Below are 43,584 nucleotides of genomic sequence, written 5' to 3' on the forward strand. Positions count from 1 at the left end.
GATCAATACCCGTTCACGCATGCCGACCAGGCCAAAGGAGGTTGGCCGACCCGTATCGGCAATAAATCCTACACCGTCGTCGCTGACGGTCAGACACAATTCGTCGTCGTCCTGAACCAGCGTCAGCTCTACAGTATGCGCCTGGGCATGGCGCATCACGTTGGTCAGCGCTTCCTGGAGAATCCGGAACAGGCCAATGGCCTTGGCGTCGCTCAGGGGCGGCAGGTTGTCCGGCACCTGCACCAGACATGGGATCTGCGTACGCGCCTCGAAACGCCGGGCCTGCCATTCGATAGCCGAGGCAATGCCCGCATCCAGGATCGGCGGGCGCAAGGCCGTCGCCACGTCCCGCACCAGTTGGAACAGCTGGGCAATCAAGCGCTTCATGCTGTTAAGCCGCTCATGCAGGCCCGGATCAAGTTGTGCGTAGGCCAATTCACACATGGACGTTTCAAGCTTCAACACCGTCAGCATCTGACCCAGCTCATCGTGGACCTCCCGGGCGATGCGCGCCTTCTCCTCTTCCCGCACGCTTTCCAGGTGCGCCGACAACTCGCGCAACTGCTCCCGGGAGCTGGCCAGTTCCAGCTCGATGCGCTTGCTTTCGGTGATGTCCCAGACGATTCCGTCCCAAACGTAGGCGCCATCTTCCAGACGACGGGTGATCGCCTTGATCTCGGCCCAACGCTCCTGGCCTTCGCGGGTCAGGATGCGGCCCTGCCATGACCAGTCACTGTCAGTGTCCAGCGCCTGGTCCTGGGTACGGTGGTAATCGGCCTTGTCCTGCGGGTGCACCAGGCTGCGCAGCCCGGTGTCGCTGCGGGCCAAGGTCGCGGGGGAATAACCCACCAGGCTTTCGCTGCCCTCGCTGATGTAGGCAAAGTCGATCTGGCCGGTCACCGGCGCCCGCTCCAGGCGAAAGACCAGGCCTGGCACATTGGCGGCGATGCCTTGCAACCGCGCTTCGCTTTCGCGTAGCGCCGCCAGCGCACGTCGGCGTTCGGTCACGTCGTTGAGGTAGACCACCAGGTATTCGGCGTCGCGAAAACGCAGGAAGCTCAGGGAAACGTCAGCCGGCAGGATGCTGCCATCGGCTCGCACGCATTCGGTCTCGAAACTCTGCGGCCCGTCGTCACTGGCCCGGGCGCGCTTCCACAGGTTCAGCCAGCGATCCATGTGCAAGCCCGGCTCGAAGTCGATCAAAGGGCGGTCGATGATCGCGCCCGAGGCGTAGCCGAGCATGGTTTCAGCCGCTCGGTTGGCATAACGCACGTGGCTGTCCCAATTGACCCAGAGGATGCCGACCGTGCTTTGATCGATGGAAAACTGCGTCAGGCGCAAGGCTTCTTCGCTGGCAGCGCGCTGGACGATGTCCTCCTTCGCGGCTCGCAGACGGCGCTCCAGTGCGCGTTGCTGGCGGCGCTGCCAGAACACGATGGCAATGCTGCTGAGCAGTAGAACCAGAATCAACAGGGTCAGGTTCTGCCAGAAGCCCGGGGTCTCGGTCAGGCGTGGGTATTTTGGCTTGAGCCAACGGCTGTGCAGTTGCTCCAGATCCTTGGCCGGGATCGCCTGCAAACCGCTGTCGATGATCTCGGCCAGTTCCGGCCAGTCCCGGCGCGTGGCAACCCGCAGCAACTGCGGCAGGCCAATGTCGCCCACTACCGCCAGCTCAGCGAATTCGGGCTCGACCATCAGCCGCCCGAGTTGTGCCTCGTCGACCACCGCATATCGGGCCTGCTGGGTCAGCAATAATTGCAGGGCTTCGCGCTCCATCGGCACACCTTGCAGATTCAGCGCCGGGTAGTTGCTGCGCAAGTAATCGGCTATGGCGCTGGGCATGCGCACCGCGACCCGGGCCTGGGTGTCGAGTTTTTCCAACTCCACCCCTTCGGCCCCCTTCTGCGCGCCGACGATCAATTGCGGCACGCGCATATAGGGATCGGAAAACTGCCAGAGCTTGAGCCCGCCCGGGGATTGGGTCAGGCCCGGAGCAATGTCCACCTCGCCGGCGCGTACCGCGGCTTCCAGTTGCGCCACGTCCTGGAAATTGCGCCAGGTCAGCTCGACGTTCAACGCCTTGCCCAGCCATTGCATCAACTCGACGTTGGTGCCGGACAAACGCTGCAAGCGCCGGTCGTATTGTGCATAGGGCGCCTGCAACACCAGGCCAACCCGCCATTGCGGATGTTGCACCAGCCATTGGCGCTGCCCTGCATTCAATTGCACCCCGTGCGCCGACGGCGCGGGCGCGGCCCACGCCATCAAGGGAAGCCATAAACAGCCGATAACCCACAGGCAGCAAAAACGCATCATCGAAGTCTCATGCACTGACAAATACTGACCAACCCATTAGGCTGCCGGAAATACTTCTGGTCATGGAATATCCGATGCCCTCTGTTTATCGCCTGGCGTTGCCAGCATTGTGCCTGTCGCTGATCCTGCCAAGTGCCTTTTCTGTACGGGCCAGCGAAACGGCCCCCGCCGCCGAGCAACCTGCCGAAGAAAAACCCGTCGAGCGCCAGCCTTTGCTCGAGCGTAGCCAGGAAGAAGCGAGCGCACTTGAACGAAAAGTCCCGGTCCTGGAACAGCAACAGTTGCAGACTGGCAGCGATACCTTCCTGGCGCTGTGGAAACCGGCCAATACCAGTGATCCCAGGGGCGCAGTCATCATAATCCCCGGTGCTGGCGAAACAGCTGACTGGCCTCAAGTTATCGGCCCTTTGCGGAAAAAGTTGCCCGATGTTGAATGGAGCAGCCTGAGTATCACCCTGCCGGACCTGCAAAGCGACGTCATTGCACCGCGCGTGGTGCAAGCACCACCTGAGACCAAGCCGGCCGACACCGCTGCCGCAGCACCGGACGCCACCACTGCGGCACCGATCGAACAGGTCGCCGGTGGCGAAGCCGATGCGACAGATCCAGTCGTTACCCCAACCGATGAAGAACACGCCAAGGCCGACGCCGAGCGCATCTTCGCCCGTATCGATGCCGCGCTGGCCTACGCCGAACAGCAAAGCGCACGCCGCATCGTGTTGCTGGGCCATGGTACCGGCGCCTATTGGGCAGCACGTTACTTGAGTGAGAGGCAGCCCTCGCAAGTCGAACGCTTCGTGATGGTGGCCGCCCAACCCCCGGTTACCGCCAAGCCCGCCCTGGCCGAACTGACCCCGACCTTGAAACTGGCTACCGCCGACATTTTCTACATGGACAAGCCGCTGGATCGCAACGCGGCGCTGGAGCGCTTGCAGGCGAGCAAACGCTTGAAAGGCTCGACCTTCAGCCAGGTGTCCCTCAAGGCCCTGCCGAACCAGGCGGCGGAGCAAGAGCAGCTGTTTCGTCGGGTTCGGGGTTGGTTGAATCCGCAGAAGACGGGGGAGTAAGGGCTGGCTCTGCCCCCTTCACCGTGGCAAGGGAGCTTGCTCCCGCTGGACCGCGCTGTAGGAGCTGCCGAGCGAAGCGAGGCTGCGATCTTTCCAAGACCAGTTGAATATCAAGCGAAAGATCAAGATCAAAAGATCGTCCGAACGCGGCCCGAGCCTTCGGCAGCTCCTACCGCAGCCGAGCGGGAGCAAGCTCCCTCGCCACAGGGGGCAGTGGGCTAGCGAAAATCCCGCCGCTCGCGAATCAGTCGATAGGCGTTATGCAGCTCTCGGGTTTTGTCGGTGGCTTCACGCACCTGCAAGGGCGTTGCCCCGCTGCCGGCAATCTTGTCCGGGTGATGACGGCTGAGCAGGCGACGATAGGCGCGCTTGATCTGCGACGGTTCGCTGGTGGCCGAAACCCCCAGCAAGCGCATTGCTTCCTGGTAGGTCACACCACTGTTGGGCCGCGACAGTTTCTGCGGCTCGTAATCAGCCGCCAGCGCCTGGACCTGTTGCGGCGTCCAGCCCAGCCACCGGCCCCACTGAGTCACCAGTTCTCGCTCGGCGACACCGGCACGCCCATCGGCCCAGACCATCCGCCAACACGCGCGCAATACCCCTTCAGCCGCATGGGGCTGGACGGCCAGGCGGCGCATGTAACCGCGCAAGCGATCGTTTCCGGACTTGCCCCGGTTGAACGCCGCGATCGCCCGGCGCTGCGCCGATTCGCTCAAGTCCAGCGCACGCATTTCCTGACGAGCCTGCTGGATGTGGCCATCGACCACACGCCCATCACTTTTCGCCAGACGCCCGAGCAATACAAACAACAACTCATCGTTGCGTAACGCCGGACGTCCCCCCAGGCGCTCACGTACCTGCGCCCAGCCCTGCAGGTTCAGGCGCCGATCCAGTGCCTGTCCCAACAACGCCCCAAGCATGGCCCCCGGGATGCTGGCTATGGCAAAGCCCGCCCCGGCTCCAATCAGAGTCCCTGGCCACCACATATCAACCGCTCGCTTCTATCAAGGTTTCGACCTGCGCCAAACGTTCATGGGTGCCGACATCGACCCAATGCCCTTTGAGGTGCTCGCCACTGACGCGCCCCTCGGCCATGGCCGCGCGCAACAGCGGTGCGAGCTTGAACGCACCGTCCGAGCAACCGTCGAACAACCGCGGGTGCAGGACGGCAATGCCGCTATAGGTCAGGTTGTCGGCAGGCGCGTGCCTATCGTGAACCTTTCCGTCGACCAGGACGAAATCGCCGCCTGGGTGATGCTCGGGATTATCGACGAGCACCAGATGCGCCAACCCTTCGAGCGGCCGGCGCAAAGCACTGAAATCGTAGTCGGTCCAGACATCACCATTCACCACCACAAACGCTTCATCGCCCAGCAGCGGCAAGGCCCGGAAGATTCCACCGCCGGTTTCCAGCGGCTCGCCTTCGGGGGAAAACCGAATGTTCACGCCAAACCTTGAACCGGCCCCCAGGTGATCTTCGATCTGCTGACCGAGCCAGGCGTGATTGATCACGATCTCGGTGAACCCGGCCCGCGCCAGCGCCCGCAAGTGGTATTCGATCAAGGGAACACCACCGACGCGAATCAACGGCTTTGGCGTGGTAAGGGTCAAGGGCCGCATGCGTTCGCCCTTGCCCGCCGCCAGAATCATCGCCTTCATGCCGTTGCTCCGGCCGATTGCCGCAGGCTGCCCAGAAGCTCATCGAGCGGTGCAAGCTCCGGACGACGGGCAATGACCGCTTCTATATAAGCAAAGAAACGCGGCACATCGCCGAGGTAACGTGGCTTGCCGTCACGATGACAAATGCGCGCGAAGATCCCGATGACCTTGAGATGGCGCTGCACGCCCATCAAGTCGCTGGCCCGCAGGAAGTCCTCGAGATCCGGCTGGACGGGAATGCCGAGGGCGCCGGCCTGCTGCCAGTAACTCTCCAGCCAGCCGCGCACACGCGCCTCGGGCCAACTGAGGAAGGCATCCTTGAACAGACACGTCACGTCGTAGGTGACGGGGCCATAGACCGCATCCTGAAAATCCAGCACGCCGGGGTTCGGCACGCTGAGCATCAGGTTGCGCGGCATGTAGTCGCGGTGCACCAGTACTTTGGGCTGGGCCAGGGCACTGTCGATCAGCAGCTCGCTGGCCTGCTGCCAGAGTTGCTGCTGGGCCGAATCCAATTCGATACCCAGCTCGCGCTTGACGTACCACTCGGGGAACAATTCCAGCTCCCGACGCAGCAACGCGACATCGTAGCTCGGCAACGGCGCAACCATCGGCAGTTGCTGGAAAGCCAACAAGGCTTGCAGGGCATCGCGGAATAAATCGTCGGCATTTTCGCCGGTGATCACGTCCAGATAGGTCTGGTTGCCCAAGTCATTGAGCAAAAGAAAGCCGCGCTCGAGGTCTTCGGCATAAATTTTTGGCACGTTAATGCCAGATTTCGCCAGCAAAAAAGCAATATCCACGAAGGGTTTGCAGTTTTCCTGGGGCGGTGGCGCATCCATTACGATCAAACTGCGACCCTCGCCTTCCCAGCGGAAATAACGCCGAAAACTCGCGTCACTGCTGGCGGCGGTCAACGTGGCCGGGGGTACGGCACCCCAGCCCTGTTGAGTGAAAAGGATCGGCAGTTGTTCATCGAGCCAAACTTTCAGGTGTTGCAAGCGTACATCTTGGTCGGGCATTGCAAGGGTCTCCGACGGTGCTAGCCGTCAAGCGGGTCATGCTTTATTATCCAGCATCTTTTTCAGACCATCGAGAGGCGTGCGGCCCACACCGCGGGCAGATGGCACGCAGGAAGCCCGGACTAATAAGATGGCATTGAAATCCCCCGCGTTTCGTAAAAAATTTCCGTTGCTGGTCACCGGCAGTCTGCTGGCCCTGCAACCCCTGGCCTCTTCATTCGTCGTCGCGGCGCAGCAGTATGACTGCTCCGTCTCCGCTTCGGGTGCCTGGGACTGTGCACCCAAGACACCGGCCGCCGCGTTGCCGCCGCGTCCCGTGCATGACGGCAGTGCGGTTTCCGACAGCGGCGCAGCTGCGGCCGACAGCAGCTCGGGCGAGGAAGCCGGCGAAAAGCCGATGCTCGTTACCGAAGCCAAGGGCCGTGGCCTGAAGTCACGCAGTGCAGACTACAGTCACCTGGATTGGGTTCCACGGGAGAACCTCACCCCGGCGCAATTGGCTGAAACCGGCCCTTACTGTGCAGGGGCCTATATCGAGCCGACGCGTCCTGGCATGAACGACAAGACGGCCAAGAGCGACGCCCCCACCTTCCTCGGCGCCAAGACGTCACGCTATCAGCAGGAAGAACAGGTGGCGACCCTGGCCGGTGACGTGGTCATGCGCCAGGGCAGCATGCAGGTCGAGGCCGACGAGGCCAGCCTGTACCAGGCCGAGAACCGCGGTGAGCTGAGCGGCAACGTGCGGGTGCGCGACAACGGTGCGCTGATCGTCGGCGACCACGCCGATGTACAACTGGACACCGGCGAAGCCAAGGTCGACAACGCCGAATACGTGATGCACAAGTCGCGCATCCGGGGTAACGCGCTGTACGCCAAGCGCGCCGAGAACGCGATCATCCGCCTCAAGGACGGTACATACACCACGTGCGAACCGGGCAGCAACGCCTGGACGCTCAAGGGCAACAACATCACCCTGAACCCGGCCACCGGCTTCGGTACCGCGACCAACGTGACGCTGCGGGTCAAGGACTTCCCGGTCCTGTACACGCCGTACATCTACTTCCCGATCGACGATCGTCGCCAGTCCGGCTTCCTGCCGCCGACCATCGGCAGCGGCAGCGACACCGGTTTCCTGCTGGTCACCCCGTACTACTTCAACCTGGCGCCGAACTACGATGCCACGTTGTACCCGCGCTACATGAGCAAGCATGGCCTGTTGATGGAAGGCGAATTCCGCTACCTGACCAAGTCCAGCGAAGGTCAGTTCGGCGCGGCGTACCTCAACGATGAAGAAGACGAGCGCAACAAGCAGTCCGACTACAGCAAGACCCGCTACATGTACAACTGGCAGCACAAGGGCGGGCTCGATTCGCGCGTGCTGACGGAAGTCGACTACACCAAGATCAGCGATCCTTACTACTTCCAGGATTTGCAGACCGACCAGATCGGTGTCGAGTCCAAGGACTATGTGAACCAGCAAGGAGCCGTCAGCTATCGGGGCGACAACTATGTTGCCCGCGTGAATGCCCAGGCTTACCAGATGGCGACGATTTCGAAGATCACGCCTTATAACCGTCTGCCTCAGATCACGTTCAACGGTGAGCTGCCTCAGCATCCGTACGGCCTGGATTTCGCCTACAAGACCGAGCTGGTGCGATTTGATCGAAATCTGCGCGACGGTCTCTATAGTGATAAAGATGGCGTCACGACACCGTGGCTGGATACCCGGGTTTGGGGCCTTGCCCGGGCAAATGGCAATCGTCTGAACCTGGCGCCTGTCATCAGCCTGCCGATGAACGCAAGTTATGGCTATATCAAGCCATCGCTCAAGTACCAGTACACCCAATATGATCTGGATCTGGACGGCGAAGGCAAAGGCGATATCGCTGGGCAGACCGCAGAACTGGATCGCCTACGCGGCACGTACAGCAGCAGCCAGAGCCGTGGCGTTCCAATCGCCAGCATCGACAGTGGCTTGTATTTTGACCGTGATACTCAATGGTTCGGCACCAACTATCGCCAGACCCTGGAACCACGCCTGTTCTATCTTTATGTACCGGAGAAGGATCAGAGCGATATTCCGGTATTCGATACCAGCGAATCGACTTTCAGCTATTCCTCGCTGTTCCGGGATAACCGCTTCACCGGCTCCGACCGTGTCGGCGACGAGAACAAACTTTCCCTGGGCGTGACCAGCCGCTGGATCCAGGAAAACGGTTTCGAGCGCCAGCGCGTCAGCGTCGGCCAGGCCTTTTACTTCAAGGACCGCGAAGTTCAACTGCCAGGCATCGACTTCAACACGCGTGAAGATGCCAAGTCAGACGTATCTCCATACGCACTGGAGTACGAATTCCGCTGGAACCGCGACTGGCGAACCACAGCTACCTACAACTGGGACCCTGACACCCACAGCCCTCGTTCGGGCAGCGCGATGTTCCACTATCAGCCTGAAGACAACCCGAACAAGGTTATCAATGCTGGCTATCGCTATCGCAACGATCAGGTCCGTTACGACGAAGCTACCGGTACATGGCAAGTGGGCGGCGGCGACTACGGTACGCCAGGTACATCTGGTTACGTGAAGGACTACTACAAGATCAAGCAACACGACTTCTCGGTCATCTGGCCAATCGTGCCGCAGTGGAACGCGATCAGTCGCTGGCAGTATGACTACAACCGCAACCGTACCCTGGAAGCCTTCGGTGGTTTCGAATACGACAACTGCTGCTGGAAACTGCGCCTGATCAACCGTTACTGGGTCGACTATGAAGAGTTCAGTCAAGCCGCCCCGGAAAACGAAAAAGGCGACCACGGCATCTTCCTCCAAATTGTTCTGAAGGGACTCGGCGGCCTGACCGGCGCCAAGGTAGAGAGCTTCCTCGACAAAGGCATCCAAGGTTATCGTGAACGTGAAGACCAAGCTTTCTGATTGTCTGCGCCCGCTGATGCTGGGCGCGCTGTTCCTGGGTACCGCGGCCAACGCCGCGGTAGAGTCCATCGATAAAGTGGTGGCCATCGTCGACAACGACGTGGTCATGCAGAGCCAGCTGGACCAGCGCGTCCATGAAGTGCAGCAAACCATCGCCAAGCGCGGCGGTGGCCAGCCGCCTCCAGGCGTGCTGGACCAGCAAGTGCTCGAACGCCTGATCGTCGAAAACCTGCAACTGCAGATCGGCGAACGTTCCGGTATCCGCATCACCGATGAAGAACTGAACCAGGCCGTCGGCACCATTGCCCAGCGCAACAACATGAGCATCGACCAATTCCGCTCCGCCCTGGCTCGCGACGGCCTCTCCTACGAGGACGCCCGCGATCAGATCCGCCGCGAAATGGTCATCAGCCGTGTGCGTCAGCGCCGTGTGGCCGAACGCATCCAGGTGTCGGAGCAGGAAGTGAAGAACTTCCTCGCTTCCGACCTGGGCAAGATGCAGCTTTCCGAAGAACTGCACTTGGCGAACATCCTGATTCCGACCCCGGAAAGCGCCAACTCCGAAGCAATCCAGAGCGCTTATCGCCAGGCAATGGATGTCTACCAGCAGCTCAAGCAAGGCGCTGATTTCGGCCAGATGGCCATTGCCAAGTCGGGCAGCGACAACGCCCTGGAAGGCGGCGACATGGGCTGGCGCAAGCCCGCTCAACTGCCGCCTCCGTTCGACCGCGAACTGAGCGCCATGGCCGTGGGCGACATCACCCAACCAGCGCGTACGCCAGGCGGCTTCATCATCCTGAAAGTTCTGGAGAAGCGCGGTGGTGGAACCCAGGTCCGTGACGAAGTGCATGTTCGCCACATCCTGATCAAGCCAAGCGAGATTCGCAGCGAAGCCGAGACCAAGCGCCTGGCTGAGAAACTCTACGACCGCATCGAAGCGGGCGAAGACTTCGCTGAACTGGCGAAGAATTTCTCGGAAGACCCGGGGTCGGCCCTCAACGGCGGCGACCTGAACTGGGTTGACCCCAACGCACTGGTTCCAGAATTCCGCCAGGTCATGGCCGACACGCCGCAAGGCCAGCTGTCCAAGCCGTTCAAGAGCCCTTATGGCTGGCACGTGCTGGAAGTCCTTGGCCGCCGCGCCACCGACAGCACCACCCAGGCTCGTGAACAGCAGGCGATGACCGTATTGCGCAACCGCAAATACGACGAAGAACTGCAAACCTGGCTGCGTCAGATTCGCGACGAAGCCTACGTTGAAATCAAACTTCCTGGTGCAGACCAGGCAGCGCAGTGAAACCCAAGCGTTTCGCGCTGACACCCGGCGAACCAGCCGGCATCGGTCCCGACCTGTGCCTGCTGCTCGCCTCGCAAGCCCAGCCACATCCCCTGATTGCCATCACCAGTCGCGACCTGCTCCTTGAGCGGGCCGCGCAGCTGGGGGTGGTCGTCGACCTGTTACCCGTGACACCGCAGGCCTGGCCGGACGTCCCGGCGCCCGCCAACAGCCTGTATGTCTGGGATACCCCCCTGGGTGCTCCAGTCGTCACCGGGCAGTTGGACAAGGCCAACGCCGCGTTCGTCCTGCAAACCCTGACCCGCGCAGGCGAAGGCTGCCTGGACGGGTCGTTCGCAGGCATGATCACCGCACCGGTGCACAAGGGTGTGATCAACGAGTCCGGGATTGCCTTTTCCGGGCACACCGAATTCCTGGCGGACCTGACCCACACCGCGCAAGTGGTGATGATGCTCGCCACCCGTGGCCTGCGAGTGGCCCTGGTGACCACTCACCTGCCCTTGCGCGACATCGCCGACGCCATCACCCCGGAACGCCTGGAACGGGTCACGCGCATCCTGCACGCCGACCTCCAGGAAAAATTCGGCATCGCCCGGCCACGCATCCTGGTCTGTGGGCTCAATCCCCATGCCGGTGAAGGCGGACACCTGGGCCGTGAAGAAATCGACATCATCGAACCTACCTTGGAGCGCTTGCGCAGCGAGGGCATGGACCTGCGTGGCCCGCTGCCTGCCGACACTCTGTTTACCCCAAAATATCTGGAGCACTGCGACGCGGTGCTGGCGATGTACCACGACCAGGGCCTGCCCGTGCTGAAGTACAAAGGCTTCGGCGCGGCAGTCAACGTGACGCTGGGCCTGCCGATCATCCGCACCTCCGTGGACCATGGCACTGCCCTGGACCTGGCCGGCAGCGGCAAGATCGATACCGGCAGCCTGCACGTCGCGCTGGAAACCGCCTACCAGATGGCCGAGACTCATTTATGACCGAGCAATACCAACACCGCGCGCGCAAGCGCTTCGGCCAGAACTTCCTGCATGACGCCGGCGTGATCGATCGCATCCTGCGCTCCATCCGGGCCAAGCCCGACGATCGCCTGCTGGAAATCGGCCCGGGCCAGGGCGCCCTGACCGAGGGCCTGCTCGACAGCGGCGCGCAACTGGACGTGGTGGAACTGGACAAGGACCTGGTCCCGATCCTCAACCAGCAATTCGCCGGCAGGAGCAATTTCAGCCTGCACCAGGGCGACGCGCTGAAGTTCGACTTCAATAGCCTGAACGCCGCGCCGAACAGCCTGCGGGTGGTGGGAAACCTGCCGTACAACATCTCCACGCCGCTGATCTTCCACCTGCTGAGCAATGCCGGCCTGATCCGCGACATGCACTTCATGCTGCAAAAAGAAGTGGTCGAGCGCCTCGCCGCTGGCCCTGGCGGTGGTGACTGGGGTCGCCTGTCGATCATGGTCCAGTACCATTGCCGAGTCGAACACCTGTTCAACGTCGGCCCAGGTGCATTCAACCCGCCGCCGAAAGTCGACTCGGCCATCGTCCGACTGGTGCCCCATGCCGTCCTGCCGCACCCGGCCAAGGATCACCGCCTGCTGGAGCGGGTGGTGCGCGAAGCGTTCAACCAGCGCCGCAAGACCTTGCGCAATACCTTGAAACTGCTGCTCAGCAGCACTGAAATCGAAGCCGCTGGCGTCGATGGCAGCCTGCGCCCCGAGCAGCTGGACCTGGCCGCGTTCGTGCGCCTGGCCGACAAACTCAGCGAACAGGTCGCCCTGCAAGTCGACGCCAACTGAACGGGTGACGATGGCTATCGGGCAGTACACCAATCTGGTCTACTACCCGATATCTGGCCTAGACTGATCTCCTGAGTCGCGCCCGCGTCCCGCTTCGCTTTTAAGGCCTTTTTGCATGTCCGATCCTCGTTACCAGGTCGACGTCAGCGTCACCACCCGTTTTCTGGCAGAACAGTCGCAACCCGAGCATGACCGCTTCGCCTTCGCCTACAGCATTACCGTGATCAACAACGGCTCCTTGCCGGCCAGGCTGCTGTCGCGGCACTGGATCATCACCGACGGCGATGGCCATGTCGAAGAAGTGCGTGGCGAAGGTGTAGTCGGCCAGCAGCCGTTGATCGACGCCGGCAAAAGCCACAGCTACAGCAGCGGCACGGTGATGACGACCAAGGTCGGCACCATGCAGGGCACCTACCAGATGCTGGCCGAGGACGGCAAACGCTTCGACGCCGTCATCAAGCCCTTTCGCCTGGCCGTGCCCGGAGCTCTTCACTAATGGCCACGTATGCGGTCGGCGACCTGCAAGGCTGCCTCGACCCGCTCAAATGCCTGCTGGAGCGCGTCGCCTTCGACCCGCAAAAAGATACGCTGTGGCTGGTGGGCGATCTGGTCAACCGTGGCCCTCAGTCCCTTGAGACGCTGCGCTTTCTCTATGGCATCCGCCAGTCGCTGGTGTGCGTGCTCGGCAACCATGACCTGCATCTGCTGGCCGCCTGGCAGAACATCGAACGCCTGAAAAAATCCGATACCCTGAACGAAATACTCGCGGCCCCCGATTGCGTTGAGCTGCTGGAGTGGTTGCGCCAGCAAAAACTCATGCACTACGACGAGGCGCGCAACCTGGCGCTGGTCCATGCCGGCATCCCGCCCCAATGGTCCCTGCGCAAGGCGCTCAAGTGCGCTGGTGAAGTCGAACACGCATTGCGCGACGACAATCTGTTCGCCCCTTACCTGGACGGCATGTACGGTAACGAGCCGGTCAAGTGGGACAACGACCTCACCGGCAGCGCCCGTCTTCGCATCATCACCAATTATTTCACGCGCATGCGCTTCTGCACCCGCGACGGCAAGCTCGACCTCAAGGGCAAGGAAGGCATCGAGACCGCACCGCCCGGCTATGCCCCCTGGTTCAAGCATAGCGAGCGCAAGACCCGTAACCTGAAGATCATTTTCGGGCACTGGGCGGCACTGGGCGGTCAATGCGACGAGCCCGGCGTCTTCGCCCTCGACACCGGCTGTGTGTGGGGCAGCGCCATGACGCTGATGAACGTCGACACGGGCGAACAACTGCATTGCGATTGCGACGAACAGGGCCACGCCAGAACCCATCACCTGACCACTGCACCATTGCCGGCCGGCACTGCCGTCTGACCGGCGTTGCGCCTCAGCGCTAAAGGAGCCCTCATGACTGAATTCAAACGCATCCCCCCGGAACAAGCCCAGGCCCTGCGCGAGCAAGGCGCGGTCGTCGTCGACGTTCGCGACCCAGCCACCTTTTCGGTTTCGCACATCAGCGGTTCCAGGCACCTGGATAACCATTCCATCGCCGACTTCATCCGGGCCGCCGACCTCGATGCACCTACCGTCGTGGTCTGCTATCACGGTAACTCCAGCCAGAGCGCAGCCGCCTATCTGGTCAGCCAGGGCTTCAGCGACGTCTACAGCCTGGACGGTGGTTTCGAGTTGTGGCGTGCGACTTATCCTTCAGAAACAGCGCAAGACAATCACGAATAATTTTTTAAGCCGTCCAAGCCCGCGTGAACCGTGGGCTTGAGCGATGGCAGACGAACGGTCTGCCATAACTAATTACGTATTCCACCTTTACCTCCGCGATTCCGAACTATCCTTAGCCTCAGGCCATCCAAAACAGGGGAGAGCCGGTACACCGGCGCGCGGGTCATCGGGAGTCAGCTTTCAAGAGCCTGCATGCTTGGAAGCATTCTGGGGGGTAAACGGCAACTGGGTTCCCAGCGGCTGTCCAGCATCGACTGATTGATCCGACACCGGCTCCACGTATCGAGCGAGGTGACGTCATGAGCATTTTTAGCCACTTCCAGCAACGTTTCGAGTCCACGCGGCAGGAGGAATACTCGCTGCAGGAATACCTCGAACTCTGCAAGCAGGACCGCAGCGCCTATGTATCGGCTGCGGAGCGTCTGTTGCTGGCAATCGGAGAACCGGAGCTGCTGGATACCTCGGCCAACTCGAGGCTTTCGCGGATTTTCTCCAACAAAGTGATTCGCCGCTATCCGGCCTTTGAGGACTTCCACGGGATGGAAGAATGCATCGACCAGATCGTGTCCTATTTCCGCCACGCCGCCCAAGGCCTGGAAGAGAAGAAGCAAATCCTCTATCTGCTCGGCCCCGTGGGTGGTGGTAAATCGTCCCTGGCCGAAAAACTCAAGCAACTGATCGAAAAAGTGCCCTTCTACGCCATCAAGGGCTCGCCGGTGTTCGAATCGCCCCTGGGGCTGTTCAACGCCACCGAGGACGGCGCGATCCTCGAGGAAGACTTCGGCATTCCACGCCGCTACCTCAGTACCATCATGTCGCCATGGGCGACCAAGCGCCTGGCCGAATTTGGCGGCGACATCAGCCAGTTCCGGGTGGTCAAGCTCTACCCGTCGATCCTCAACCAGATCGCGGTGGCCAAGACCGAGCCGGGTGACGAAAACAACCAGGATATTTCCGCCCTGGTGGGCAAAGTCGATATCCGCAAACTGGAAGAATTCCCGCAGAACGACGCCGACGCCTACAGCTATTCGGGTGCGCTGTGCCGGGCCAACCAGGGCCTGATGGAATTCGTCGAAATGTTCAAGGCGCCCATCAAGGTGCTGCACCCGCTGCTGACCGCCACCCAGGAAGGTAACTACAACAGCACCGAGGGCCTGGGGGCCATTCCGTTCACCGGCATCCTGCTGGCTCACTCCAACGAGTCGGAATGGCATACCTTTCGCAACAACAAGAATAACGAAGCCTTCATCGACCGGATCTATATCGTCAAGGTGCCGTACTGCCTGCGCGTGACCGATGAGGTGAAGATCTACGACAAGCTGCTGTTCAACAGCTCGCTGTCCAAGGCTCATTGCGCCCCCGACACCCTGAAGATGCTGGCCCAGTTCACGGTGCTGTCGCGTCTCAAGGAGCCGGAAAACTCCAACATCTATTCGAAGATGCGTGTGTACGACGGTGAAAACCTCAAGGACACCGATCCGAAGGCCAAGTCGATCCAGGAATACCGCGACAACGCGGGGGTTGATGAAGGGATGAACGGGCTGTCCACACGTTTCGCGTTCAAGATCCTGTCCAAGGTCTTCAACTTCGACCCCCACGAGATCGCGGCCAACCCGGTTCACCTGCTGTATGTGCTGGAACAGCAGATCGAGCAGGAACAATTCCAGGCCGAAACCCGCGAGCGCTACCTGCGTTTCCTCAAGGAATACCTGGCCCCGCGCTACATCGAGTTCATCGGCAAGGAAATCCAGACGGCGTACCTGGAGTCCTACAGCGAGTACGGCCAGAACATCTTCGACCGCTACGTGCTGTACGCAGACTTCTGGATCCAGGACCAGGAATACCGCGACCCGGAAACCGGCGAGATACTCAATCGCGTGGCCCTCAACGAGGAACTGGAAAAAATCGAGAAACCGGCGGGCATCAGCAATCCGAAGGACTTCCGCAACGAGATCGTCAACTTCGTACTGCGCGCCCGGGCCAACAACAACGGCAAGAACCCAACCTGGCTCAGCTATGAAAAGCTGCGGGTGGTCATCGAGAAGAAAATGTTCTCCAACACCGAAGACCTGCTGCCAGTCATCAGCTTCAACGCCAAGGCCAGCAAGGAGGACCAGCAAAAACACAACGACTTCGTCACACGCATGGTCGAACGTGGCTACACCGACAAACAGGTACGACTGCTCTCCGAGTGGTATCTGCGGGTCCGGAAATCGCAGTAAGCAGCGGCAAGCTTCTAGCTACAGCCTGCAAGGGAACGGCGTTGAGCCCATGGCTCGACGCCACGCCCCTTGCAGCTTGAGGCTTACGACTTGAAGCTCCCCCGGAGGGGCCTATGAGCTATGTGATCGACCGACGCCTTAATGGCAAGAACAAGAGCACGGTGAACCGCCAGCGGTTTCTGCGGCGTTACCGTGACCACATCAAGAAGGCCGTCGAAGAGGCGGTCAGCCGGCGTTCCATTACCGACATGGAACACGGCGAACAGATCAGCATCCCCGGCCGCGACATCGACGAGCCGGTGCTCCACCATGGTCGCGGCGGCAAACAGACCGTCGTGCACCCTGGCAACAAGGAGTTCACCAGTGGCGAGCACATCCCCCGTCCCCAGGGCGGAGGCGCCGGCAAGGGCCCCGGCAAGGCCGGCAACTCCGGCGAAGGCATGGATGAGTTCGTGTTCCAGATCACCCAGGAGGAATTCCTGGAGTTCATGTTCGAGGACCTGGAGCTGCCGAACCTGGTCAAGCGCAACCTGACCGGTACCGACACCTTCAAGACCGTGCGTGCTGGTATCAGCAATGAAGGCAATCCGTCACGCATCAACATCATCCGCACCCTTCGTTCAGCCCACGCCCGGCGCATCGCGTTGTCGGGCAGCAGCCGGGCAAAACTGCGCGAGGTCAAGGAAGAACTGGCCCGCCTGAAACGCGAAGAACCCGACAATTTCGGCGATATTCAGGACCTTGAAGCAGAAATCGAGAAACTCAGCGCCCGCATCCACCGCGTACCGTTCCTCGACACGTTCGACCTCAAGTACAACCTGCTGGTGAAACAGCCAAACCCCAGCTCCAAGGCGGTGATGTTCTGCCTGATGGACGTGTCCGGCTCCATGACCCAGGCCACCAAGGACATCGCCAAGCGCTTCTTCATCCTGTTGTACCTGTTCCTGAAACGGAACTACGACAAGATCGATGTCGTGTTCATCCGCCACCACACCAGCGCCAGGGAAGTGGACGAAGAGGAATTCTTCTATTCCAGGGAGACAGGCGGCACCATTGTCTCCAGCGCCCTGAAGCTGATGCAAGAGATCATGGCCGAACGCTACCCAGCCAACGAATGGAACATCTATGCGGCCCAGGCGTCGGACGGCGACAACTGGAACGACGATTCACCGATCTGCCGCGACATCCTGATCAACCAGATCATGCCGTTCGTCCAGTACTACACTTATGTGGAGATTACTCCACGCGAACACCAGGCCTTGTGGTACGAATACGAACGAATTGCCGAAGCTTTTTCCGACACATTTGCCCAACAGCAACTGGTCTCGGCCGGGGATATCTACCCGGTCTTCCGTGAACTCTTCCAGCGCAGGTTAGTGACATGACCGCCAAAAAAGAGCAGAAGCGCCAGCCCATTTCCACCGGCTCCGAATGGACGTTCGAGCTGATCAAGGCCTACGACCGCGAAATCAGCCGTATCGCGGACCGTTATGCCCTCGACACCTACCCGAACCAGATTGAGGTGATCACCGCCGAGCAGATGATGGACGCCTACGCATCAGTCGGCATGCCGCTGGGCTATCACCACTGGTCCTACGGCAAGCACTTCCTCAGTACCGAAAAATCCTACAGCCGCGGCCAGATGGGACTGGCCTATGAGATCGTCATCAACTCCGACCCCTGCATCGCCTACCTGATGGAAGAAAACACCATCTGCATGCAGGCCCTGGTGGTGGCGCACGCCTGCTATGGGCACAACAGTTTCTTCAAGGGTAACTACCTGTTCCGCACCTGGACCGACGCCAGCTCGATCATCGATTACCTGGTGTTCGCCAAGCAGTACATCATGCAATGCGAGGAACGCCACGGCATCGACGCGGTGGAGGACCTGCTGGACTCCTGCCACGCCCTGATGAACTACGGCGTGGACCGCTACAAGCGGCCTTATCCGATTTCCGCCGAAGAGGAACGCCGGCGCCAGAAGGATCGCGAAGAGCACCTGCAAAAACAGATCAACGATCTGTGGCGCACCATTCCCAAGGGTGCAGACAAGTACAACGAAAAAGACAATGCCCGTTTCCCTGCCGAGCCCCAGGAGAACATTCTCTATTTCATTGAAAAACATGCGCCGTTGCTGGAGCCGTGGCAGCGGGAAATCGTGCGCATCGTGCGCAAGATCGCCCAGTATTTCTATCCACAGCGCCAAACCCAAGTGATGAACGAAGGCTGGGCCACGTTCTGGCACTACACGCTGATGAACGACCTGTACGACGAAGGCCTGGTCACCGACGGCTTCATGATGGAGTTCCTGACGTCCCACACCAGCGTGGTATTCCAACCTGGCTTCGACAGCCCGTACTACAGCGGTATCAACCCTTACGCACTGGGTTTCGCCATGTACCGCGACATCCGGCGCATGTGCGAAAACCCTACCGAGGAAGATCGTCACTGGTTCCCGGAAATCGCCGGTTCGGACTGGTTGTCCGCCATTAAATTCGCCATGAGCAGCTTCAAGGACGAAAGCTTCATCCTGCAGTACCTTTCGCCCAAGGTGATCCGCGATCTGAAACTGTTCAGCATCCTCGATGACGATCAGAAAGATGACCTGCTGGTACCTGCCATTCACGACGAGGGCGGCTACCGCATCATTCGCGAAACCCTCGCGGCGCAGTACAACCTGGGCAATCGCGAGCCCAATGTGCAGATCTACAGCATTGACCGCCGCGGGGATCGTTCGCTGACGCTGCGGCACCAGGCGCACAACCGCAAACCACTGGGCGATTCCACCGACGAAGTGCTCAAGCACCTGCATCGCCTCTGGGGTTTCGACATCCACCTGGAAACCCTGCAAGGCGACCAAGTGATGAAAACCCATCACGTGCCCCCCAGAAGCGAACAAGCCGAAGGCGACTATGGCCGCCTGGACCTGGCCGTCATTCATCTTTGATCCCGTTTTCGCCTCCGGACGTCTGACGCAAAGGTTATCCTGTCGGACCAACGGAGGTTTTTTATGCAGATCTATAAAGTTGGCGGCGCCGTTCGCGATCGCCTGCTGGGCATTCCCGTCACCGACGTCGATCGGGTCGTGGTGGGGGCCACCACCGAGGAAATGCTCGCCAAGGGTTTTCGCCCCGTGGGGGCCGATTTTCCGGTATTCCTCGAGCCGAAGACTGGCGAGGAATACGCCCTCGCCCGCACAGAGCGCAAAAGTGGTCGCGGCTATGGCGGCTTCGTGTTCCATGCCAGCCCTGAAGTGACCTTGGAGGAGGACCTGGTTCGCCGGGACTTGACCATCAACGCCATGGCAGAAGACGACCATGGCAACCTGACCGATCCGTATCACGGCCAGCGCGATCTGGAAGCCCGGATACTGCGTCACGTTTCCCCCGCTTTCGCCGAAGATCCACTCCGAGTCCTGCGGGTTGCCCGCTTCGCCGCGCGTTATGCTCCGCTGGGTTTCAAGGTGGCAGACGAAACCCTTGAACTGATGCGCCAACTCAGCGATTCCGGCGAGCTGGAAGCACTGACGGCCGAGCGCAGCTGGAAAGAAATTTCCCGTGCTCTCATGGAAAAACAGCCACAGGTATTTATCCAGGTCTTGCGCGACTGCACGGCCCTCAAGGTCCTGATGCCTGAGGTCGATGCGCTGTTTGGCGTACCCCAGCCTGAAGCCCATCACCCGGAAATCGACACCGGCGTCCATACCCTGAGCGTGCTGGAACAAGCCGCCCTGCATCGACAGCCGCTGACGGTCCGCTGGGCCTGCCTGCTCCATGACCTGGGCAAAGGCCTGACGCCCCAACACGAATGGCCGCGACACATCGCCCATGAGCACACGGGGTTGAAGCTGATCAAAGCGATCAACGAGCGCTTCAAGGCGCCCCGCGACTGTCAGGAGCTGGCGTTGTTGGTCGGCCAATACCACACCCATGGCCATCGCGCGCTTGAACTGAAGGCGTCTACTTTGCTTGAGCTGCTGCAGAGTTTCGATGTGTACCGTCGACCTCAGCGCTTCGAGGAGTTCATCGCAGCCTGTGAGATGGATGCGCGAGGGCGCAAAGGGCTTGAAGAACGGAGTTATCCACAGGCTGATTATCTGCGAGGCGCAGCGGCAGCGGCCCGCGCGGTGGCGGTGCAGCCTTTGCTGGAGAAGGGTTTCAAGGGGCCGGAGCTGGGAGAGGCGATCAAGCGTGAGCGTCTCAGGGTGTTGAAGGCCTACAAGGAAGCGGCGAGCTGACGGGCGTTCGTGTCAGTTTGCATTTTTGCTGGATGTTCCGCCGTCATCGCGAGCAAGCTCGCACAGTGGATTTCGGTTGAACACAAGCTATGTGCACGCTGAAATCCTAATGTGGGAGCGAGCCTGCTCGCGATGGCGGCAGGCGCCTCAACGCAGGTTCGATGGCGTAAGCTGCTGGCCCCGCCATTCAAAAGCCACCGGCGCCAGCACCTGGTCGATCTGCGCTTCTTCCCACAACGTGGCAAAGCTTTTGCCCACACCCGGATGAATTCGATCCGGCGCGATCAACGACAAAGGCCACAGGACGAAGGCGTTCTTGAGGATTTCCGCGCGCGGCAGGATCAACCCATCGAAGTTGCCGACCTGTTCGCCATACAACAACACGTCGATATCCAGCGGCAGCCCCTTGCGGTCCGGCGCATAGCGACCGTTGTCCGCCTCAATGAACTTGAGGCGACGATCCAGTTCCATCAGCGGCAGATCCGTGAAGGCCGAGACGACAAAATTGAAGAATGGCCCGCTCTTGATACCCACCGGCTGGCTCTCGAACACCGCCGAACAGCGCATGTCCACCAGGAAACCGGCCAAGGCCTCCAGACCGGCGCACAGATGGGTTTCGCGCTCGATATTGCTGCCGAGCCCGAGAAAAACCTGAGTCAGCGACATCCGCGCTCGATCTCCACACCCACGCCGCTGGCCGCCGGTACAGCGCCAGGCTTGGTCACTTTCAGACGCAGCCAGGTGATCTTGAACTCATCCATGAGCGCCTGGGCCAGCCGCTCGGCAAAGGTCTCGACCAATTGGAACTGCGCCTGCTCGGCAAACGCCTGGATGCGTGACGACACGCTGGCATAGTCGAGCGCCAGGGTCAGGTCGTCGCCTGCGGCGGCCGGGCGGTTGTCCCAGGCAAAGCTCAGGTCAAGCCGCAGGCACTGTCGGATGCCTCGCTCCCAGTCGTAGGCACCGATTACCGTGTCGACTTCCAGGCCTTCGATAAACACTCTGTCCAAGCACTCTTCTCCGCAGCACGACAAGGGCGCAATGCGCCGTTAGAATCAGGGCGTCCTCGCCCGGAATAGTTAGCATGTTTTGGTTACTGGCGATTCTCGCCTACCTGCTCGGCTCGCTGTCCTTCGCCATTTTGCTCAGCCGCCTGACCGGTCACCCGGATCCGCGAATGAGTGGCTCGGGCAATGCCGGCGCCACCAACATGCTGCGCCTGGCCGGACGCAAACTCGCCATCCTGACCCTGCTGGGCGACCTCTGCAAAGGCCTTGTCCCGGTATTGATCGCCAGCCTTGCAGGGCTCTCGTTGCAGCAACAGGCCTGGATCGGCGTCTGCGCCGTTATCGGCCATCTATTCCCGCTGTACTTTCGCTTTCGTGGCGGCAAGGGTGTCGCCACCGCCGCCGGCATGCTGCTGGGCCTGTACCCGCCCGCCGCCCTGCTGGCTGTCTGTGCCTGGCTGCTGACGTTCTACCTGACCCGCACCAGCTCCCTGGCCGCGCTGATCGCCACACCGCTGACCCTGCCGTTGCTGGCCTGGCAGGAACCGGCGGCCTTGCTGCCAATGACCGCACTGGTTGCACTGATCGTCTGGCGTCACCGGGGCAATCTACGCGACCTGTTCGCCGGGCGCGAACGGCATTTTTAAATGACGCTTCACAGCGGCGCCAACTGCTCCATCGGCCAGCGCGCCTGCACGCTGATCGCCAGGCTTTCGTGCTGGCCGGCCTGCAAACGCTGGCAGCCGGCAAAGGCAATCATCGCGCCGTTATCTGTGCAGAACTCCGGCCGGGCGTAGTAAACGTCGCCCTTCATGTCGCCGAGCATTTTCTCCAGCGATGTCCGCAAGGCCTTGTTCGCACTCACACCGCCAGCGATCACCAGGCGCTTGAGCCCGGCCTGCTTGAGGGCACGCTTGCACTTGATGGTCAAAGTCTCCACCACGGCCTGCTGGAACGCCAGCGAGATGTCGCAACGGGCTTGTTCACTGTCGTCCCCGGCGCTGACACACTGCTGCCAGGTGTTCAGGGCAAAGGTCTTCAGCCCGCTGAAACTGAAATCCAGGCCGGGACGGTCACACATCGGCCGCGGGAACACGAAACGCCCACCGACCCCTTGCGTCGCAAGCCGGGAGATTTCCGGCCCACCGGGATAATTGAGGCCCATCATTTTTGCAGTTTTGTCGAACGCTTCGCCGGCAGCATCGTCGAGGGTTTCGCCGAGCAGCTCGTATTGGCCGATCCCATCGACCCGAATGAGCTGCGTATGGCCGCCCGAGACCAACAAAGCGACGAACGGAAATTGCGGCGGTTGCGACTCCAGCATCGGCGCCAGCAGGTGGCCTTCCATGTGATGCACGCCCAGGGCCGGAATCCCCCAGGCAAAGGCCAGCGCCTGGGCACAGGAAGCGCCCACCAGCAACGCGCCCACCAGGCCCGGGCCGGCGGTGTAGGCGATGCCGTCGATCTCGGTCGGCACGCAGCCAGCCTCGGCCAGGACCTGGCGAATCAAGGGCAGCATGCGCTTGACGTGATCGCGGGAGGCAAGCTCGGGCACCACCCCGCCATAGGCGCGGTGCAGGTCGATCTGGCTGAACAGCGCATCGGCCAGCAGGCCGCGTTCACTGTCGTAAAGTGCGACACCGGTTTCGTCGCAGGAGGTTTCTAATCCCAGTACTAGCATGGGTTTGCGCCTTGTAGAGGCTGAATTCGAAGGCGCGCATAATAGTCGCCGCGTTGTGCCCCGACCAGCGGTTTTCGATCAGAGGCTTTGCATTCCGAGCGTTGAGGGGTTAACATCCGCAACCCTTAAAAACCGACGTCTTCAAGTGCTCTTTTGCCGCGAGGATGTTGACCCCGGTAATGAATGAAGGTAGCTCTGGATGCCAGCCGTCAAAGTAAAAGAGAACGAACCCTTCGACGTAGCTCTGCGTCGTTTCAAGCGCTCCTGCGAAAAAGCCGGTGTTCTGGCTGAAGTTCGTAGCCGCGAATTCTACGAGAAGCCGACTTCTGAGCGTAAGCGCAAGGCAGCAGCCGCTGTTAAGCGTCACGCCAAGAAAGTTCAGCGCGAACAGCGCCGCGCCGTACGTCTGTACTAATACACAGACGTCCGTAGCAAGCTTCTGCCAAGCCCGGCCCTCAAGCCGGGCTTATGGCATTTGCGGAATAACGCTTGATGCTTCACTGTCAAAGCCGCAGACGCGACCAAGACAACCTGCTTCACCGCGTCAGACCTGGCTCTTTTGCCAGCGGTGCACGTCTTTCCTGACGAGCCTTCCAAGGCTACCGACGAGCACACCCTGATTCCTCTAACGACGATCAGCCCAAGGCACCTGCCTGCGTGTCCGCTTCATGAGCTATCCGAGGCCTGAACGGCCGTTACCGGACTCAGCGCAACACATTCAAACAGTCGAATACTGATAGTTATTAACGTCAGTGGATTATCGGCAGATACACTTCCCGACAGCGATGATGCAGACGACCCGGTCGAGCCACCGATTTAGCGTGCCTCAAACCCAGACCCGGTTACGCCTGCCGATTTCGGGTCCATATTTCGCGCAGTGATGATGAGAACGCCATGGCCGGGCTGATTCCCCAGAGCTTTATTGACGACCTCCTGAACCGCACCGACATCGTCGACGTGGTCAGCTCTCGCCTGCAAATGAAGAAAGCGGGCAAGAACTACACGGCCTGCTGCCCGTTCCATAAAGAGAAAACGCCTTCTTTCAGCGTCAGCCCCGACAAGCAGTTCTACTATTGCTTCGGCTGCGGCGCTGGCGGCAACGCCCTCGGCTTCATCATGGACCACGACAACCTGGACTTTCCCCAGGCCGTCGAAGAACTGGCCAAAGCCGCCGGCATGGAAATACCCCGCGAGGAAAGCGGTCGACCGCACAAACCACGCCAACCGACCGACTCTCCACTTTACCCACTGCTGACGGCGGCGGCGGATTTTTATCGCCAGGCCCTCAAAAGCCATCCGGCACGCAAGGCCGCGGTGGATTATCTCAAGGGCCGCGGCCTGACCGGCGAAATCGCCCGGGACTTCGGCCTCGGCTTCGCCCCGCCCGGCTGGGACAACCTGTACAAGCACCTAAGCAGCGATACGCTGCAACAGCGCGCCATGATCGACGCTGGCCTGCTGATTGAAAATGCCGAAACCGGCAAGCGCTACGACCGCTTCCGCGACCGGGTCATGTTTCCGATCCGCGACACACGCGGGCGGATCATCGCCTTTGGTGGCCGGGTGCTGGGCGACGACAAGCCGAAATACCTGAACTCCCCGGAAACCCCGGTGTTCCATAAGGGCCAGGAACTCTACGGCCTGTACGAAGCACGCAAGAACAACCGCAACCTCGACGAAATCATCGTCGTCGAAGGCTACATGGACGTGATTGCCCTGGCCCAGCAAGGCCTGCGCAATGCCGTCGCGACCCTGGGCACGGCCACCAGCGAAGAGCACATGAAGCGCCTGTTTCGCGTGGTGCCCAACGTGCTGTTCTGCTTCGACGGCGACCAGGCCGGCCGTAACGCCGCCTGGCGCGCACTGGAGGCCACCTTGCCGTGCCTGCAGGACGGACGCCGGGCGCGTTTTCTGTTCCTGCCCGAGGGCGAGGACCCGGACACCCTGGTGCGCTCCGAAGGTACCGACGCATTCCGTGCGCGGATCAACCAGCACGCACAACCGTTGGCCGATTATTTTTTCCAGCAGTTGACCGAAGAAGCCGACCCACGCTCCCTCGAAGGCAAGGCCCACATGGCCACCCTCGCGGCACCGCTGATCGACAAGGTGCCCGGCGCCAACCTGCGCACACTCATGCGCCAGCGCCTGACCGAGATCACCGGCCTGAACAGCGAAGCGGTCAATCAACTGGTGCACAGCGCCCCCCAGGAGGCGCCACCCGCTTATGACCCGGGCATCGATTACGACGCGATGCCGGATTTCGCCGACTATCATCAACCCCAGCAGGATTACGCCCCCCAGCAGGAATGGACACCGAAAAAACCCGGCAGTGGCGGCAAGAAATGGGACAAGAAACCCTGGGACAAGAACGGCAAGCGCGGCGATCGCGACCAACCACGTGCCCCGCGCGTGCCGGCCGCCGTCGAACCACCAACACTGGCCGCCTTGCGCACCTTGCTGCATCACCCGCAACTGGCGGAAAAAGTAGAGGACGCCGGGCACTTCGCCGCCGAGGATCACAGCAATACGCAATTGCTGGTTGCACTCCTTGAAGCCGTGCAGAAGAACCCCAAGTTAAACTCTTTCCAGTTGATCGCACGGTGGCACGGGACCGAGCAGGGGCGCCTCTTGAAGGCCCTGGCCGAGAAGGAATGGCTGATTGAAGGAGACAACCTTGAACAACAGTTTTTCGACACCATTACTAGCTTGTCCGCCCGCCAACGCGAGCGAAACCTGGAACAACTTCTGCGAAAAGCTCGCCAGAGCGAGTTGACCAGCGAAGAGAAAAACCAATTGCGCGACTTACTCAGCCGCAATGTTTGCGCATCAAACCCGACCTCAACTGGCGCGTGAGGTCACAGCTCAGGTATAATCCTCGGCTTGTTTTTTGCCCGCCAAGACCTTCAGTGGATAGGGTGTTATGTCCGGAAAAGCGCAACAGCAGTCTCGTATCAAAGAGTTGATCCTATTGGGTCGTGAGCAGGGCTACCTGACTTACGCGGAGGTCAACGACCACCTGCCGGAGGATATTTCAGATCCGGAACAGGTGGAAGACATCATCCGCATGATCAACGACATGGGGATCAACGTATTCGAGGTTGCTCCAGATAAGGATGCCCTTATGCTGGCCGACGCCGATACCGACGAGGCGGCCGCTGAAGAAGCGGCCGCAGCGTTGGCAGCGGTCGAGACCGACATTGGTCGCACCACCGACCCCGTGCGCATGTACATGCGTGAAATGGGTACGGTAGAGCTCCTCACGCGTGAAGGCGAAATCGAAATCGCCAAGCGTATTGAAGAAGGCATCCGTGAAGTGATGGGCGCAATCGCGCACTTCCCTGGCACGGTTGACCATATTCTCTCCGAGTACACCCGCGTCACCACCGAAGGTGGGCGCCTGTCCGACGTCTTGAGCGGCTATATCGATCCGGACGACGGCATCGCGCCGCCTGCCGCCGAAGTGCCGCCGCCGATCGACGCGAAAGCCGTCAAGGCCGACGACGACACCGATGACGACGACGCCGAAGCGAGCGACGACGAGGAAGAAGCCGAAAGCGGTCCGGATCCGGTCATCGCAGCACAGCGTTTCGGCGCTGTGGCTGACCAGATGGAAATCACCCGCAAGGCGCTGAAAAAGCACGGCCGCAACAACAAGCAGGCGATTGCCGAGCTGTTGGCACTGGCCGAGCTGTTCATGCCGATCAAGCTGGTACCGAAGCAATTCGAAGGCCTGGTCGAGCGTGTTCGCAGTGCCCTGGATCGCTTGCGCCAGCAAGAGCGCGCGATCATGCAGCTTTGCGTGCGTGATGCCCGCATGCCGCGTGCCGATTTCCTGCGCCAGTTCCCTGGCCACGAAGTTGACGAAAGCTGGACCGATGCACTGGCCAAGGGCAAGAGCAAATACGCTGAAGCCATTGGTCGCCTGCAACCGGACATCATTCGTTGCCAGCAGAAGCTGACCGCGCTGGAAACCGAAACCGGTTTGACGATCGCCGAAATCAAGGACATCAACCGTCGCATGTCGATCGGCGAGGCCAAGGCCCGCCGCGCGAAGAAAGAGATGGTCGAAGCGAACTTGCGTCTGGTGATCTCCATCGCCAAGAAGTACACCAACCGCGGCCTGCAATTCCTCGACCTGATCCAGGAAGGCAACATCGGCCTGATGAAGGCGGTGGACAAGTTCGAATACCGTCGCGGCTACAAGTTCTCGACTTATGCCACCTGGTGGATCCGTCAGGCGATCACTCGCTCGATCGCCGACCAGGCCCGCACCATCCGTATCCCGGTGCACATGATCGAGACGATCAACAAGCTCAACCGTATTTCCCGGCAGATGCTGCAGGAAATGGGTCGCGAACCGACGCCGGAAGAGCTGGGCGAACGCATGGAAATGCCTGAGGACAAGATCCGCAAGGTATTGAAGATCGCCAAAGAGCCGATCTCCATGGAAACCCCGATCGGTGATGACGAAGACTCCCATCTGGGTGACTTCATCGAAGACTCCACCATGCAGTCTCCGATTGATGTCGCCACTGTCGAGAGTCTCAAGGAAGCGACTCGCGAAGTACTCTCCGGCCTCACTGCCCGTGAAGCCAAGGTACTGCGCATGCGCTTCGGCATCGACATGAATACCGACCACACCCTTGAGGAAGTCGGTAAGCAGTTCGATGTGACCCGTGAGCGGATTCGTCAGATCGAAGCCAAGGCATTGCGCAAACTGCGCCACCCGACGCGAAGCGAGCATCTACGCTCCTTCCTCGACGAGTGACCCTTCAAAACCCCCGGCCCTGCCGGGGGTTTTGTTATGCACAGATAAAATCCCCCTCGTTACACTCCACCACCCTGTTGCCCGTCTACACTCGAATCATCCTCCCCAAGCCATGACGAGACAGTGATGCCCAGACTGACGGCCGCGCTTTTGCTGTCATTGATGACCTGGACCGCAACAGCTGGCGTGTTGACGCTCACCGACGAGGAGCTCCGCTGGCTCAAGAACCACCCCGACCTGCGCCTGGGTGTCGATGCCTCATGGCCGCCGTTTGAGTTTCGCGATGACCAGGGCCGCTATCAGGGCCTGGCCGCCGACTACGTCGACGTCATTCGTGAACGGCTGGCCATCAAGCTCACCCCCATCGAGCCGGTCAGTTGGACCGCCGTGCTCGAGCAGGTCGCACAGGGCAAAATCGACCTTTTGCCGGGCATCATGTCCACACCGGAGCGTCAGAATTACCTGGCGTTTACCCGGCCTTACCTGGATTTCCCCATTGTCATCCTGGCCCATCGCGGTGGCGCCCAGCCGCACAACCTCAAGGAACTGTACGGGCTGAAAATCGCCGTGGTGGAGAACTATGCCCCCCATGAATTGCTGCGCAACCACCATCCCGACCTGAACCTCGTGGCGCTGCCCAACGTCAGTTCAGCCCTGCAAGCACTGGCAACCGATGAAGTGGACGCGGTGGTGGGCGATCTGGCTTCCAGCGTCTGGAGCCTGCGCCAACTCAAGCTCGAAGGCCTTTATGTCAGCGGGGAAACGCCTTATCGCTATCAGTTGGCAATGGCCGTCCCTCGAGACAACAAGATATTGGTGGGCATCCTGGACAAAGTCCTGGCAGACATGAGCCCGGCCGAGGTCGCCGAGATCCAGCAGAAGTGGGTCGGCAATGTGCACGACTATCGCCAGCTCTGGTCAGACTTACTGTTTTACGGCCTGCCTGCGCTGCTGCTGATGGTCGGCATACTGGCGGTGGTGATTCGTATCAACCGCCGACTCAGCTCGGAAATCTCCCGACGGGTCGAGCTTGAGCAGGAGCTGCGCAGCAGCGAATACCATTACCGTGGGCTAGTGGAGAGCCTGTCGGCCATTGCCTGGGAGGCAAGGGTCAGCGATTTCACCTACAGCTACGTGTCGCCCCACGCCGAAGACCTGTTGGGCTATCCCCTCTCCCATTGGCTGGTCCCAGGTTTCTGGCGCAACATCATTCATCCGGCCGACCTGATCCGAGCCCAGACCTACTGCGATCATGAAGTGCTGGCAGGTCGCGACTACTGCGTCGATTATCGCGTGATCACCGCCGATGGCCGCTGCCTGTGGGTGCGCGATATTGTCAGCCTGATCGAGCACGGGCACGAACCAGTGATGCGCGGGCTGATGATCGATATCAGTGAAGCCAAGCGCACCGAGGAAGCGCTGCGCCTTTCGGAGCAGAAATTTGCCTCGGTATTCCGCCAGTGCCCGGACATCCTGGTGATTGCACGGTTATTGGACGGTTGCCTGCTGGAAGTTAACAAGGCCTTCGAAGAACAGATCGGTTTGAGTGCCGCCGAGGTGGTGGGACACAGCGCAACCGAACTGGATATCTGGGGCATCCAGGGCGTGGGGCCGGGCCTGTTGCAGCGCTTGCAGGCCGGCAGCATTCGCAACCTGGAAATGCCCTTCCGCCGTAGCAATGGCCAGGTGTTCACCGGGCTGATCTCCGCCGAGCCCTTCGACCTCGACACGACGCCAGCCCTGGTCGTGGTGGTACGGGACATCAGTCAACTCAAGGAAACCCAGCAGCAATTGCAGACATCCGAAGAGAAGTTTGCCAAGGCGTTCCACGCCTCGCCCGATGGCCTGCTGCTGTCCCGGCAAAGCGACGGCCTGCTGATCGAAGTCAACGAAGGCTTCAGCCGCATTACCGGCTTCAACAGCGCCCTGTCGGTGGACCGCTCCACCTTGGACCTGGGCATCTGGGTCAACCTCAACGAGCGAAAGCAGATGCTCGACCTGCTGAAGCGGGACGGCTTCGTCAGGGATTTCAGCTGCCATATCCGTCGCAACGACGGGCAGATCCGGCTGTGCGAAGTCTCCAGCCGCCCGCTGCCCATCGGCAACGAAGACTGCATGCTGACCATCGCCCGGGACATCACCGAACGCCACCTCATGCAGGAGAAACTGCAACAGGCCGCCACCGTGTTCGAAAGCACTGCCGAAGGCGTGCTGATCACCGATACGCAACAGCACATCAGCGCAGTGAACCGAGCCTTCACCGAAATCACCGGCTACAGCGAAACCGAAGCCTTGGGCCATACACCTCGGTTGTTGGCTTCAGGCCTGCATGACAGCGCGTTTTACGCCGCGATGTGGCACCAGTTGACGGCGGAGGGCCACTGGCAGGGAGAGATCTCCAATCGGCGCAAGAACGGCGAGCTCTACCCTAGCTGGCTGACCATCAGCGCGGTGCGCAATCGGGATCGACAGATCACCCATTTCGTCGCGGTCTTCGCCGATATCTCCAGCCTCAAACACGCCCAGGCCCGCCTCGATTACCAGGCCCACCACGACCCGCTGACGGGCCTGCCGAATCGCACACTGTTCGAAAGCCGCTTGCTGGCAGCTCTCAATGGCCAGCAGGAAAACGGTGGCCAGGGTGCCGTGCTGTTCCTGGACCTGGACCGCTTCAAGCACATCAATGACAGCCTCGGGCACCCGGTCGGCGACCTGTTGCTCAAGGGCATTGCCGTACGCTTGCGCGAACAGTTACGCGACATCGACACCGTGGCGCGCCTGGGCGGCGACGAGTTCATTATCCTGCTGCCGGGCCTGCAACAGCCCAGCGATGCCGAGCACATCGCCCAGAAACTGCTGAACTGCTTTGCCGCGCCATTCCAGGCCGGCGAGCACGAGTTCTTCATCAGCGCCAGCATCGGTACCAGCCTCTACCCACAGGATGGCTGCGACGTCGCCACGCTGGTCAAGAACGCTGACGCGGCGATGTACCGCTCCAAGGCCAAGGGCCGCAACCGGGTGGAGAAATACACCTGTGACCTCACCGCCCAGGCCAGCGAGCGCGTGGCCTTGGAACACGAGCTGCGACGAGCGATCGAGCGCAACGAACTGTCACTGTCCTTCCAACCGAAAATCAGCCTCGCCGACAACCGCCTGGTGGGCGCCGAGGCGCTGATTCGCTGGTATCACCCGACATTTGGCGACGTCCCGCCCGAACACTTCATCCCGTTGGCGGAAGAAAACGGCATGATCCTGCAAATAGGCGACTGGGTACTGGAACGCGCCTGCCGGCAACTGTGCGAATGGAACAGCACCTATGAAAGCCTCGGCCCCCTCTCGGTCAACCTGGCCGGCGCCCAACTGCGCCAACCCAACCTGCTGGGGCGTATCGAGCAACTGCTGCGCGAACACCAGCTCCAGCCCGACTTATTGCAACTGGAAATTACCGAAAATTTCATCATGAGCCAGGCCGAAGAGGCCCTGACGGTGCTGCACCAGTTGAAAAACCTCGGCGTGCAACTGGCCATCGACGACTTCGGCACGGGCTATTCCTCCCTGAGTTACCTCAAGCGCCTGCCGCTGGATATCCTCAAGATCGACCAATCCTTCGTCCGCGGCCTGCCCGACGACCCCCACGACGCGGCCATCGTGAGGGCAATCATCGCGCTGGGCCGCAGCATGCAATTCACCATCATCGCCGAGGGCGTCGAAACCCTGGCCCAGCAGCAATTCCTGACCGAAGAAGGTTGCGAACAGATCCAGGGCTACATCGTCAGCCTGCCCCTGGGCGCCGACGAATTTGCCGCAACGTTTCTTCGTGTGACCGTATCGGATTTTTCGGATAGCACAGCCGAGAAACCGTCGCTATAATCCGCGGCCTACTGAGGGCCTATAGCTCAGTTGGTTAGAGCAGAGGACTCATAATCCTTTGGTCCACGGTTCGAGTCCGTGTGGGCCCACCATACAAAAAGCCGCGCATTGCGCGGCTTTCGTGTTTCTGGATGGACCACCACAGATACAGTCGCTTAGACCTATCGACGCTGGTCATCAAGGTCTGAGGAACTGCACATGCCCTACATCATGCAAACTGTCGTCCTTCTGGTGCTGGGTGCGATCCTCGTTCAGTTTCTGAAACCATACTCGCTGCGCAAGTGGCTGGGTTTGGCGCTGCTGGCAACGGGCTTGGTCAGCATCTTCAAGGTTGGTGAGCAGCAGGTGCTGGGCTTTGACCTGGAGCTGCTAGCACTGCTGGCCGTGCCGCTGGGCGTGGTGCTTTTCCTGACGCGGCGGCGGTTCACGGAGGGGGACTGAAGCCCTGGCACGATTTCTCGGTGCCGTCTCTGACCCAAAATCATACGGGACAACAGTCGATCAACAGCGCATTGATCGATGATCTTAGCGTTGGACCTTGCCGGCGAGTTGGGGGTTACTTCGAACATACTGGTAATGCCTAACGTAGGTTCACCTACGAACGCTTTCTCTAGGCATATCAGCTCGCCCAGCAACTCATAACCCTTTGGTCCACGGTTCAAGTTCGTGTGGGCCCACCAAATTGAAAGCCGCGCATTGCGCGGCTTTTGAGTTTTCAGAAAGTGATTGCGCCCTATCCGAAGGTTTTCATAAACGGCTCAGCACATTGCCTGATTGCCGCAACCACATCCGGTGCCCGCTCACACAGCTCAGTTGAGCGAGCCAGGACTTGTTCCAATGCTTGCAACTGCAAGCGGATTATTTCTTCTGGCTGGACAACATCACATACCAGCGCGAAATCCAGTAGGCCCTGCCGTGAGGCGAATAACGTTTTGTTCCCGACAAGATCAAGTGCCAATACGTCCTTCGGTATGTAAGCCGTGGTGTTGACAATATCGTAGGCAGGTGCCAGCCGGGCGTCGCGCTGGGTAGGGTCGGAATACAGCAGCCCGAAGTTCTTCAGATGGGCGTCGCCATTACCCACTATGCAGCTCAGGGACACAATGGCAAATAACTGGGCCAGCGAGCACTGTACCTGCTCGGGTGGGCAGAATAGACGAATAGCCTTGGCGATGGCCGAATAGCTTTTACTGTACTTTTGCTCCGCCGCCAGTCCCATTAATGCAGCCATATCCTCGAAACCGATAGGATTGAGCTCCTCGTCTCGGTCGAAACGACGCATCACGAATAACTTGGTATTGTCGGAGAGGTGGAACTCCGGCACTACAATCCCAGCTTCCTTGGCTACAGACATGCAGAGGAACTCGTTGATTGCCAGCCCCGGAAATTCGTCCCGACCGCTCTTGATAATCAGGTCGGAGGTCTTCGAAGTAAACCGTTGCGGCGTAAGGTCTTGACGCTCGGGCACCAATACCTTGGGCTGCACGCCAGATATCCCGGCGCGCAGGATATAGCGATCCACCAAGTCAGCAAAAATATCCTGCGCGCCATCCCAGGCCAGAATTTCTTCCAGCCTTTCTCCGGGGAATTGTTGTCGCAGTAGAAGCGCATCGACCTCCGGTGAGCTCACCGCTACCCGCCCGATAGGCGAACTGCTGCCAGACAGTGCAAGCAGCAGCATGGGATCGATGTTCGCCACTTTGGCCAGGCGGTTGCGTAGCTGCTCCAAGACGTAACCTTCCGGCAAATTCATCTGGAAGATCGGATGCAGTTCTCGATGACGATATTCATCCAGGCGCACAGGCATCAATAAACTGATCGCAGCCTGCGCATTAGCCTCTTCGTGATAACGAAACAGGTAGTCTCCACCACTGCCCAGAATCATTCTCCCGCTGTCGCCTTCAGGCGTCGCAACCTGTAGTAAGGTCGTCATCAGTCGAACACTCCCTGGATTTCGTCAAGCGTGGGCATTGCAGCTGGCACCACGGCGAACTCACAATCCAGAGCCCCCAGAATTCGCGCGTAGGCAAGCATGCCCACCGACAGGTCACCCTTTTCAATGGCAATGACCTTCTGCCGAGTGATACCCGCCAAGGTAGCGAGATTGGCTTGGGTCAGACCACGATTCAGGCGGCGCTGCCGGACCTGTTCGCCAAGACGTGTTGTGATAAGGGCATAGTCCATGTTCTGTATACGCAACAAGTTACTTTAGATGTAACGTATACCTAACTTGCCGAAAAATCAAAACCGTTGTGTCACACAGAGGATCAGTTCTCCCGTTAGCCTCTTTCGCTCCATTACAATAAAAATCCCCCTCCCTCACCGCGACGCCCATCATCGCCAGCCCCAGCCTCCCCCGACTGTTTCTTGAACTGTTCTGGCAACTCGGCATCCTGCTGGTGCCGGCCTTTTTCGTCACCGTGCTGCCACCCCCATTGGCTTTGCTGGCGGTGGTGTTCCTTGGGCTGCTGATGGGACTTGCCGCTCGCCTGGGCTTTTTGCCGGTGGGCCGAGGCATTGCCCGGCTGACGGTGGGCGCTGTGTTTGGCCTGGGTTTCAGCCTGGGCCGGGCGTTGCCTGAGTGGTGGGGCATCTTGGTAGCGATCGTCGGCATCATGGTCGGGCTCGCCTGCGTCAGTAGCTGGGAGAGGCGCCTTGGGTTGACACCCATTTCCAGCAAAGGGCCGAGTGCCTGGGGCGGAAACGAACCGTTGCTGACCCCTGAAGGCGAGCCGATCCGGGCGTTCAACCACGGCGAAATCGCCATGGGCGGCCCGACTTATTGCGACTATCTGTTCCCCGACGGCGTGCTCCTGCAAGGCCTGGGCTCTTCGGCCGTGTTCTCCAGAGACGGGCGCTATTTCGCGGCACCGGTACCGTCCCGGCAGGCATGGGGACTGGTGGTCCTCGACCGTCAGCAACGCCAGCTGTACCGCTGCGCCGACAGCGAGCTCTGGGAGCTGGACGCTTTTGACCTCGACCTGTTGAATGGACGCCATAGCCCACTGGTGGATAACAGCGTTCGCGAAACCCGGCTCGATGAGCTGTTAAAAACCGCCAGCGTTTCCAATCTGGTGCCTGTCGCCGATCTCTGGCTGGAACCCGACTGGCACCCGGAGCATGTCCTGCACACGTTCGAACGACGTTCCGCCGACGGCCTGCAATGCCTGCAAGGCAACATTTCATTGCCTTCGACGTTCCGTGATCTGGACCAGCCACTGGAACCGCTGCGTTCACCGCGCTACACCGTCAGCATCAACGGACAACCGTCTGGCCTGCTGATGGCGGCCGATGCGCCACTGGTGTGGAGCAGCGATCAACGCGCCCTGGTGTGCCTGGCCCAGGCGCGGGATCCTCAAGCAGATGGCGACCAGTATTGGTTGTGGCAGCTCGACAAAGGCTGGCGCGCCTTGCCATTGCCGTGGGTGAAGAGTGCGACTGAACCGTCCTTCTACTGGCATGAGTTGCTGAGCCTCGACGCGCACCATGTGCATATCGGCGCGTACCTCGACTATCCGCGACCGGGTTCCGGCCGGTATGGCTACCGTCTGGACAGCATCCACAGCGATACCGAAACCCAGGCCGGTCATGACGCCCAGGGTCGCGTACAGGTTGCAGAGTTCAAACTGACCCGCACGGTCATCGCGATGCCGCTGGACAGTCCGGGAGTGCGAGGTGACTCGTACATCGAGACGCAGCCGCTGCTGGGTGGCGCATGCGCTCAGCTCATCTGGCTTTGCGACAATCGCGAGGGGCTTGGCGGTTATCGCTGCCAGATTGGTGATTGGCACTTGCCAGGCAGTTGGCTGCTGGATCATCGCGTCTCTGACTGCGGGCGCTACTTGGCACTGCTGCCCTTTGCAGACTCAACGACAGTGGCCACCCATGCGGTCATTGCAGATGTGAAGGATCGACGCCTGCTGGAAGGCCCCTCCATGTGGGTGGAACGGATACTCGACTTTCGGGATGGCCGCTTGAGTCTGGCAGCGGTGGCCGGTCGTCTTGACCACGACCTGGACAGCAGCGCGCTGCAACGCTTCAACATCCCGGCGCCGCCGATCGGCAGCGACCCTTCGTTCTTTCATCCCAGCGAGCAATCCCGGCTGTTCTACAACACCGTGGACCTGCAGGTGACAAACTCACAACTGCACAGCGTCGCCCCCTGGCGCCTGGTGGATCGTCCGCAAGTGGCCAACGCTGACGGTGACTTCATCCAGCCCGCCCCCGACCATCAGGATGCCGCCTGGCTGTTCGACAGCGAAACGGAATATGCCGACAGTTGGGTGCGTGCGCAGACGCCCCGGCTCGGAGGCCATCTGCTGACAGCCTCAGGCTGCGCGTTGGTCGACTTGGCACCGTCGATGATCTGGTCGACGGATAGCCGCTATCTGGCCCTGACCTGCATGGCGACCGATGTGACAGAACAGTGTGGAAGTTATCGAGGCTGGCAATTGCTGCTCCTGGATGTCCAGGAACACACATTGCGGGGGCATCCACAGTGGCTGGGCAACCGGCCGTTGTTTGAAAGCTTCGACGACGAACAGCTGCATGTACGGTGTTTCGAGCGCGATTGGGAAGCGCAAGACGATGACGACCCGGGTTCAGTGCAGTCGTTCTCACTGGATCTGTTGTTGCAGTTGCCCACCGAACAGCTGGTTTGCCAGGACGGTTTCTGGTTCAGGGCTTCACAGGTACACCTGGCCCCCGCCTGGCGCGCACTGGCTTTGCCTGCCGTTGGCTATTTCGCACGTGAGAGCCTGTAACATGCTCGCCATCGAATGCCTGCGCCGGAGCCCACTTTGACTGACACCCGCCCTCCCGTCCTCGACAAAATCGACCGGCAGCTGATCGCGGCGCTGCAAATCAACGCCCGGGAAAGCGTCGCCATGCTCGCCCGGCAACTGGGTATCGCCCGCACGACCGTGACCTCGCGGCTGGCGCGCCTGGAAAAGACCAAGGTGATTACCGGATATGGCGTGCGCCTGGGACAACGGGTGATTGACGGTGGCTTGCAGGCTTACGTCGGCATCAAGGTCCAGCCGCGCTCCGGCAAGGACGTGCTGCGGCGCTTGAGCGCCATGGCTCAGGTACAGCAACTGTGCGCGGTCAGCGGTGAGTTCGACTATGTCGCCTGGTTGCGCACGGACTCGCCGGAACAGCTGGACCAGTTGCTGGACCAGATCGGCAGCGTGGACGGCGTGGAGAAGACCACCACCTCGATCATCCTCAGCAGCAAGATCGATCGAGGCCAGCCAGTCTAAACCCTGCGTCACTTAACCTGTGGGAGCAAGCTTGCTCGCGATGGCGTCAATCCAGTCAACACCGTCATGGACTGAGATACCGCTATCGCGAGCAAGCTCGCTCCACAGGGGACTGGTTTCGTCATTATGCTTTATGAATAGATCAAGATGACTGTCGATCGCTCAAAACGACGACATATTGTGTCTTATTAACGTGTTCCACCCTCCCTAGAATGGCTGGCATCTTTCCTATACTCAGACGCGAACACTGCGTCGAGTCGCCCACCAAGGTCAGCCATGAACAAGAACAATCGCCACCCAGCAGACGGTAAGAAGCCCATCACCATTTTCGGGCCGGACTTTCCTTTCGCCTTTGACGACTGGATCGAGCATCCGGCTGGCCTGGGCAGCATTCCCGCCCACAACCACGGTACCGAAGTGGCGATTGTCGGGGCCGGAATCGCCGGTCTGGTGGCGGCGTACGAGCTGATGAAGCTGGGTCTCAAGCCCGTGGTCTACGAAGCGTCGAAGATGGGTGGGCGCCTGCGTTCACAAGCGTTCAACGGCGCCGAAGGGGTGATCGCCGAGCTGGGCGGCATGCGCTTTCCGGTGTCATCCACCGCGTTCTATCACTACGTCGACAAGCTGGGCCTGGAGACCAAACCGTTCCCCAACCCGCTGACCCCAGCGTCCGGCAGCACGGTCATCGACCTGGAAGGCCAGACCTACTACGCACAGAAACTGGCCGACCTTCCCGCACTGTTCCAGGAAGTCGCCGATGCCTGGGCCGATGCGCTGGAGGATGGCTCGCGCTTCGGCGACATCCAGCAGGCGATCCGCGACCGCGACGTGCCACGCCTCAAGGAGCTGTGGAACACCCTGGTGCCACTGTGGGACGACCGCACCTTCTACGACTTTGTCGCCACTTCCAAGGCCTTCGCCAAGCTCTCTTTCCAGCACCGCGAAGTGTTCGGCCAGGTCGGTTTCGGCACGGGCGGCTGGGATTCGGACTTCCCCAATTCGATGCTGGAAATCTTCCGTGTCGTGATGACCAACTGCGACGACCACCAGCACCTGGTGGTCGGCGGCGTCGAGCAGGTGCCCCACGGCATCTGGAATCACGTGCCGGAACGCTGCGTGCACTGGCCGCAAGGGACCAGCCTGAATTCGTTGCACCTGGGCGCCCCACGCAGCGGCGTGAAGCGCATCGCCCGCGCGGCCGATGGCCGGTTCAGCGTGACCGACGTCTGGGACAACACCCGCGAGTACGCCGCGGTGCTGGTCACCTGCCAGAGCTGGCTGCTGACCACCCAGATCGAATGTGAAGAAGCGCTGTTCTCGCAAAAAATGTGGATGGCCCTGGACCGCACGCGCTACATGCAATCGTCGAAGACCTTCGTGATGGTCGACCGGCCATTCTGGAAGGACAAGGACCCGGAGACCGGCCGCGACCTGATGAGCATGACCCTGACCGATCGTCTGACCCGTGGCACCTATCTGTTCGACAACGGAGACGACAAGCCAGGGGTGATTTGCCTGTCGTATTCCTGGATGAGCGACGCGCTGAAAATGCTTCCGCACCCGGTGGAAAAACGCGTGAAGCTGGCACTCGATGCCCTGAAGAAAATCTATCCCAAGGTGGACATCGCCGCCCGGATCATCGGCGATCCGATCACCGTGTCCTGGGAAGCCGACCCGCATTTCCTCGGCGCGTTCAAGGGCGCCCTGCCCGGCCACTATCGCTACAACCAGCGCATGTATGCGCATTTCATGCAGGACGACATGCCGGCCGAACAACGCGGGATCTTTATCGCCGGCGATGACGTCTCATGGACACCGGCCTGGGTCGAAGGCGCGGTACAGACCTCACTCAATGCCGTGTGGGGAATCATGAAGCACTTCGGCGGTGAAACTCACGCCGAGAACCCGGGTCCAGGTGATGTGTTCCATGAGATCGGTCCGATCGCCCTGCCCGAATAAAAGGAGTTATTGATGCGTGTAGCCCTCTACCAATGCCCGCCGCTGCCACTGGATCCGGCCGGCAACCTGCAACGCCTGCACCAGGTGGCGCTGGAGGCCAGGGGCGCCGATGTGCTGGTGCTGCCGGAGATGTTCATGACCGGCTACAACATCGGCGTCGACGCGGTGAATGTATTGGCCGAGGTCTACAACGGCGAGTGGGCGCAACAGATCGCCCGCATTGCCAAGGCCGCCAGCCTGGCGATTGTCTATGGCTACCCTGAGCGCGGCGAAGACGGGCAGATCTACAACGCCGTGCAACTGATCGACGCCCAGGGCGAGCGCCTGGCCAACTACCGCAAGAGCCACTTGTTCGGTGACCTTGATCACGCCATGTTCAGCGCTGGCGACTCAGCGCTGCCTATCGTCGAGCTCAACGGCTGGAAGCTCGGCCTCCTGATCTGCTACGACCTGGAGTTTCCGGAAAATACCCGACGCCTGGCCCTGGCCGGTGCCGAGCTGATCCTGGTGCCAACCGCCAACATGCAACCCTACGAGTTCATCGCCGACGTCACCGTGCGGGCCCGGGCCATCGAGAACCAGTGTTTCGTGGCGTACGCCAACTACTGCGGCCACGAAGGAGAATTGCAGTATTGCGGCCAAAGCAGCATCGCCGCCCCGAATGGCAGCCGCCCGGCGCTTGCAGGGCTGGATGAGGCCTTGATCGTCGGAGAACTGGATCGACAACTGATGGAAGACTCCCGCGCGGCCTACAACTACCTGCACGATCGCCGCCCCGAGCTTTACGACGACCTGCACAAACACTGATTGAGGATTGAGAACGCAGCCTAATCCGCTAGCATGAGCGCATCTTTGTTCTGGAAGCGCTCATGCCGGCCCCCGACTCCCTCCGCCCCCACACTGAAACCCTGGCCAACGGCTTGCGGGTGACATTGCGTCACGTCCCAGGCCTCAAGCGCAGCGCTGCAGTACTGCGAGTCGCGGCTGGCAGCCATGACGCGCCCCTGGCCTGGCCGGGATTGGCGCATTTGCTCGAGCATCTGTTCTTCCTCGGCACCGCGCGTTTTCCCGCGGGGGAGAACCTGATGGCCTACGTGCAGCGCCATGGCGGCCAGGTCAATGCGCGCACCAGCGAACGCACCACGGATTTTTTCTTCGAATTGCCACCCGCCCCCTTCGCCGACGGACTGGAACGACTGGGGGACATGCTCGCTCACCCACGCCTGGATGAGGCCGATCAGTTGCGCGAACGGGAAGTGCTGCACGCCGAGTTCATCGCCTGGTCCCAGGATGCTGCAGCCCAGCGACAGCTTGCCTTGCATGACGGCCTGTCGGCGACCCATCCACTGCGGGGTTTTCATGCCGGCAATCGCGATAGCCTGGCGGTGACGCAAGCCGAATTCCAAAGCGCATTGCACGACTTCTATCGCCGCTTTTACCAGAGCGGCCAGATGACCCTGAGCCTGGTCGGCCCGCAGAGCATCGACGCCTTGAAAGCGCTGGCTGAACAGTTCGACAGCCACATACCGGCCGGCGAAGCACTTGCCAGGCCGGCACCACCAAGTTTGATGGCATCGTCCCAGTCGAGTTATCAACAGCCCCGCGAGGGTTGCCTTGATCGGCTGTTCGCCTTCGAAGACTTGCCCGCCGCCTCGCCTCAAGCCCTGGACTTTCTGTGTACGTGGCTGAACTCCAGCAAACCGGGCGGCTTGCTCGCCACGTTGCGTCAGCGCGGCCTGGCTGACAGCCTCAAGGCCACCGCGCTGTATGAGTTTGCCGGGCAGGCGCTGCTGCACATCGAACTCAAGCACGCCAACGCCCAGACAGCGGCGCAGATCCAGCCGTTGCTGCACGACTGGCTGGGGTTCTTTGCCGCCCAGGACGACTGGGCGCCGTTGCGCGAGGAGTTCACCGCACTGTTGCAGCGCCGGCAAGAGACAGGATCGGCCTTGCAGGTGGCCCGCTGGGACGGTGAAGGACGTGACGGGCCGCTGTTGGCAAACGACCTCGTCAGGCTCAGGGAAATCCTCAGGCAACTGCACCCGGCCGATAACGTCGCGGGGCAATGGCAACTGCCCGCGCCCAATCCGTTCCTGCAAACGCCAAGCGAAGCGCCCCGCGCCGGGCTGATACGCGGCCAGACCAGCGCCCACCGCGGCTTGCGAACCTTCGCCCAGGACCGCTCCCGGGGTCGCCGGGAACGCTCGCCCATGCAGTTCAGCCAGGCGCTGCCAGACAACGGTCGTGAAGGCGCGGTGTACCTGCGCTGGCAACTGACGACCCAGGCACCGCTGGACTTTCAATCCAGGCTCGACCGGCACCTGCAGGATCTGCGAGAGGATGCTCGCCAGGCCGGCGTGGACGTCAGCTTCGAGCCCTCCGGTCATCAATGGCTGCTGAAACTGGTTGGCTTACAAGCGCCGATACCGTTGGTGCTCGAACACGTTCTGACGAAGCTTGCGCAACCGCTGCCAATGGCCCAAGCCGGTCACGAAACCCTGCCGATGCCGATTCGGCATCTGTTGAAGGCGCTGCCAGATCACTGCCGCCACAACCGCCAAGCGCCAGCGTTGCCAATGCCCGACAGCGACCAAAGCGTGTGGACAACGGCCCGATGGGACGGGCTGTCCATCGGCCTGTCGACGGCCACTCAAGGGGCGTTGGGCCCTGCGTTGGCTCGAGTGCCGGGCATTGCCGGCGATGAAGCCAGCCCGGCGCCGGCACCTCGTGGGCAACGCCTCTGGCATAGGCTCCAGACTCACGGCGAAGAACCGGCCGTGTTGCTGTTTTGCCCGACAGCCACCCCGACGCTGGCCGACGAAGCCGCCTGGCGGTTGCTGGCACAGCTGTGCCAGACGCCGTTCTACCAGCGCCTGCGCGTCGAGTTGCAGTTGGGTTATGCGGTGTTCAGTGGGTTGAAGCAGATCGACGGGCAAACCGGGGTGTTGTTCGGCGTCCAATCGCCCAGCCTTTCGACAACGCAACTGAGCGCCCACATCGAACAATTCCTGGCTGGGCTACCGGCGCTGATCGAGCAGCTCGATGACTCATCCCTGACCGGCCAGCAGCAGGCGCTTGCCGCCCAACTCCAGGACACCACCCTGCCCTGCGCCCAGGCCACCGAACTGCTCTGGCAGGCCAAGTTGGCCGCCCGCCCGTCGGATTATCTTGAGCAACTGTCCGCTGCCATCGTGTATCTGGATCGCAAGCAGCTACAAATGGCCGCCCAACGTCTGATCAAGGCTGAAGGAGGATGGTATTGCCTGAGCAACGGAGCCTGCCCGGGAGAGCGCTGGCAAGCGGCGCAGTGATCATTGCAGGGGCCGTAATGAGCTTTCTTCGAGAATCGCGGCGAACGAATATGTCAGATTTAGTAACATAGGCGTCTAAGCATCTGAACATCTCCGAACGGAGGTGGACTATATGTATAGGTCTCAACCGTTCTATCTAACGAAAGCATCCCAACCAAAGGAGTATTCCCATGTCCTGGTCCAAACCCGCATATATCGACCTGCGTATCGGTTTCGAAGTCACCATGTACTTCGCCAGCCGTTGAATGCTGCAGGCGGTTAAGCACGCAGCACTACGCCTCGGCCAGCCGAGGCGTTTTTATTTCGGTTTGCAGATGGAGCAGCCATGTTCGTCCAGATTCTAGGTTCTGCCGCCGGTGGCGGTTTCCCCCAGTGGAACTGCAACTGCGCCAATTGCGCAGGTTTTCGCGATGGCAGCCTGCGGGCCCAGGCGCGCACCCAATCGTCCATCGCCCTGTCCGATGACGGTGTGAACTGGGTGCTGTGCAACGCCTCTCCGGACATTCGCGCCCAGCTCCAGGCGTTTGCCCCAATGCAGCCGGGCCGGGCCCTGCGCGACACCGGCATTGGCGCGATCATCCTGATGGACAGCCAGATCGACCACACCACCGGCCTGCTCAGCCTGCGTGAAGGTTGCCCGCATCAAGTCTGGTGCACCGACATGGTCCATGAAGACCTGAGCACCGGCTTTCCGCTGTTCAACATGCTGACCCACTGGAACGGCGGTTTGAGCTGGAATCGCATCGAACTCGACCAGAGCTTCACCATCGCCGCCTGCCCGAACCTGCGCTTCACCCCACTGCCCCTGCGCAGCGCCGCACCGCCCTATTCACCGCATCGCTTCGACCCGCACCCGGGCGACAACATCGGGTTGATCGTCGAAGACCTGCGCACGGGTGGCAAGCTGTTCTATGCCCCGGGCCTGGGCAAGGTCGACGAGTCGTTGCTGGCGATCATGGCCGGCAGCGATTGTCTGCTGGTGGACGGTACGATGTGGGACGACGATGAAATGCAGCGCCGTGGCGTCGGCACCCGCACTGGCCGGGAAATGGGCCACCTGGCCCAGAATGGCCCCGGTGGTATGCTCGAAGTACTGGAACAAGTACCTGGGCCGCGCAAAGTCCTTATCCATATCAACAACACCAACCCGATCCTGGACGAAGACTCGCCCGAGCGGGCTGAACTTGTACGTCGAAAGATTGAAGTGTCTTACGACGGAATGAGTATTGAGTTGTAAGAAGGGCGGAACCAATGTGGGGTGAGCTTGCGGTGTGCCAGTCAACGCTTGTGCTGGCTGATAGGACGCCTTCGCGAGCAAGCCCGCTCCCACAGAGGCCGAGTAGCACTTGATATTTTATGCACCGCAAAACCAATGTGGGAGCGGGCTTGCTCGCGAAGGCGTCCTATCAGCCAGCACAAGCGTTGACTGGCACACCGCAAGCT

The 43,584-nt window shown here is 60.7% G+C and carries 34 protein-coding genes and 1 tRNA gene; 26 read left to right on the plus strand and 9 right to left on the minus strand.

Annotated features, from left to right (window positions below; genetic code table 11):
- The coding region (locus tag B0E42_RS00445) for a PAS domain S-box protein (protein WP_077505213.1) at positions 1–2,316 on the minus strand (2,316 nt) is incomplete at its 3' end.
- 74 nt (positions 2,317–2,390) lie between these two features.
- On the opposite strand from B0E42_RS00445, the gene B0E42_RS00450 reads away from it, so the two are divergent.
- Positions 2,391–3,383 (plus strand): alpha/beta hydrolase family protein, encoded by a 993-nt coding sequence (locus tag B0E42_RS00450; protein ID WP_077505215.1) that lies wholly within the window; start codon positions 2,391–2,393, stop codon positions 3,381–3,383.
- A 218-nt stretch (positions 3,384–3,601) separates the two neighbouring features.
- On the opposite strand, the gene B0E42_RS00455 is transcribed toward B0E42_RS00450, so the two are convergent.
- Genes B0E42_RS00455 through B0E42_RS00465 form a run of 3 tightly spaced genes read right to left on the minus strand, consistent with a single transcriptional unit; the run spans position 3,602 to position 6,064 of the window.
- Entirely contained in the window at positions 3,602–4,369 is a 768-nt protein-coding gene (locus B0E42_RS00455) for a TerB family tellurite resistance protein (RefSeq protein ID WP_024616728.1), read from the minus strand.
- A gap of 1 nt (position 4,370) precedes the next feature.
- Positions 4,371–5,042 (minus strand): N-acetylmuramate alpha-1-phosphate uridylyltransferase MurU, encoded by a 672-nt coding sequence (gene murU / locus B0E42_RS00460; RefSeq protein ID WP_077505217.1) that lies wholly within the window; start codon positions 5,040–5,042, stop codon positions 4,371–4,373.
- A complete protein-coding gene (locus tag B0E42_RS00465; protein WP_018607215.1) occupies positions 5,039–6,064 on the minus strand; it encodes an aminoglycoside phosphotransferase family protein in 1,026 nt (341 codons plus the stop codon). The genes murU and B0E42_RS00465 overlap by 4 nt, the downstream gene beginning before the upstream one ends.
- A 130-nt stretch (positions 6,065–6,194) precedes the next feature.
- On the opposite strand from B0E42_RS00465, the gene B0E42_RS00470 reads away from it, so the two are divergent.
- The 11 genes from B0E42_RS00470 (at position 6,195) to B0E42_RS00520 (ending at position 20,284) form a co-directional block, all read left to right on the plus strand.
- On the plus strand, positions 6,195–8,993 hold the full coding sequence (locus B0E42_RS00470; protein ID WP_053182509.1) for an LPS-assembly protein LptD: 2,799 nt from the start codon (positions 6,195–6,197) through the stop codon (positions 8,991–8,993).
- Complete coding sequence (locus B0E42_RS00475) at positions 8,974–10,290, plus strand: peptidylprolyl isomerase (RefSeq protein ID WP_033032728.1); 1,317 nt, start codon at positions 8,974–8,976, stop codon at positions 10,288–10,290. Before B0E42_RS00470 ends, B0E42_RS00475 begins: the two co-directional genes overlap by 20 nt.
- Positions 10,287–11,276, plus strand: coding sequence for a 4-hydroxythreonine-4-phosphate dehydrogenase PdxA (gene pdxA, locus B0E42_RS00480; protein ID WP_018607220.1), 990 nt, complete (start codon positions 10,287–10,289; stop codon positions 11,274–11,276). The genes B0E42_RS00475 and pdxA overlap by 4 nt, the downstream gene beginning before the upstream one ends.
- The gene (rsmA, locus tag B0E42_RS00485) at positions 11,273–12,091 is read left to right on the plus strand and encodes a 16S rRNA (adenine(1518)-N(6)/adenine(1519)-N(6))-dimethyltransferase RsmA (protein WP_053182512.1); all 819 of its coding nucleotides are present in this window, start codon (positions 11,273–11,275) and stop codon (positions 12,089–12,091) included. The genes pdxA and rsmA overlap by 4 nt, the downstream gene beginning before the upstream one ends.
- Positions 12,092–12,206: 115 nt before the next feature.
- The gene (gene apaG, locus B0E42_RS00490) at positions 12,207–12,587 is read left to right on the plus strand and encodes a Co2+/Mg2+ efflux protein ApaG (protein ID WP_024616733.1); all 381 of its coding nucleotides are present in this window, start codon (positions 12,207–12,209) and stop codon (positions 12,585–12,587) included.
- The gene (locus tag B0E42_RS00495) at positions 12,587–13,462 is read left to right on the plus strand and encodes a symmetrical bis(5'-nucleosyl)-tetraphosphatase (RefSeq protein WP_077505219.1); all 876 of its coding nucleotides are present in this window, start codon (positions 12,587–12,589) and stop codon (positions 13,460–13,462) included. Before apaG ends, B0E42_RS00495 begins: the two co-directional genes overlap by 1 nt.
- A 33-nt stretch (positions 13,463–13,495) precedes the next feature.
- Positions 13,496–13,825, plus strand: a complete 330-nt coding sequence (gene glpE / locus B0E42_RS00500) for a thiosulfate sulfurtransferase GlpE (protein WP_018607227.1) — start codon at positions 13,496–13,498, stop codon at positions 13,823–13,825.
- A 299-nt stretch (positions 13,826–14,124) separates the two neighbouring features.
- Entirely contained in the window at positions 14,125–16,047 is a 1,923-nt protein-coding gene (locus B0E42_RS00505) for a PrkA family serine protein kinase (RefSeq protein ID WP_018607229.1), read from the plus strand.
- 113 nt (positions 16,048–16,160) lie between these two features.
- Positions 16,161–17,432 (plus strand): YeaH/YhbH family protein, encoded by a 1,272-nt coding sequence (locus tag B0E42_RS00510; protein ID WP_018607231.1) that lies wholly within the window; start codon positions 16,161–16,163, stop codon positions 17,430–17,432.
- Positions 17,429–18,994 carry a SpoVR family protein gene (locus B0E42_RS00515; protein ID WP_018607233.1) on the plus strand — a complete coding sequence of 522 codons (1,566 nt, stop codon included), beginning with the start codon at positions 17,429–17,431 and terminating at the stop codon, positions 18,992–18,994. Before B0E42_RS00510 ends, B0E42_RS00515 begins: the two co-directional genes overlap by 4 nt.
- 63 nt (positions 18,995–19,057) lie before the next feature.
- Positions 19,058–20,284 (plus strand): multifunctional CCA addition/repair protein, encoded by a 1,227-nt coding sequence (locus B0E42_RS00520; RefSeq protein WP_077505221.1) that lies wholly within the window; start codon positions 19,058–19,060, stop codon positions 20,282–20,284.
- Between the two features lie 147 nt (positions 20,285–20,431).
- Here the strand turns inward: B0E42_RS00520 and folK are convergent, their stop codons facing one another.
- On the minus strand, positions 20,432–20,950 hold the full coding sequence (folK, locus tag B0E42_RS00525) for a 2-amino-4-hydroxy-6-hydroxymethyldihydropteridine diphosphokinase (RefSeq protein ID WP_053189955.1): 519 nt from the start codon (positions 20,948–20,950) through the stop codon (positions 20,432–20,434).
- Positions 20,941–21,294, minus strand: a complete 354-nt coding sequence (gene folB / locus B0E42_RS00530; protein ID WP_018607238.1) for a dihydroneopterin aldolase — start codon at positions 21,292–21,294, stop codon at positions 20,941–20,943. Before folB ends, folK begins: the two co-directional genes overlap by 10 nt.
- A 74-nt stretch (positions 21,295–21,368) precedes the next feature.
- Between folB and plsY the strand changes: the two genes are divergently transcribed.
- Positions 21,369–21,938, plus strand: coding sequence for a glycerol-3-phosphate 1-O-acyltransferase PlsY (plsY, locus tag B0E42_RS00535; RefSeq protein ID WP_018607239.1), 570 nt, complete (start codon positions 21,369–21,371; stop codon positions 21,936–21,938).
- Positions 21,939–21,946: 8 nt separating this feature from the next.
- Here plsY and tsaD read toward each other — a convergent pair whose 3' ends face one another.
- Positions 21,947–22,972, minus strand: coding sequence for a tRNA (adenosine(37)-N6)-threonylcarbamoyltransferase complex transferase subunit TsaD (tsaD, locus tag B0E42_RS00540; RefSeq protein ID WP_018607241.1), 1,026 nt, complete (start codon positions 22,970–22,972; stop codon positions 21,947–21,949).
- Between the two features lie 199 nt (positions 22,973–23,171).
- Between tsaD and rpsU the strand changes: the two genes are divergently transcribed.
- From rpsU to B0E42_RS00570, 6 genes are all read left to right on the plus strand, one after another.
- A complete protein-coding gene (gene rpsU / locus B0E42_RS00545) occupies positions 23,172–23,387 on the plus strand; it encodes a 30S ribosomal protein S21 (RefSeq protein WP_002551877.1) in 216 nt (71 codons plus the stop codon).
- Positions 23,388–23,866: 479 nt separating this feature from the next.
- On the plus strand, positions 23,867–25,825 hold the full coding sequence (gene dnaG, locus B0E42_RS00550; protein WP_018607333.1) for a DNA primase: 1,959 nt from the start codon (positions 23,867–23,869) through the stop codon (positions 25,823–25,825).
- A 67-nt stretch (positions 25,826–25,892) separates the two neighbouring features.
- Positions 25,893–27,740 carry an RNA polymerase sigma factor RpoD gene (gene rpoD, locus B0E42_RS00555; RefSeq protein WP_018607334.1) on the plus strand — a complete coding sequence of 616 codons (1,848 nt, stop codon included), beginning with the start codon at positions 25,893–25,895 and terminating at the stop codon, positions 27,738–27,740.
- Between the two features lie 126 nt (positions 27,741–27,866).
- A complete protein-coding gene (locus B0E42_RS00560) occupies positions 27,867–31,610 on the plus strand; it encodes a bifunctional diguanylate cyclase/phosphodiesterase (RefSeq protein WP_077505223.1) in 3,744 nt (1,247 codons plus the stop codon).
- Between the two features lie 15 nt (positions 31,611–31,625).
- A tRNA-Ile gene (locus B0E42_RS00565) sits at positions 31,626–31,702 on the plus strand.
- Between the two features lie 106 nt (positions 31,703–31,808).
- A complete protein-coding gene (locus B0E42_RS00570; RefSeq protein WP_018607336.1) occupies positions 31,809–32,051 on the plus strand; it encodes a hypothetical protein in 243 nt (80 codons plus the stop codon).
- Positions 32,052–32,343: 292 nt separating this feature from the next.
- Here the strand turns inward: B0E42_RS00570 and B0E42_RS00575 are convergent, their stop codons facing one another.
- Entirely contained in the window at positions 32,344–33,543 is a 1,200-nt protein-coding gene (locus B0E42_RS00575; RefSeq protein ID WP_077505225.1) for a type II toxin-antitoxin system HipA family toxin, read from the minus strand.
- Positions 33,543–33,794 carry a helix-turn-helix transcriptional regulator gene (locus B0E42_RS00580; protein ID WP_077505227.1) on the minus strand — a complete coding sequence of 84 codons (252 nt, stop codon included), beginning with the start codon at positions 33,792–33,794 and terminating at the stop codon, positions 33,543–33,545. Before B0E42_RS00580 ends, B0E42_RS00575 begins: the two co-directional genes overlap by 1 nt.
- A gap of 215 nt (positions 33,795–34,009) precedes the next feature.
- On the opposite strand from B0E42_RS00580, the gene B0E42_RS00585 reads away from it, so the two are divergent.
- The 7 genes from B0E42_RS00585 (at position 34,010) to pqqB (ending at position 43,378) form a co-directional block, all read left to right on the plus strand.
- The gene (locus tag B0E42_RS00585) at positions 34,010–36,373 is read left to right on the plus strand and encodes a hypothetical protein (protein WP_256578248.1); all 2,364 of its coding nucleotides are present in this window, start codon (positions 34,010–34,012) and stop codon (positions 36,371–36,373) included.
- A gap of 36 nt (positions 36,374–36,409) precedes the next feature.
- Entirely contained in the window at positions 36,410–36,871 is a 462-nt protein-coding gene (locus tag B0E42_RS00590) for an Lrp/AsnC family transcriptional regulator (protein WP_053189958.1), read from the plus strand.
- 276 nt (positions 36,872–37,147) lie between these two features.
- A complete protein-coding gene (locus tag B0E42_RS00595) occupies positions 37,148–38,830 on the plus strand; it encodes an NAD(P)/FAD-dependent oxidoreductase (RefSeq protein WP_003206211.1) in 1,683 nt (560 codons plus the stop codon).
- A 12-nt stretch (positions 38,831–38,842) separates the two neighbouring features.
- A complete protein-coding gene (locus B0E42_RS00600) occupies positions 38,843–39,637 on the plus strand; it encodes a carbon-nitrogen hydrolase family protein (protein WP_077505229.1) in 795 nt (264 codons plus the stop codon).
- 62 nt (positions 39,638–39,699) lie between these two features.
- Positions 39,700–42,141: a pyrroloquinoline quinone biosynthesis protein PqqF gene (gene pqqF, locus B0E42_RS00605; RefSeq protein ID WP_077505231.1), complete on the plus strand. Its 2,442-nt coding sequence runs from the start codon at positions 39,700–39,702 to the stop codon at positions 42,139–42,141.
- 170 nt (positions 42,142–42,311) lie between these two features.
- Positions 42,312–42,386 (plus strand): pyrroloquinoline quinone precursor peptide PqqA, encoded by a 75-nt coding sequence (gene pqqA / locus B0E42_RS00610; protein ID WP_003177660.1) that lies wholly within the window; start codon positions 42,312–42,314, stop codon positions 42,384–42,386.
- Positions 42,387–42,466: 80 nt separating this feature from the next.
- Positions 42,467–43,378, plus strand: a complete 912-nt coding sequence (gene pqqB / locus B0E42_RS00615; protein WP_053189961.1) for a pyrroloquinoline quinone biosynthesis protein PqqB — start codon at positions 42,467–42,469, stop codon at positions 43,376–43,378.
- Positions 43,379–43,584: the final 206 nt, after the last annotated feature.

Source organism: Pseudomonas sp. A25(2017), assembly GCF_002001065.1.
Taxonomy (GTDB): domain Bacteria; phylum Pseudomonadota; class Gammaproteobacteria; order Pseudomonadales; family Pseudomonadaceae; genus Aquipseudomonas; species Aquipseudomonas kilonensis.

Coding starts and splice junctions, on each gene's coding strand:
- B0E42_RS00450 (WP_077505215.1), top strand. CDS start 2,391: ATGCCCTCTGTTTATCGCCTGGCGTTGCCAGCATTGTGCCTGTCGCTG.
- B0E42_RS00455 (WP_024616728.1), bottom strand. CDS start 4,369: ATGTGGTGGCCAGGGACTCTGATTGGAGCCGGGGCGGGCTTTGCCATA.
- murU (WP_077505217.1), bottom strand. CDS start 5,042: ATGAAGGCGATGATTCTGGCGGCGGGCAAGGGCGAACGCATGCGGCCC.
- B0E42_RS00465 (WP_018607215.1), bottom strand. CDS start 6,064: ATGCCCGACCAAGATGTACGCTTGCAACACCTGAAAGTTTGGCTCGAT.
- B0E42_RS00470 (WP_053182509.1), top strand. CDS start 6,195: ATGGCATTGAAATCCCCCGCGTTTCGTAAAAAATTTCCGTTGCTGGTC.
- rsmA (WP_053182512.1), top strand. CDS start 11,273: ATGACCGAGCAATACCAACACCGCGCGCGCAAGCGCTTCGGCCAGAAC.
- apaG (WP_024616733.1), top strand. CDS start 12,207: ATGTCCGATCCTCGTTACCAGGTCGACGTCAGCGTCACCACCCGTTTT.
- B0E42_RS00495 (WP_077505219.1), top strand. CDS start 12,587: ATGGCCACGTATGCGGTCGGCGACCTGCAAGGCTGCCTCGACCCGCTC.
- glpE (WP_018607227.1), top strand. CDS start 13,496: ATGACTGAATTCAAACGCATCCCCCCGGAACAAGCCCAGGCCCTGCGC.
- B0E42_RS00505 (WP_018607229.1), top strand. CDS start 14,125: ATGAGCATTTTTAGCCACTTCCAGCAACGTTTCGAGTCCACGCGGCAG.
- B0E42_RS00510 (WP_018607231.1), top strand. CDS start 16,161: ATGAGCTATGTGATCGACCGACGCCTTAATGGCAAGAACAAGAGCACG.
- B0E42_RS00515 (WP_018607233.1), top strand. CDS start 17,429: ATGACCGCCAAAAAAGAGCAGAAGCGCCAGCCCATTTCCACCGGCTCC.
- B0E42_RS00520 (WP_077505221.1), top strand. CDS start 19,058: ATGCAGATCTATAAAGTTGGCGGCGCCGTTCGCGATCGCCTGCTGGGC.
- folK (WP_053189955.1), bottom strand. CDS start 20,950: ATGTCGCTGACTCAGGTTTTTCTCGGGCTCGGCAGCAATATCGAGCGC.
- plsY (WP_018607239.1), top strand. CDS start 21,369: ATGTTTTGGTTACTGGCGATTCTCGCCTACCTGCTCGGCTCGCTGTCC.
- tsaD (WP_018607241.1), bottom strand. CDS start 22,972: ATGCTAGTACTGGGATTAGAAACCTCCTGCGACGAAACCGGTGTCGCA.
- rpsU (WP_002551877.1), top strand. CDS start 23,172: ATGCCAGCCGTCAAAGTAAAAGAGAACGAACCCTTCGACGTAGCTCTG.
- dnaG (WP_018607333.1), top strand. CDS start 23,867: ATGGCCGGGCTGATTCCCCAGAGCTTTATTGACGACCTCCTGAACCGC.
- rpoD (WP_018607334.1), top strand. CDS start 25,893: ATGTCCGGAAAAGCGCAACAGCAGTCTCGTATCAAAGAGTTGATCCTA.
- B0E42_RS00560 (WP_077505223.1), top strand. CDS start 27,867: ATGCCCAGACTGACGGCCGCGCTTTTGCTGTCATTGATGACCTGGACC.
- B0E42_RS00570 (WP_018607336.1), top strand. CDS start 31,809: ATGCCCTACATCATGCAAACTGTCGTCCTTCTGGTGCTGGGTGCGATC.
- B0E42_RS00575 (WP_077505225.1), bottom strand. CDS start 33,543: ATGACGACCTTACTACAGGTTGCGACGCCTGAAGGCGACAGCGGGAGA.
- B0E42_RS00580 (WP_077505227.1), bottom strand. CDS start 33,794: ATGGACTATGCCCTTATCACAACACGTCTTGGCGAACAGGTCCGGCAG.
- B0E42_RS00595 (WP_003206211.1), top strand. CDS start 37,148: ATGAACAAGAACAATCGCCACCCAGCAGACGGTAAGAAGCCCATCACC.
- B0E42_RS00600 (WP_077505229.1), top strand. CDS start 38,843: ATGCGTGTAGCCCTCTACCAATGCCCGCCGCTGCCACTGGATCCGGCC.
- pqqF (WP_077505231.1), top strand. CDS start 39,700: ATGCCGGCCCCCGACTCCCTCCGCCCCCACACTGAAACCCTGGCCAAC.
- pqqB (WP_053189961.1), top strand. CDS start 42,467: ATGTTCGTCCAGATTCTAGGTTCTGCCGCCGGTGGCGGTTTCCCCCAG.